We start from the raw sequence: 57,671 nt of genomic DNA on the forward strand, positions 1-57,671 counted from the left end.
CATTGATGCTGAGGTAGCCTATTCGCAGAACGCCATCAAATCGGCGGTGGAAACCATGAAGCTGAGTCTGCCGGTGATGGGCGTAACAGCCCGCAACCTCATTGGCTTCAGCAACGGCGTATTTGATACCCGGACGGGGCAGTTCAGGGAGCACAGCAAAACCGACTGGTTGTTGATTGCCAGTGAACTGCCATTCAGTCCACCAGCAGAGGGGGAGACACTGGCCAGCCATGCGCCGAACTTCTGGAAGTGGTTACGCCGTTCCGTGGCCAACAACGACCGCAAAACAGACCGTGTGCTGGCGGCGCTATTTATGGTGCTGGCGAATCGGTACGACTGGCAGCTGTTCCTTGAGGTTACGGGCCCCGGCGGTAGCGGTAAAAGTGTGATGGCGGAAATATGCACCATGCTTGCGGGCAAGGCCAATACTGTATCAGCCAGCATGAAAGCGCTGGAGGATGCCAGAGATAGAGCGCTGGTGGTTGGGTACTCACTTATCATCATGCCGGATATGACCCGCTATGCTGGCGATGGCGCCGGAATTAAGGCAATTACCGGCGGTGACAAGGTTTCTATCGATCCTAAGCATAAAGCGCCATATTCAACCCGTATTCAGGCTGTGGTGCTGGCGGTCAACAACAATGCAATGACCTTCAGCGACCGGAGTGGTGGGATATCGCGCCGCCGAGTTATATTCAACTTCACGGAAATAGTTCCGGAAAACGAGCGCGATACGATGTTGGCTGAAAAGATAGAAGGTGAGCTGGCCGTCATTATTCGCCATCTGCTGACCCGTTTTGCAAGCCAGGACGAAGCCAAACAGCTGCTGCACGAACAGCAGAAGTCAGAAGAAGCACTGGCTATCAAGCGAGAAGGAGATTCGCTGGTGGATTTCTGCGGTTATCTGATGGCGTCGGTAGTTTGCGATGGAATGTTTATCGGCAATGCGGAGATTGTGCCATTCAGCCCGCGCAAATATCTGTATCACGCCTATCTGGCATACATGCGGGCCAATGGTCTGAGTAAGCCAGTCTCTCTGATGCGGTTTGGTACCGATATGCCAGGCGCAATGGCCGAGTACGGGAAGAAGTACGAAAAGCGGAAAACCAAGCACGGTATCAGGTCAAACGTTACGCTACACGACGACTCAGACGACTGGATGCCGTCATGTAACAATAATTCTGAAAGTGCTGGGGTAGAGTAAAGTTATAAATAAAGTGTTCACCAGTATTCACCATGTTAAAAAGTCTATTTATTACATGGTGTTAAGGGGTGAACACTTATTTATGAAGTATTCACCAAGTATTCACCTGTTCACCTTTTGTTTGTTTTTGTTCTAAAGGGTGAAGGGTAGGGTGAACACTTGTGAACACCTGAACGAAGAGCGTTCACCATATAACCATATGAATTTAATAAAGAAACTCATAAAGGTGAATGGGTGAACACTTAAACGTATATTTTTTAATTTTATAGCAGAATAAAAGCATAATTGATGGAGGGTAGATTATGATCGTTAGTGATTTCATGGAAGAGCCGGAACTTTTCGCTCTTCTGGGTAAGAAAAAAACAGCCATATGGCGTTTACGCAAAGATCACGGATTCCCAAACCTGATACTCACCTATCCCTCTCGCTACAGCCGTAAAGCTGTAATGAAATGGCTTGAGGATGGTGGCATTAACCGCGTTGTAACAGCTTAACGTCTTAATTATGCCCGCGATAAATTTAAATATAATTGATAAAATTCAGGAGGTTATATGCCAGTTACTATTCAGGATATTAAAGAGCACTACGATCAATATGGGCTTCACGACATGAGTGCAATGCCTACTGCTGAGTATCGGCAGGTTCTCAAAAATGGTGCGCTGTTCTGGATCGACCATCATGATTTTGTTCGCAGCACTCTATCAGAGGAGATACTTGCCACGAACCGTGAACAATTGGATGCCATGATTGAGCATTTGCAAGAATATAGAAATAAGATGTCAACGCCGCCGGACTGGATGAGCGAGAAATGATAGATAGGCCTGGTATCAACCAGGCCTACAAATTACATGAAAAAAACATCTGTTTTTCTGTCGAAACTATCAGTAATGAAATGAGCCTCAGTTGGACATTCCATGTTTTTACAAATATTTCTCCATAAGGTATCGTCAAAGCGTCCATCCAAATAGAAATATCTGCAAAGATGAAGTAAGTCAGATCGTGTCCAGTCTGTGGAATACCCGCTGCGGACGTTTAACTCATCCTCAAGCTTATAAAAAGTGAGTTTCTCTTTTGCCAGCCAGGCATCATCAAGTCTTTTAATTAGAAAAAGCCCTTTTTCTCTAGTTGTTATAAAATATTCACTGAATGATTCATGCGGCATAACAGGTACACTACCATCTGTATCGCTAAGGAATGGATAAACTCCGCGATCCCATGCATAGAGGTAGGCATCAGTGAATTCATTGTAATGTTTTGCTATGTGCATAACTTGAACTCGCTGCTGTGCAAACAGCGCTGTCATAAGTTCTTTATCTTCCATTTTTGTTCCCTTGCTGTGTTGTAGATTAGCCCGATCAGGCTAGTTTGAATGATTGGTTTTGTAAATTATTTGTTCGTCTATTTTCATTACCGTTTAAGATAAAGGCGGTCTATTTACTCACTAAAATTTATATATACCTTAAAGAGTGGCACTCAGACGTGAGCCGCCACAGGCCGTTTAATCAAGCTGTAGTGAGTACAGCCTGAGAGACTCAGAAAAAGGTTAAACGGCCTTACCCCTTCCCGCGCTGGTTTCACGTCTTAACGTTAATTGTTACGGAAACCACTCATGAAAAAATTACTCGAATTACGCCAGCAGAAAGCCGCTCTCAAAACCCAGATGCGTTCTATGCTGGACAAAGCCGACAGCGAGAAGCGCAGCCTGAATGATGAAGAGGGTAAACAGTTCGACGAACTCCGCGCCCGGGCTGATACGCTTGAAGTGGAAATTACCCGCCTTGAAGCCGTTGCCAACGATGAGCGCAATCTGCCTGGTACTTCCGTTGAAGCTGAGCCAGTAAGCAACGACGAACTGCGGCACTACATCATGACCGGTGATACCCGTTCTCTCTCCACGCTGGTGCAGGCTGATGGCGGCTATACCGTTATCCCTGAGCTGGACAAAGAGATCATGCGCCAGTTGCAGGATGACAGCGTGATGCGATCTATCGCGACAGTGAAGACAACCAAAACCAACGAATACCAGAAACTGGTATCTGTGGGCGGTGCTGCCGTTAAGCATGGGGCAGAAGGTGAAGCGCGTGCCGAAACTACCACACCGAGAATGGAACGTGTCGATATCAAACTCAGCCCGATCTATGCATACCCGAAAACCACTCAGGAGATCCTCGATTTTTCCGAGGTGGATGTTCTGGGTTGGTTATCTTCTGAAATCTCCGAAACCTTCAGCGCTACTGAAGAAACCGACTTTGTGAACGGCGACGGTGATAAAAAATCCAAAGGGTTCCTGTCCTATCCGCGTGCGGCCACCAGCGATAAAACCCGTCCGTTCGGCACGCTGGAGAAGATGGAAACGACTGCTGTTAACTCAGATGGTTTGATCGACCTGCTATACAAGCTGAAAGCGAAATACCGCAAGAACGCCGTATGGGTGATGAACTCGAATACTGCGGCCACGCTTCAGAAGCTGAAAAACGATAACGGGGACTATATCTGGCGCGATCGTCTGGTCGCTGACTCTCCTGATACGCTGCTGGGCCGTCCGGTTCAGTATCTGGAAACTATGCCCGATGCGGCTCCGGGAGAAGCATTTCTGGCGGTAGGCGATTTTAAGCGTGGTTACTTCATTGTCGATCACACCACTGGCGTGCGCACCCGTCCTGACAATATCACCGAACCGGGTTTCTACAAGGTGCATACCGATAAATACCTGGGCGGCGGCGTGGTGGACTCCTGCGCCATCAAGGTGCTTGAGCTTTCCGGCTCCGGTTCCTGATCTGACGTTTAAGGGGCTTCGGCTCCTTTTGCCCTCTGTGGAGTCCAGTAATGAAAACAATCGATTTTGAAATCCGTACCTCTGAGCTGAGCGCCAGCAACAAAAAGCTGGTGGGCTATGCCGTGCGCTGGAACAGCCTGTCAGAAGTTATCTGGGATGAGTTCCGCGAGCAGTTTGTACCGGGGGCGTTTAAAGACAGCCTGGCATCCGGTAGCGATGTGCGCGCACTGTACGAGCATAACTATACCCAACTGCTGGGGCGCACTAAATCCGGCACGCTGGTGCTGTCCGAGGACGATACCGGGCTGCGCTTCGAGCTGACCCCGCCGAATACCCAGCTTGGGAATGATGTGCTGGAGCTGGTGGAACGTGGGGATATTTCCGGCATGAGTTTTGGTTTCCGTGCGCTGAAAGAGGCGTGGGATATCGGCCAGTCTCCGTACCTCCGTACTGTAATAGCTGCCGACCTGCGGGAAATCACAGTTACGTCTATGCCTGCTTATCCTGAATCTGGTGTGGAAATCGCGCACCGTTCGCTTTTCTCCCAACATCCTGAACTGCGTCGCGCTGGCGATAACCGTCGCCGCTGGGCTGAATTAGCGGGGCTTTGATATGTGGAATATCTGGCCCTTTGGCCGTAAGTCTGAACCCTCCGAGCAGCGCAGCATGACCATTGATGAGTTTCTGGCGATGGCAGGGATTCCAAATACCGGATCAGGCGAGTACGTGTCTGCGGGTACTGCGGAATCTCTGCCGGCGGTGATGAATGCTGTTTCTGTTATCAGTGAAGCTGTGGCGACAATGCCCTGTTACCTCTATCGGGTACGAAATGATAAAGGACGAGAGGCGCGGGAGTGGCTGAGCAATCACCCGGTGGATTTTCTCCTGAACGAACAGCCTAACGACTGCCAGACGCCTTACCAGTTTAAACGCACGATGATGCGCCACTGCCTGCTGAATGGTAACGCCTATGCGGTGATCCAGTGGGGCCGTGACGGCCAGCCGCAATCCCTGCATCCGTATGCGCCGGGGGCGGTTGTTCCCGAACGTATTGGCCAGCATAAGTACAAATACACCGTTACTGAACCGTTTACGGGGGCTGTGCGCACCTACTTGCAGGAAGAGATGCTGCACCTGCGTTACTCCACCGACGATGGCTTTCTGGGGCGTTCGCCGATCACCGTCTGCCGTGAGGCGTTGGGGCTGGGCCTCGCTCAGCAGCGCCACGGTGCCAGCATTATGAAAGATGGCATGATGGCGGCTGGCGTGGTCACTACTGCTGAATGGCTCGACAGCTTAAAGGGCAAACAAGCCCTGGACGCACTGGAACGCTACAAAGGTGCCAGAAACGCCGGGAAAACGCCGATCCTTGAAGGTGGCATGGACTATAAGCAGCTTGGCATGAGCAATCAGGATGCTGAGTGGCTGGCCTCCCGTCGCTTCACCATTGAAGATATTGCCCGCATGTTTAACGTTTCTCCCATCTTCCTGCAGGAATACAGCAACAGCACCTACAGCAATTTTAGTGAGGCGAGCCGCGCCTTTCTTACCATGACAATGCGCCCGTGGCTGGCGAACTTTGAGCAGCAGATTAAATCCGCGTTGCTGGTGGCATTGCCTGTACCCGGAATCCGTTATCAGGTGGAGTTCGACTCTGCCGATCTTCTTCGAGCCACTCCAACCGAACGTTACGCCACTTATGAGCGCGGTATCAAGAACGGGATCATGAACCCGAACGAAGCCCGCGAACGCGAAGGGATGCCACCGCGTGAAGGTGGCGACGAATACAGTCAGGCATGGAAGCAGGAAGTGAAGGTCAGTAAGGACAACAAGGACGGTGACGAATGAGAGCCGGAAAGATGAAACGCCGCGTCACTTTTCAGAAGTCAGAATCTCACCGTGATCAGATGGGGCAGGTTATCTCTGTGTGGTCTGACCTTGCCACCGTCTGGGCTGAAATCCGCGCTATAAGTGGGCGTGAGCGTATGTCTTCCGGGGCGCTCTACTCCGAAGCCACTGTACGAATCTGGACGCGCTACCGCGACGATATCACCACCGCAAACCGCATTTTGTACCGCTCGCCAAATGTCCGGGGGCAGGTTTACGGCATTGTGGCCGTCATTCCTGATGTGGATCACACCCGGCTTGAGCTGCTGTGCAAGGGAGGCATTTTCAATGAATGAGTTAATTGGTCTGGAAGAAGCAAAGCTGCATTGCCGTATTGATGATGATTATGAAGACACGCTGATACAGGCATACATCGATGCGGCGCTGGAGGTTTGCCAGAAGCATATCGGCAAGCGGTTTGATAACGGGCTGGAGTTTACGCCAGCTATCAAGATTGGCTGTCTGATGTACGTATCTCAGCTGTACGAGTACCGCACGATGATTGGTGATACTGACGCCAAAGAGATACCGATGGCTGTCTCTGCGTTGTGGTCTGTCTATCGTGATGTGGGGGTGTACTGATGCCGTGGCAACCACTACGCCGATGCACTGAGCCGGGATGTAATAAACGGGTGAAGTCTGGCAAGTGTGACGAGCATAAGCGGGATGCCCGCCGAGAAAGCGACAGCCGAAGAGGTACTCGAACAGAGCGTGGTTACTCCAACCGCTGGGGCGAATATCGTCGTCATTTTCTGAAAGCTAATCCGCTGTGTGTCCATTGTCTTAAGGCTGACGTCTATACATCGGCAACTATCGTCGATCACATCATCCCTATCGAGGGTGAGGCCGATGTGCTGTTCTGGCCCGCCAGTAATCACCAGTCGTTATGCGCTGCCTGTCATGGACGGAAGACAACCACAACAGACCCGGTGACGAAGCAGCAGCGTAAAGCCGGTAAGTTCTGTGAGCAGGAAGAAGCAGCACGTCATCGCACCGACTGGATCTATGAGGCAAACAATGACTGAGCAGGAACAGCAGCGGCTGATTAGTGGGCTGATAAAGCAGCGTGAGTCATGGCAACCAACCAGACAGAGAGTGCATAAGAAGCCCGCAGCAAAGCGCATGAGCCAGCGTGACCGGGGGCTCATTGAATGCTTTCGCAACCGCTGACAGGCCGAATGGACGGGGTGGGGGAGGTTTTCAGGACAAACCCCTCTCAGCGAGGAACCACCTGCCCCCTCAAATTTTTACGCTCGGTAATTTTTTTGAAAATAAAACGCGATGGAAACGAGAAATTTTTATGGCAAGACCACCAAAACCGCCAGCTTACCTTGATGAGCTAGCCGCGCAGCAGTGGAAAGCAAAGGCGAAGCAACTGGCGGAGCGCGGGGATCTGACTCCCGCCGACTGGAATAACCTTGAGCTTTTTTGCGTCAACTATTCGTTGTACCGCAAAGCCGTGGATGACCTTGCCAGCCGTGGGTTCAGCATTGTTAATAGCCAGGGCGGCGAGAGCCGGAATCCGGCGCTGAGTGCAAAGGCCGATGCTGAAAAAATCATGATTAAAATGTCGTCGCTGCTGGGCTTTGATCCGGTAAGCCGCCGTCGTAATCCTGTAGAAACGGAAGAGGAAGACGAGCTTGACCGTCTGGGATGAGTACGCAAACGCGATAAAAACGGGCGAAATTCCGGCCTGTAAGCGCCTAAAACAGGCCGTGGAAAGGTACTTTTCAGACCTGAATGACCCCCGTTATGAGTTCGATACGGCGACCGTAGAGCGGTTTATTGCGTTCTCCCGGCTCTGCCCTCACGTCAAAGGACCGCTGCGCGGGCAGTCTATCGAGCTTGAGCCGTGGCAGCAGTTCTCCTTTGCTAACCTGCTGGGGTTTAAAGTCAGGGAGACAGGCCGCCGGAAGTACAGCAGCGCCTTTATTGAAGTGCCACGCAAGAATGCCAAATCCACCGTCGCCGCCATGCTGGCTAACTGGTTTCTGGTGATGGAAAAGGGCCAGCAGGATATCTACACGGCGGCGGTAAGCCGGGATCAGGCCCGTATTGTGTTCGACGATGCCCGTCAGATGTGCCTGCTCTCAAAGCCGCTGAAAAAGCGCGTCAGTATTCAGGCGCACAAGGTCATTTACCCAAAGAGCAACAGCCTGTTAAAGCCGCTGGCGGCAAAAGCGGCCACCATTGAAGGGACTAACCCCAGCCTGGCGATTGTCGATGAGTACCACCTTCACCCGGATAACGGCGTTTATTCCGCGCTTGAGCTGGGCATGGGGGCCCGTCCGGAGGCGATTTTGTTCGCCATCACTACCGCCGGGAGTAATGCAGTCTCGGCCTGTAAGCAGCATTATGACTACTGTTGCCAGATTCTGGCTGGGGAAGAGAGCAACGATTCGCTGTTTGTTCTGATCTACGAGCTGGACGACGAAAGCGAGGTTGAGCTGCCGGGAATGTGGATCAAGGCTAACCCCAATCTTCATGTTTCCGTTGACGCGGCGAAGCTGGAATCCACCATCCAGAAAGCGCGGGGCATACCGTCGCAGTGGGTGGAGATGCTAACCAAGCGTTTCAATATCTGGTGTCAGAGCACCACGCCGTGGATGGGGGCTGGCGCGTGGGATGCCTGTGCACTCGACTATAACGAAGAAGAGCTGGCCGGAATGGAATGCTACGCAGGATTTGACCTGTCCTCAACCAGCGATATCACCAGCGTGAGTTACGCTTTCCCGTTGGACCGGGAGATCCGGCTTCTGACCCGTCACTATCTGCCGGAAGCGCAGTTGCTTAACGTCGCCAACAAAAACCGAGCCATCTATCGCCAGTGGGTAAAAGCGGGCTGGATACGCACCACACCCGGCGACTGTATCGACTATGATCGCATTCGTGACGATATCCTGCGCGATGCTGAAATCTTCAATATCAGACTGGTGGGCTTCGATACCTGGAACGCCACGCATCTGCGCACTCAGCTTCAGGGAGCAGGTCTCGATGTGGAGCCGTTTCCTCAAACCTATCTCAGGTTCAGCCCGGTAGCGAAATCCTTTGAGGTATTCGTCAACCGCAGGGTTGTGCGTCATCGTGGTGATCCTGTTCTGTCCTGGGCAATGGGTAATGTGGTTATGGAGTCTGACGCCAACGCCAATATCAAGCCTAACAAGAAAAAATCCGCTAATAAGATCGATCCTGCTGTATCAGCGTTGATGGCGTTTGGTACTTTCCAGTCTGAGCACAAGGATTTTGCTTTTGATATGAGTGACAGTCACAAAGAACGATTGGCGACATTTAATGGTATTTGAATTTTATGTCAGTTGGTTCAGATGTTATGGTCTTTATTCTTATATGACTTTTTACAGAGAAATGTTTATGAACGAAAAAATGACACGAATTGAACTGAGCGGTGTGCTTGGTAAAACTTTTGGTAAGGTTCATCATCGTTTAATTAGCACCGTACATGAGGCAGGGATCGCATTAGCTGCGACGCTACCTGGGTTTGAAAAGTATATGATTCATAGTAAGGAACAAGGATTAACCTTCGCTATTTTCAAGGGTAAAAAAAACATAGGTGAGAACGATTTAAATTTTCCTATAACAGGTGATGTCATCCGTATTGTACCGGTGATCATGGGTAGCAAAAAAGCTGGTTTCCTTCAAACTATCTTAGGGGCGGTTATTGTTGCGGTTGGTTCAGTAGCCACATTTGTATTTGATCAACCGTGGGGCGTTAATGTGATGATGGCTGGTGGTGCCATGATGCTAGGGGGTGTAGTCCAGATGCTTTCTCCGCAGCCCGTAGGCTTGGCTCGCAAGGAATCCCCGGAAAATAAAGCATCATACGCTTTTGGTGGCGTCACGAATACGGTATCACAAGGTTATCCAGTCGGTTTACTATACGGAAAACGTCGAATCGGAGGGGCAATTATTTCCGCTGGGGTTTATACAGAAGATAAACAGTGATAATGAAAAGCCTGAAAGGAGTGTTTCAGGCTTAGATTTTTTATTTTGTTCTTCCATCTTTGAAAATCATTTGTTTTGAACCCGAAAGATAGTTTTGAACAATGCCCAGCAAATCTTTTGAATAATCAATTGTTGATGTGAATGTTATGGGTTCATGGTATTCGTAACCAAGTTCATAACCACTGATTTTTATTTGAATGTCGCCGTTCTCACTTTGAAGGTAAGAGTTGTTACTCAATTCTTCTCTAAAAGTTCCTTCTCCATACTTGATGTCAGGTATTTTAATTTTCAACATGCTGGATAATTTATAAAGAGAGTAAAAGTCACCATTGGTACAATTTTTAATGAATAATTCATTGCTCGGTATGCTACTAAGTTTCTGAATTATTGTATCGACATCCAAATCTTTTTGCGAGTCTAGCCATGATTGTTCAATAGATGGCGTGAAATATTTTATTACTGGAGGGGTCATTGCAGTGACATTTATTTGAAGTTGCTTAATTAATGGTGTTCCGTCAGGTGCCATCCAGTCGGAATCATTTGCCTCACGGACAATAAGTAAATCTATTTTGTTGTTTTCGGCCTTTATTTTTGCTCCGCTTTGGTAGCCGGTTTTTGTTGCATAAATAAGCCTTAATCCTGGGATGTCATCTGTTTTTCCGAGAAATGCATCGATTTTATCAACAGTAATGGTCGATGCATAATCCTTGCATTCAATCACGGTTTTATATTCATGGCCACCAATGTTAAACTCCCAATACACGTCAAACTGTCTATCGATGCCATTTCTATCTTTTATTATTTTGTTGGTTTCTACTGTTATATTTTTTAAATGGGATATGCCTTCTGCATTTATCAAGCTTTGTTGTATTGTACGAACAAACTCTTCATACGCCTTACCAGTATTTTTAACCATATTACCCTTCTTTCTTAGGAAATTATTTCATTTAAATGCGCCTGCAAGCTTGTAATCAACTTGCGATTTCCTTTTTATGTCATGAATTCAGATGGTTAGCTGCACTTAACTTAAATATTATAGTCGTAATAGATAAGGCCATCTGTGATTTAGATTCAGGAGTGGCTTTGTTGAATAAATCGAACTTTTGCTGAGTTGAAGGATCAGATCACGCATCCTCCCGACAACACAGACCATTCCGTGGCAAAGCAAAAGTTCAGAATCACCAACTGGCCCACCTACAATAAAGCCCTCATCAACCGTGGCTCCATAACTTTCTGGCTGGATGATGAAGCTATTCAGGCCTGGTATGAGTCGGCAACGCCTTCATCACGGGGAAGACCTCAGCGCTATTCTGACCTTGCCATCACGACTGTGCTGGTCATTAAACGCGTATTCAGGCTGACCCTGCGCGCTGCGCAGGGCTTTATTGATTCCATTTTTTCTCTGATGAACGTTCCGCTACGCTGCCCGGATTACAGCTGTGTCAGCAGGCGGGCAAAGTCGGTTAATGTCAGTTTCAAAACGCCCACCCGGGGTGAAATCGCACACCTGGTAATTGATTCCACCGGGCTGAAGGTCTTCGGTGAAGGCGAGTGGAAAGTCAAAAAGCATGGCCAGGAACGCCGCCGTATCTGGCGTAAGCTGCATCTCGCCGTTGACAGTAAAACACATGAAATCATCTGCGCTGACCTGTCGCTGAACAACGTTACGGACTCAGAGGCCTTCCCGGGTCTTATCCGGCAGACTCACAGAAAAATCAGGGCAGCATCGGCAGACGGCGCTTACGACACCCGGCTCTGTCACGATGAACTGCGGCGTAAGAAAATCAGCGCGCTTATCCCACCCCGAAAAGGTGCGGGTTACTGGCCCGGTGAATATGCAGACCGTAACCGTGCAGTGGCTAATCAGCGAATGACCGGGAGTAATGCGCGGTGGAAATGGACAACAGATTACAACCGTCGCTCGATAGCGGAAACGGCGATGTACCGGGTAAAACAGCTGTTCGGAGGTTCACTGACACTGCGTGACTACGATGGTCAGGTTGCGGAGGCTATGGCCCTGGTACGAGCGCTGAACAAAATGACGAAAGCAGGTATGCCTGAAAGCGTGCGTATTGCCTGAAAACACAACCCGCTACGGGGGAGACTTACCCGAAATCTGATTTATTCAACAAAGCCTTCAGGAGTGTAACTTCATGGGCACATCTGCGTGTAACTTTAGCTCTTCTGCCTGTGTATTGCTATGTGTATTGCTCATAGAACCAGTCAGTGTCATCAAGCTCCCTTAAAGTGATATTTAACATAGAGTTAAAAGTTCTTGCAATAAATATCACGAACATACTACTGATGCGCTTTACACCACCATGACCACCGGTATGGGGGCTCGTGAACAACCGATGACACTGATCATCACCACCGCTGGCTATGACATTACATCCCCTTGCTATGAAAAGCGTACTCAGGTTGTCGAGATCCTGCGGAGAACCCGTAATGGCGAGGAAAATGAAACCATATTTGGGCTGATTTATGGCCTTGATGACGATGATGACTGGACGACTCCTGAGGCATTAATCAAGGCAAACCCCAACTATGGCATTTCGGTAAAAGCAGATTTTCTCCGGGCTAAACAATTATTGGGTATGTCGACGCCCGGGCAGACAAACAAGATTCTGACCAAGCATTTCAATCGCTGGGTAAGCGCAAAATCAGCTTATTACGACTTGAGAAAATGGATGGATGCAGCCGATAAAAACCTTAAGTTGTCAGATTTTGAAGGGGAAGAATGCTGGCTGGGTATCGATCTGGCCTCGAAAGTTGACCTCAATGCCGTGGTTCCAGTTTTTCGTCGTGAAATAGACGGAATAACACATTTTTACTGTGTTTCTCCTCTGTTCTGGGCACCCGAAGAAACCATTTACTCGCAGGAGACCGCGCTGAAAAGTACCGCAGAACGTTATCAGTCCTTTGTCCGGCAGGGTAAGTTGATCCCGACCGATGGTGGCGAAGTTGATTACAGGCTGATATTTGAAACGATCCTGAAGCTGCGGAATACCGTAAAAATTGCCCAATGCCCCATTGACCCTTATGGCGCGACTTCATTACGTCACATGCTCGAGGAAGAGGGGCTTGAGCCTGTCGAGATAAGACAAAATTTTACCCATATGAGTGATCCTATGAGAGAGATTGAGGCTGCGCTCATCTCGGGGAGATTCCATCATGACGGACACCCTGTCATGAACTGGTGTATTTCCAATATCGTCGGCCAGTACCTTCCCGGAAGTGACGATATTGTGCGTCCCGGGAAAGAAGGGCGGCAGAACAAGATAGATGGTGCGGTTGGTTTAATGATGGGGCTGGGGCGCGCCATGCTTAACAGTTCAGTGATGACATCCGTATACGATGAGGAAGATATAGCATGCTAATTTCAGTTTTGAGTTTTATTGTCGGCCTCACTGGTGCTGGATTGTTATCCGCAGGTGCCTGGCTTATTTCTCCATCAGTGGGATTGATAACAGGAGGGGTTATTTGTCTGGGCTGGTCATATATGACAACCCGGGCCTTTTCCTCCGGCGTCAGCAATGGCGGAGGTGAATAATGTTCCTACCCCAGATGTTCAGGGGCCGACAATACTCGGGAAATGGCTTCTGGGAAGCCATGCTGGGCGGGGTTCGTTCAAGCCAGAGCAAAACTGGCATCATAATCACGCCGGAAACTGCTCTGGGACTTTCTGCGATCCGGGCCTGTGTTACCCTCCTGGCGGAGTCCGTCGCGCAGCTGCCGTGCGAACTTTACCGGCGGGATAATAATGGCGGGCGCCAGCGTGCGACGGATCACCCGGTTTATGACCTGATTCACTCCCAGCCTAACAGGAAAGACACCTCATTCGAGTATTTCGAGCAGCAGCAGGGGTTGTTGGGGCTGGAGGGAAATTGCTACTCGATCATCGAACGGGACGGAAAAGGCTACCCGAAAGAGCTGATCCCCATTAACCCGAAAAAGGTCATTGTGCTGAAAGGGCCGGACGGTATGCCGTATTACCAACTCCCGGAAGTCGGCGAAATTCTGCCGATGCGCATGATGCACCATGTGAAGGTCTTTTCTCTGGATGGCTATATCGGCAGTTCCCCCATTCAGACGAACGCCGATGTTCTGGGGCTGAATCTGGCGGTTGAGGAGCATGCGGCCGCGACATTCCGGCGCGGGACAACGATGAGCGGGGTGATAGAGCGTCCGAAAGAGGCCGCGACCATTAAAAGCCAGGATGCTATTGATCGCCTGCTGGCGAAATGGACCGAGCGCCATTCCGGTATTCACAATATGTTCTCTGTGGCATTGCTGCAGGAGGGCATGAGCTATAAACAACTGTCGCAGGATAACGAAAAGGCGCAGCTGCTACAGTCGCGGCAGTGGGGCGTGGAAGAGGTCTGCCGGCTCTATAAAATCCCGCCACATATGGTGCAGATGCTGGCGAAAGCGACCAACAACAACATCGAGCACCAGGGCCTGCAGTTCGTGATGTATACGCTGCTGGCCTGGCTGAAACGCCATGAGGGTGCGCTGCAGCGCGATCTGCTTCTGCCCAGCGAACGCCGCGATTTGTACATCGAGTTCAACGTTTCCGGGCTGCTGCGAGGCGATCAGAAATCACGCTATGAATCTTATGCGCTGGGCCGCCAGTGGGGATGGCTATCCACTAACGATATCCGGCGCATGGAGAATCTGCCGCCAATTGCTGGCGGGGACAAATACCTGACGCCGCTCAATATGGTCGACAGCGCGAAGATCCTTCCTGGCGATAAGTCGCCGACAGCAAAACAGCTGGCCGAAATCGAAACCCTTCTGGCCAGAGCCTGATTATTTCCCGCTGCGCGGGATGACCTGGAAGACAACATGACAACGAGATTAATTAACCTGCCGCACCTGGCAGATATGGTCTTTGGTGTGCCGCATTACGTTACGCGGCAAACAATGGACTCCGTGAAAGCAGTGCTCATCCCCCGCATTCAGGGGGGCACCGAAGATGCCGTCATTCAGATGGCGCTGAATCCGGGTAAATCACCTGCTGCTGAGCAGGTCCAGCCCACCGGCGGGGTGGCGGTGATCCCCGTTCACGGCATTCTTGTTCCACGCCGGGGGCAGATTACGGCGATGTGCTCCGAGCTGACCAGCTACGAGCGGATCCGCGGGCAGTTGCAGGTGGCGTTAAACGACCCCTCAATCAGCGAAATCGTTCTGGATATTAACTCCGGCGGCGGCGCAGCGGTGGGGTGCAAGGAGCTGGCCGATTACATTTATCAGTCTCGCGACACGAAACCCATCACGGCGATTGTGAACTACAGCGCGTATTCCGCCGCGTATTTCATCGCGTCGGCCTGCAGCAAAATCATCGTCAGCCAGACCAGTGGCGTGGGGTCGATTGGTGTGATCATGGAGCACCTCGATACGTCGAAGATGGAAGAAAAAATGGGGCTGACGTTCACCACCATTTACCGGGGAGATAACAAAAATAACGGCACCCAACATGAACCACTGAGTGAAGAGTCGCTGGGTATGTTCCAGGACATGATCGACGAAATGTACGAGACGTTTACGGGGTCGGTGGCCGAATATCGCGGCCTGAAGCAGCAGGCCGTCATTGATACGCAGGCGGGGCTGTATTTTGGCCCTGGCGCTGTGTCAGCCGGCCTGGCGGATGAAGTCTCTGACCCCCAGGCGGCGATCAATGCTATCGCGGCAAAGTATCAGCAACCCCGTCAAAAAACCTCCATTCAGATGCAGGCAGCCGCGATGGATCTGCAAACCAAAATGTAACCCGGCGCAAACACAAACCGCGTCACCTTAAGCAGCCAGCAGGCTGCTTTTTTTATGTCTAAAAAGAGAGAAATCAAATGCCACAGATTGAAGAATTGCGTCGTCAGCGTGCGGGTATCAACGAACAGGTTCAGGCCCTGGCAACCATTGACGCCAGCGGCAGCACGCTGACTGCGGAGCAGCTGACGGAGTTTGCGAACCTGCAGCAGCAGTTCACTGATATCAGCGCCAAAATTGAACGCCTGGAAGCCGCCGAACGTGCTGCGGCGCTGGTCGCAAAACCCGTTAAAGCGACTCAGCAGGCCCCCGGCATTATTGTTAAGCAGGAGCCTAAACAGTACACCGGTGCTGGCATGACCCGACTGGTTATGTCTGTCGCCGCAGGCGCAGGGAATCTGCAGGACGCGGCAAAATTCGCTTCAGAAGAGCTGAATGATCAGTCCGTATCGATGGCCATTTCCACCGCAGCGGCGTCCGGTGGTGTGCTTATTCCGCAGAACCTCCACAGTGAGGTGATCGAGCTACTGAGCGACCGAACCATCGTCCGCAAGCTGGGTGCCCGTCCCGTTCCGCTGCCTAACGGTAATATGACGCTACCACGCGTGGCCGGTGGAGCAACGGCAAGCTACACAGGAGAAAACAAAGACGCCAAGACATCAGAAACACGCTTTGATGATGTAAAACTTACGGCGAAAACTCTGATTGCGATGGTGCCTATTTCCAATGCACTGATTGGCCGCGCCGGATTCAACGTCGAGCAGCTGGTCCTGCAGGATATTCTGACCGCCATCTCAGTGCGTGAGGATAAAGCCTTTATGCGCGATGACGGTACCGGCGATACACCGATTGGTATGAAGGCGCGCGCGACGCAGTGGAACCGCCTGCTGCCGTGGGAAGCTGATGCAGCGATCAACCTGAACACAGTTGACGAGTACCTGGACAAGATCATTTTGATGGCGATGGACGGCAACAGCAATATGATCAGCAGCGGCTGGGGCATGTCGAACCGTACCTATATGAAGTTGTTTGGGCTGCGTGACGGCAACGGCAACAAAGTCTATCCGGAAATGGCTCAGGGATTACTTAAAGGATATCCGGTTCAGCGTACCAGCGCGATCCCTGCGAATCTGGGGACCGGGGGTAAGGAGACTGAGATTTACTTTGCTGACTTCAATGATGTGGTTATCGCTGAAGACGGCAATATGAAAGTCGACTTCTCGAAGGAAGCCTCTTACATCGATGCCGATGGCACCCTGGTATCTGCGTTTTCCCGTAACCAGTCGCTAATCCGCGTTGTTACTGAGCATGATATTGGCTTCCGTCATCCGGAAGGCCTGGTGCTGGGTACCGGCGTCCTGTTCTAACCCATCCCTCAGTAAATACGGCCCGCATATGCGGGCTTTTCCCTTTCAGGAGAATGTTATGGCTGCGAAAAATAAAGCAGTGGAGCCGGAAGAAACAGGCACACAGGACAACCATGCGACCGTGGTCGCACAGGCAGAGCGTAAATCCGTTGTGTTCCTTGGGCCGCACCACCGTTATTCCCGTGGAGATATCGCGTGCTTTGAAGGATCGCGCGCCGAAGAACTGGTTAAGCGGCGTATCGCGGTATGGCCGGAGGATGCCGAACGTGCGCTGAAACCGAAGCCGGGAGACAGCGATTTTGATACTGACATTGGATGATGTGAAAACCCAGCTACGCCTGGAACTGGACTTCACGGAGCATGATGCCATGCTCACGCAAATGGTGAACGCCGCGCAGCGGAGCATCGAGCGTGATTACTACTGCAAGCTGGTCACCAGTGATGAAGAGCTGCAGGCGCTCCCGGAGACCGTCCGCGGATTTATCGCGGATGAAGATATCCGGCTGGCTATTCAGTTTCTGGTCAGCGATGCGTATCTGAATGGCCATACCGGACAGTGGCTGGAAACCGCTGCGGTGAGGCATCTTCTTTTCCCCCTGCAGGAGCATACGCTATGAGCCTGAAACCGGGTGATATGAACTGTCGCATTGCAATTAGCTACGTTCAGTCCGGTCGTGGGCCGCTGGGCGAACCGCTACCGGAAAAGCAGGTTGAATCGGGAAAAGCGTGGGCAATACGGGAGCTGGTATCGGGGCGAAAAGTCCGCACGCTGGATCAGCAGCAGGTGGTGGAAACCTGCCTGTTCACGGTCTATCCGGGCGTGCTGGTTGATATTGACTGGAAAATCACGACGAAAAATCTGGTTTATACCGTCCGGAATATCGACCGCAAAACAGACCGGATCATTATCACGGGGGAGGCTGACGGGCGGCATGATAGAGCTGGCGATTAAGGGTGCGCTGGAGCGCATCACCGGCATGAATGCGTATCCGCTTTTACTGCCGGACACGGTCCAGGAAGGTGCGACCTTTCAGCGTATCTCTGACCCGGAAATGGTCTCGGGAATGTTGCGAACGGGGATCGTATCTGCCCGTATCCAGGTGAATCTGTACCGTCTCGATGATTACACCTCACTGCTGCAGCTGGATAAAAAAATCTGGACGGAACTGAAGTCCGTCGTTCATGGCCAGCTGGAGGGTATCCCGGTTCAGTATGTGGAGCGAGGCGGTATTCATCAGGATAAAAACCAGCTGACGAATCGTCGCATTCAGTATCGCCTGACCCGCGATTTCATCATTCACTACGTGGAGGACTCCTCGTGATCCGAATGGAAGTTAAAGGGCTGGATGAGCTGGAGCGGCAGTTAATGGCCCTGGGCGAAAAAGTGGCGACGAAGGTATTGCTGGATGCCGGGCGCGAAGCGCTAAAGGTCGTCGAGGAAGATATGAAGCAGCATGCCGGCTTTGACGAAACGTCTGCCGGGCCGCACATGCGGGACTCAATCAAAATCCGCTCTTCCACCCGCAAGGGTAAAGGGAACGCGGTTGTAACGCTCCGTGTTGGCCCCAGCAAGCAGCACCATATGAAGGCGCTGGCGCAGGAGTTTGGCACGGTTAAACAGGTTGCAGACCCCTTTATCCGACCCGCCCTGGATTACAACCTCCAGACCGTTTTGCGCGTGTTAACCGTGGAAATCCGAAACGGCATTGAAAACAGGTAGCATCCGCTGCCGTATAAAAAGAGAGAGAAACATGGCTGATAAAACTTCGCCTGAATATGCGATGTTGCCGGCGGGCACCATTGTGAAATACGGGGAGCCTGGCGCTGCCACGTCAGCGCTGAAACCGCTGATTAACTGTAAAGCGCTGGGTGCAATGGGGCAGACGGGGGGCTTTGTCGACTGCACCACGTTACTGGATAAGCAGAAACAGTCCATCAGCGATCTGCCTGACGGGCCTGAAAAGTCGCTGGGCTTCATTGATGATCCGGGCAATACCGATTTTGCCGCGCTGCTGAACGCAGCAGAGGCCCGCAAGACCATCCAGTTATACGTCGAATTACCCAACAAGCGAACAGCGACGATGCTCCTGGCGCTGTCCGGGTGGCAGATGAATGAAATCGCCGCTCCGGCGAATGAGGTCATCCAGATCACTGTTCAGGGTAAACAGAACAAGATCACCTGGGGAACCGTCGCTGTCTCCGGCGGCGCCTGATTAACTTAACCTGTAAACAGCCACCTTCGGGTGGCTTTTTATTTTTAAGGACTACCTGTGAAAGATAAAGATTACCTGTCCACGCTGAAATCCGCGTTGCTTAAATCGGAGCCAACCGTCATTAAAACCGAGTTATTTGGCGCCACCGTATTCATCCGCCGCCTGACCGGGGATTACCTCATCAGCTACGAAGAGAAAATGGCTGAAACCGCAAAAGCTGGCGCAGCGCGCGAGGCATCGGAGCAAGTCATTCAGATCGTCATCGATGCACTGGTTCAGCCGGATGGAACGGCCATTCCGGATGAATTTAAACCCACGGCAGCCGAGCTGCTGAAGGCCCATGAAAACCCCGAACTGCTGGCCGCTGTGGAAAAAGTGAAGCAACACGCAATCGGCAAGCTGGAGGAAGCGGAAAAAAACTGAGTGACTCGCCCTGGCTGGAGCTGATCTTCTGGCTGGCCGACCGCTGGGGCGAGCCTGACCCATCCAAAATTGCCGCATTGCCGGCCAACACTCTGTACCACTGGCGAGCCTACTTCCTGAAACAAGGCACTTTCCGCCGTCCTGGCGATGAAAACGCGCCACCTACCGAAACCACACCTGCGCCATCCCGGGTCGATGATGAATGCGCGGCAGTCATGAGGGCATTAATGTAATGGCAGACGTCGCATCTTTAGCGGTCGGGCTGCACCTGAACGCAGCCAGTTTTAAATCCCAGCTGCTGGGAGCGTATGGCGATGCGGAGAACCAGTCACGACGGTTCAACCGTAATGCCCAGGCGGACGCGAAAAAGACGGAGGACGCCTATAAAAAGGTCGGTCTGTCGATATCCGGGATGGCCAGCCGGCTGGCGGGGCTGGCAGGAGCCGGCCTTTCCATCGGTACGATCGTCACCACGTCCAGACAATATGGACAGGCATTATCAGACCTGCAGGCCATCACCGGTGCGACTGCTGCTGAAATGAAAGCGCTGGATCTGGCTGCGCAGGAAATGGGACGCACGACAGAGTACAGCGCCAGCCAGGCCGCCGAGGCGCTAAAGCTGATGGCGTCGGCTAAACCGGAGCTTTTAAAAACGTCCGATGGACTGCAGAAGGCTACGAACAGCGCGCTTATCCTGGCACAGGCCGCCGGCACAACGCTGCCCGATGCGACCAGAACGCTGGCGCTCTCCTTAAACCAGTACGGGGCGAGCGCGCAGGAGGCGGATCGTTATATCAACGTGCTGGCCGCCGGCGCGAAGTACGGGTCGTCGGAGATTGTGGATACAGCGGCCGCCATTAAAAATGGTGGCGTCGCAGCCGCACAGGCCGGCGTTGGTTTTGAGCAGCTGAATGCCGCGATTCAGGTGCTGGCAGAGCGTGAAATTAAAGGCGGGGAAGCCGGCACGGCGCTGCGTAACGTCATCCTGAATCTGGAAAAGGGCACGGACAAGAGCCTCAAGCCGTCCGTGGTTGGTCTCAGCCAGGCGCTGACCAATCTTTCCGGGAAAAATCTCTCCACGGCCCAGGCCGTAAAACTGTTTGGCGTGGAGAACCTGAATGCGGCGTCTATCCTGGTCCAGAACCGTTCAAAGCTTGATGAGCTAACCGCTTCCCTGACCGGTACCAAAACGGCGCATGAGCAGGCATCCATCAGGGTTAACAACCTGAACGGCGATTTGCTGGGGCTGAGCAGTGCGTTTGAAGGGATGGTCATTAAGATCGGCCAGAGCAGTAACGGGCCACTCCGCAGCGGGATTCAGGTTGCCACGGAGGCACTGAACAGCCTGGCAGACAATTTCAACACCGTCTCCAGCGTGGCGCTTTACAGCCTGATCCCCGTGTTATCCACGAAACTGACTGCAGGGCTGCGGGAGAATATCGCGGCCTGGCGGGAAAGCCAGGCGGCGGCAAAAGCGCGGGCGCAGGCTGATGCGGATATTGCCCGCAAAACGCTGGATTCGACAGCGGCCATCCTGAAACAGAACGACGCTGAGTTTGGCCACTACCGGCAGATGGAGCGGACGGCTAAACAGTACGGGATGAATATCAGTTACCAGGATGAGTTTACCCGGCTTATCCGGCAGGAAACTGAGCAAACGAACCTGGCCAGCCAGGCGAAACTGAAACTGGCAGCGGCAAACCGGCAATTGTCGATATCAGCCCGTGCGGCCTCCGTTGCGGTGGGCCTGGCAAGAGGCGCCCTGGCTTTTGTTGGTGGTCCGGTTGGCGCGGCGACGCTGGCTGGCTCTGCATTACTGTATTTCCATCAACAAGCAAAAGAAGCCCGGCAATCGGCCATTGATTTAAAAGATGCCGTAGTGGAAACCAGTGAAGCGCTGATGCGCCTCTCGCTTAACCAGTTAAATGTGAAGCAGTTCGACCTGGAGGATAAGTATGAAAACCAGGTCGTGCAGCGTAACCAGCTGATAAAAGAGATTCAGGATGCCGACAGTCGTATCGACAGCCTGAAAGGGTTTGACCCCTTCGGCCAGCTGGAAGGGGTGACAAAAGACCAGACGCGGGCGCGGGCGGATCTCGATAGCGTTAACGAGGGACTCCGCAAAACCGAGGAAAACATTAAGCGTGTCAGTGATGCAAAAACACTGGCTCAGCTGGGTTTATCGGGAAAAATAACCTCCCTTACGGACGATCTGAAAGGAGCGTTAAGCACGCCCCCCAAAGAGACCGGAGATGGAAATCCCTGGGGCGGCGATGGCGGTACCGGCACGGGGAAAGGCAGTAAGTCCCAGGTCGACCAGTTCAAAACGCTGCGGCAGCAAATTGAAGAAGCCCATGCATCCAGCCTGGCCAGAATTAACCTGCAGGAAAAGGACAGCAATAGGGAGCTGCAGGAAGCGGCGAAGAAAAATGTCGCCAGTGATGCTGACCTGCAGCGCGTGCTGTTAATGAATGCAGAGAACTACCAGAAACAGCGACTGGATCTGGCCGCGCAGTATTCCCCCGCCCAGGAAACTCTGCGAAAAGAGCAGGAAGCCAGCCGGGACCTGGCTGAGCTTTTCAAAGCCCGCCTTCTTGATGAAAAAGAGTACCAGGCCGCACGAATAACGCTGGCCAGAGATACTGCGAAAGAGCTGCTGCAGGCGCATGCCGATGAAATCGCTGCGCCGGCACTGGATATCGCCGGCGAAGTTGATCCACTGGTCTCGCTGCGCAATCAGCTTGCGCAGCGGCAGGCATTGCTGCAGGCGTACTACCAGGGCAGCGCGATCAGCAAAGAACAGTACGAAATGCTGATGCAGAAGGCGACGAAAGAATCCGCCGATGCGCAGTATCAGACGTCACTGGAGTTATACCGATCACAGGGAGAATTCCAGAGCCTGGCCGTCGGGTTATTTGAAACGGCCCATGAGCGCTCGGGCAACTTCCTGACGAGCATGCTGACGCGGACGAGAAGCTTTAAGGAGAACATGGCTGACCTGTTTTCCTCGCTCACGCAGTCGATCATAAAAAAACTCGTTGATATGGCCGCTCAGGCGCTGGTCACCAGTTCCGTCATGCAAACCATTATGGGCGTGGTGGGCGTCGGGACCAGCGTTGTCACGGGCGCTGCGGGCGCAGGCTCGGGGACGGCGATCCAGAATGCCGCCAGTAACTTCCAGTTCAACGCCAAAGGCGGCGTTTACGACTCGCCGTCGCTGAGCGCATACAGCAACCAGGTCTACGACTCTCCGCAGTTCTTCGCTTTCGCAAAAGGGGCCGGCGTATTTGGCGAGGCCGGGCCGGAGGCCATCATGCCGCTGACGCGTGCCGGCGATGGTTCGCTGGGTGTACGCGCTGTCGGTGGTGGTCAGAACGCCGGCGCGTCGGAAGGGCCAAAAGTCTATATCACGATTGAAGGCGGAAACACCTCAACGCAGGCGCCGTCTGGTTTTGAGCAGTTTGGCCAGCAGATCGGCTCGTTTGTGGAGAAAAAATACAGGGAGCTGATGGCGCAGGATATGCGCCCTGGCGGGATGGTCTGGAATGCAGTTAAAGGGCAACGCTAATGGCTATTGAGATATTCACCTGGAGTCCGCGGGTTAATCCCCAGCAGACCGTTAACTTTCGTGTCCGGAAGGCGCAGTTCGGTGACGGGTATGCGCAGGTATCCGGCGATGGTATTAACACCCGATCACAGGATTGGGAGCTGAGTTTTGTCGGTACGGAGGACTATATCCGTCCGATTAAGCAGTTCCTCGACCGTCATGCCGGCACCCGCGCGTTTCAGTGGACCCCGCCTCTGGAAGAGGTGGGGCTTTACCGCTGCGAACAATATAAACCGGTGCCGCTGGGCGGCGGAAATTACTCACTTTCAGCCACTTTTATTCAGGCATTTAAACCATGAGCCTTAACGCGAATTATCAGAAGTTAGAGCCAGGCGATGAGGTTCGTCTCCTGGAGATCGATGGCCAGGCGTTTGGCCTGGATGAGGTTTTGTATTTCCACGGCTATAACGTTCCCCATACTGCAGCCGAAATCCTCGCCGCTGGCGGCGACCTGGATAAGCTGCCGGCGAAAAGCATCTGGTGGCAGGGGCGGGAGTATAAAGCCTGGCCATGTGAAATCGAAGGGATCGAGTCCTCCACCACGGGCAGTGACGCGCAGCCAACGCTGCGGGTAGGGAACATCGACGGGAAGATATCCGCGCTCTGTCTTCATTACGACGATCTGGCTCTGGCGCGGGTTGTCATCCACGACACGCAAAAACAGTATCTCGATGCGAAGAACTTTCCGGACGGGAATGCCTCAGCTGATCCGACGCAGGAGAAACGGCGCCTTTTCTTCATTGACGTAAAGCATTATGAAGACGATGAGAAGGTGGAATTTACTCTCTCCAGCCCGTTTGCCCTGCAGGGGATGATGATCCCGACTCGCCAGCTGCATGCGATTTGCACCTGGTGTATCCGCAATCAGTACCGCAGCGGTAACGGGTGCGACTATGCCGGCACCCGGTATTTTGACAGGAACAATCAGCCAGTTGATGACCCGTCGCAGGATGTCTGCAACGGAACGCTCACGGCCTGCAAATTACGTCATGGTGAGAATAGTGAACTGCCGTTTGGCGGGTTCCCCGGCACCTCATTAATCAGGAGCTGATATGCGTCAGAAAACGATTAAGGCCATCCAGGAACATGCGGCCGCAGAATATCCGCGCGAGGCCTGCGGCCTCGTCGCCCAGAGGGGCCGAGCGGAGCGTTATTTCCCCTGCCGGAACCTGGCCACAGAGTCGAAAGATAATTTTGTGCTGGCGCCGGAGGATTATGCGGAGGTTGAGGAATGGGGAACGATCACCGGTATTGTTCACAGCCATCCTGATGCCACCACCCAGCCGAGCGAACTGGATAAAGCGCAATGCGACGCGACCCTTCTCCCCTGGCATATTATCAGCTGGCCAGAAGGCGATCTCCGTACCATCCACCCGCGCGGTGAGTTGCCGCTCCTCGAGCGGCCCTTCGTGCTGGGCCACTACGATTGCTGGGGCCTGGTGATGAGCTATTTTCGGCAAACCCACGGCATCGAGCTGCACGATTACCGCGTCGATTATCCGTGGTGGGAAAAGGAGTATCCGGACAATTTTTATCAGGACTGCTGGTATGAATGCGGGTTCCGTGAGTTTGATGGCCCACCACAACCGGGTGATATGGTGATCATGCAGGTGCAGGCGGATAAGTGGAACCACGCCGGGATTCTGCTGGAAGGGAACCTGCTGCTGCATCACCTCTATGGCCATCTCAGCAAGCGCGTGCCGTATGGTGGGTACTGGATGGAAAGGACAATGAAGGTCGTTCGGTATAAGTCTCTATGTTAACCTTTAAGGAAATGGCATCTAAAAAGGATATGGAGATGAAAAAAACAGCCCTGCTATTTTCAATGTTTATGCTTAGTGGTTGTATGGCAAGTTCTTTGGAATCGCAAGAGCCAATATATTCCGGAAATTCACAAAAAAGCATAGATAAAATAAGTAAGTGCCTTGCTCCTAAATGGGTTGAATTAAGGCCATCAAGCTCAGTTATCCCTACTGAGACAGGGTATAAAATTGTCGCGTCGGATGATTTATTAGGAACTGTATCCATAGCAAAAATAGAACCTTCCAAAGAAGGTGGAAGCAACGTTCATGTTTATGCTATATCTAAAGGTTGGAATGACCCTTGGGGAAAAGCTGCGAAAAGTTGCATGTGAATTTAAATAACGAAACAAACCCACCTCGGTGGGTTTTTTATTGGGGTGAGCATGAAAGAGGTAATGACAAAAATAGAATTAGGCGGAATTTTGGGTAAAACTTTTGGGAAGTATCATCAAAGACTTGTTTCAAACTCATCTGAAGCTGTTAGAGCCTTATGTTGTACCTTAGAGGGTTTTGAAAAATTTCTTAATAAAAGCAAGGAAAAAGGGATAACGTTTGCAGTATTTAAGGGCAAAAAAAATATTGGTGAACGTGATTTATCATTTCCTCTTACAGGAGAGGTTTTACGCATAATTCCGGTTGTCATTGGTAGTAAAAAAGCAGGTGTTTTACAAACAATTATGGGCGCGGCGTTGGTTGCAGTTGGGGTTATCGTTGGATATGTTTCTGGGTGGACCGGTGTAGGTTGGGCTGTTGGTTCTAAGATGGCAATGATGGGCGGTGCTATGATGCTCGGTGGCGTCGTTCAGATGCTTTCCCCACAGCCAGCTGGCCTGGCACGAAAAGAATCCGCTGACAATAAAGCGTCCTACGCCTTTGGGGGAGTGACGAACACTGCCTCTCAGGGATACCCAGTCCCTTTGCTTTATGGCAGACGCCGAATTGGCGGCGCCATTATATCTGCCGGTATTTACGTAGAAGACCAGCAATAAGTTTTATTCAGTAAACCATCCAATTCAGGCCACCTTGCGGTGGCTTTTTTTATGGGCGTAATATGGCAAATAACATAATTAAAGGGCGCAAGGGTGGCGGCTCAAAGCAGCGTACACCGACGGAACAGCCGGATGATTTACAGTCCGTTGCAAAAGCCAAAATTCTGCTCGCATTAGGTGAGGGTGAATTTGCAGGTGGTTTAACCGGGAAAGATATTTATCTTGATGGCACCCCGCTTGAAAATGCTGATGGTTCGCAAAACTTCAGTGGTGTGTCCTGGGAATTTCGCCCCGGCACGCAGGCACAGACTTATATTCAGGGTATTCCCGGCACTGAAAATGAAATCAGTGTAGGAACGGAAGTTTCCAGCAAGACAGCCTGGACCCATACCTTTACTAATACCCAGCTTTCTGCCGTTCGTGTCCGCCTGAAATGGCCGTCCCTGATGAAACAGGAAGATGACGTCGACGTGGTGGGCAATACCGTCAAGTATGCGATTGACCTGCAGACCGACGGCGGCGCCTGGCAGACGGTGCTGGAAACCGCTGTCACAGGTAAAACCACCTCCGGTTATGAGCGGAGCCATCGTATTGATCTTCCCCAGGCCGGCAGTACCTGGACGCTACGCCTGCGTAAAATCTCTCCGGATGCAAACAGTGTCAAAGTTGGCGACGTGATGACGCTGCAGAGCTATACCGAAGTGATTGACGCGAAGCTGCGTTATCCCAACACCGCGCTGCTTTATATCGAGTTCGACTCCAGCCAGTTTAATGGCTCCATTCCGCAAATTTCCTGTGAGCCGCGTGGGCGCGTGATTCGTGTGCCGGATAACTACAATCCGGAAACCCGCGAATATACCGGCGTCTGGACCGGCGGGTTTAAATGGGCCTGGACGGATAACCCGGCCTGGATCTATTACGACATTGTTATAGCTGACCGTTTTGGTCTCGGTAATCGTCTGAGCAGCGCCAATATTTCGAAATGGACGCTGTACCAGATTGCACAGTACTGCGATCAGCTGGTTCCTGACGGGCGCGGTGGTGACGGCATGGAGCCGCGCTATACCTGTAACGTCTACGTCCAGGAACGCAACGATGCTTACACCGTGCTGCGAGACTTTGCCGCCATTTTCCGGGGCATGACCTGCTGGAACGGTGAGCAGATTGTTGTGCAGGCTGATATGCCGCGTGATGTCGATTTTACCTATACGCGCGCCAATATTGTCGGCAAACCCCGTTATTCGAGCAGCAGCAGCCAGGTTCGGTACACCAACGCCCTGGTTTCCTGGTCTGATCCGGATAATGCTTATGCTGATGCGATGGAGCCGGCGTTTATCCCGGAACTGGTTTCCCGCTACAGTTTTAACCAGCTTGAACTGACCGCGATTGGCTGTACGCGCCAGAGCGAAGCCCACCGTAAGGGTCTGTGGGGCATACTGACCAACAATAAGGACCGCATGGTCGAAATTGATGTGGGGCTGGACGGTCGCATTCCTCAACCCGGTTATATCATTGCCCTGGCGGATGAGTTGCTGGCCGGACGGGTTAACGGCGGGCGAATCAGTGCGGTGAATGGCCGGGTGATTACGCTGGATCGTGATGTGGATGCCAAACCTGGCGACCGCCTCCAGCTAAACCTGCCATCCGGTATTTCACAGAGCCGGACTATTCAGGCTGTTAACGGACGCCGGCAGATTACGGTCACAACGGCGTACAGTGAGACGCCAGAACGGGAATGCGTCTGGGCCATTGAATCTGATGACCTCTTCCTGCAGCAGTACCGGGTTACAGGGGTAAAAGAGAACAGCGATGCCACCCTCACGATCACCGGCGTGGCACATGACCCAGATAAATTCGCCCGCATCGATACCGGCGCTATTATCGACCAGCGCCCGGTTAGCGTATTGCCGGCGGGCAACCAGTCACCTCCTGACGATATTGTCATCACATCCCGCTCGGTCGTGAATCAGGGGATCAGCGTCGAAACGATGCAGGTTAACTGGTCAGCGGTCAGCGGTGCTATTGCCTACGAGGCGCAGTGGCGCCGTAACGACGGGAACTGGATTAATGTACCGCGCAGCCCGACCACCTCGTTTGAGGTCAGCGGCATTTATGCCGGTCGTTATCTGGTTCGTGTCCGCGCGATAAATGCGGCGGAAATCTCGAGCGGGTGGGCGTATTCCGAAGAGAAAACCCTGACCGGCAAGGTCGGCGAGCCGCTGGCACCGCTGGCGCTGGCAACCCGTTCGCTGGTTCATGGGGTCCAGGTTAGCTGGGAGTTCCCGACCGGCTCCGGGGATACGCTGCGCACCGAACTGCAGTACAGCAAAAACCAGGACGGCGGTGCGCCAATGCCGTTATCAGATGTGGCCTATCCGGGGAAAAGCTATCAGCAGATGGGCCTCAGTATGGGCGCCGAATTCTGGTACCGGGCGCGCCTTGTGGATCGTCTTGGCAATGAAAGCCCGTGGACCGGCTGGGTCCAGGGGATGGCCAGCGATAACTTTGATGACTACTACGAAAACCTGACCGACGCGATCAAGGATACGGCTGCCTGGGAGGAAACGCAGCGCACCATTAGCGAAACGCAGGAAGGTATCCGCAATACGCAGCAGGAACTGGAGCAGACCGCTGAAGCTCTGCGTAAGGAAGCCGAAGACCAGGCGAAACAGGTCAGCCAGGATATTGATGCATCGGCGAAAAGCATCACGGCTGATGTTGACGGGAAGATCTCCGCCGTGAATAAAACCATCACGGATGAGATCACCTCGGTTAATGAGGCTCTCGATTCTGGTCTGGCTCAGGCAAACAAAGGCGTTCAGGAGGCAAAATCCGCCGTCGCAGATGCGAACAAGCAGATCGCAACTGTGAACAAGTCGCTGACCGACAGCATCACCCAGGTAAGACAGTCAGTCACCGATACGGCTGCGGAAATCAACGCCACCATCGACCTGGAGATTTCCAGGGTCAGCAAAACGCTGGCCGATGGCGATGCCGCATTGAATGCGCAGATAAAGACTGCCGAAAATGGCCTGAAGCAGTCGCTGTCTCAGGTTAACACCACGCTAACCAATGCAGTGAAGCAGGAGACCGCGGATCGTATTGCCGATGTTAACGCGAAGGCGGCACAGGCCGCTGATGAACTGCTGGCGGCAACGCAGGGGATTGAGGCGAGTATCGAGAGCCTGACTCAGGTGATGAAGACTGCCGATGAAAATCTGGCGCGGGAAATGTCCAGCCTCGCTGCCGGCGCTAATATCCAGTTCGATTCGCAGGTTATCTGGCATTTCAACAATCAGACGACCGAGGGCTGGACCGGCAGCGCCGGCGTACCGGGTGTGTCCCAGGATGGCTGGTTACGCCCGGCGGACAGTGCCACCGATCCGTACATTACCTCTCCTGGCGGACTGGCTGTCGATGGTGCGGCGTACCGCTTCATCATGCTGCGCTTTCGTAAAACCGGCAAACCAGTCTGGGCGGGTGAGATCCGCTGGGTGTCTGCCGGCGAAAACTTCAATAACACGAAGCGATACATTGTTGCTGAGCCGGAATATGCCGATGGCGTGGCAACCCTGACGGTGCGTGATATTCCGTGGACAGGGAACATTGATCGTATTCGCCTGGACCTGACGAACCAGCAGGATGCCAGCAACTTTATCGAATTCGACTGGATTGCCGTTGGCCGGCCAGCACCCGGCGCCAGTACGGCGGCTCTGCAGGATGTGCGCAGTACGCTGAGTAACGCGCTGACCGCCGAAGCGCAGGCACGCAGCACGCTGGCGGCGCAGATGCGTGGCTCCTATGATGGGAACGATCTGGAGAAAGTCACCTCCGGGCTGCTGTACCAGGAAAAAACCGCGCGCGTTACCGCCATCTCGGCGGAAGTTAAGGCCAGAGAGTCCCTGCAGACGCAGTTTAACGACAACAAAGCTGCTGTTTCTGGTGAACTGAGTTCTCTGACGACAGAGCAGAGCGCGCAGGCGAGCCGTATCGGTGGCCTGGAAACCAGCCTCGGGAAAAAAGCCGATGCGGCCGCGCTGACGTCCCTGACGCAGAAAGTTGAGCAACAGGGCGCCACGCTGACATCGCAAGGCGCCGCGTTAACATCGCTCACTAACCGGGTTGGCCAGACGGAAACGGGCCTGGCTGGTACGAATGAGGCACTGAGCGGGCTGCAGTCTGTTGTTACCCAGCAGGGCGACAGGATAACCAGCCAGGGTCAGTCCATCACGAAACTGACGAGCGATTTGGGCACGACAAATTCCGCGCTGGCGAAGAAAGCTGAAGCGGCTGCGGTCACTGCCTTAACGCAGCAGGTAGAGCAAAACGGGCGGGATATTCGCAGCAATACTGACAGCATCACCAGCCTGTCGAATCAACTGGTCAATGGCCAGCCGAATCGCTGGTCCCGTCGGATCTATCCGGTGCAGCTGGCTAACGCCGGGACAGTCCCGTCATTCAGCGATGTTCGCGCTGTGGCACCAACGGTAGTGGATGAGGTGGCCGACGCGGCCAAACTGGACTTTACGTCCGCCGGCAGCTATCTGATCGCGCTGTATTCCTGCCAGGTGAAAGTGGCCGCAGATACCACCATCACACTGGCGCCCGGCGCCAGGGTTTTTGATGATACCGGCGCCATATTTGTGAATGGGGTTCAGGTCGCCTGGGGTAACGCCAGCTGGAATAACGTCAGTTTTGAACTGAAAGCCGGCTGGAACACCGTTGAGTTTCTGGTGAATCAGTGGACCGGCCAGGCGTATATCAACCTGGGCCTGAAGCTGTCAGACAAGGTTGCTGAGATGTACTCCGGTCTCGGGGTTTCCGCGCTGGCAAACGCAGCCGGCGTGCTCAGCTCGAATGCCAGCCAGATTGGCAACGAGGTGGTCAGCAATTCGCAGAGCATCACCCAACTCCGGAATGCGCTGACGCAGACAGACGCGAACGTGGCCAGCAAAGCGGATCAGACGGCGATGAACTCGCTAACCGGACGAGTGGAGAAGACGGAATCCGGGCTGACGGCTGCTAACGCCAACATTACCTCGCTGAAATCCGCTGTACGGGCCGGAAACGCATCAGGCGGAGATTTAATTCCCAACCCGACGTTTGACCCGGCTTATGACCAGATGGGGTTTAGCGTCGTATCCACGACGGCTGAGGAGGTCCCTCCTGGCTGCCCGTATGGTTATGCGGCCCGAATTGCCAGCCGGGATCACCATCCTAACTTTGCCGCGTTCCCGGCCACGCTTAACGATGTGATTGAGATCAGCGCACTGGTTGCCTGCGGCGCCGGTACGGCGAATTTTAATCTGTATGTTGGCACCGCCGTTCGGCCAGATACGAGCACCGGTGCGCCACTCATGGCGGGGGGCGGAAAATCACCCTCCGCGACCTGGCAGAGAACCACCTGGCGCTTCAAGGTCACGCAGGCGATGGTAGACAGGGGTTATATCCGCCCGTTCCTGCAGATCTCGCAGAACAGCCCGTATGGCACCGTATGGTTCGTTACGGACTGGCATATGCGAAATGTGACAGCGGCGCAAAAGGTTCAGGATACTGCGGATGCCACGGCGGCGGCGGTTGACTCCCTGACCACCACCGTGACGCAACAGGGTAATCTGCTGACCTCGACCGGCAACCGGACAACCCAGCTGGAAAACGGGCTGGCCACCACCAATGCCGCAGTGGCCAAAAAGGCTGATGCGACAGCGGTGCAGGATTTGACCAATACCGTCACACAGCTGGGCAACGATCTGACTGCTGCGAACAGCGCCATCACAAAACTGACCGGAAATCTGGCGAATACCGATAAAGCGCTGGCGCAGAAAGCCGATGCGACAGCGCTGGCCACGCTCGACACGAAAGTGACGCAGCAGGGTAAAACGCTGGAGAGCCAGAGCAATTCGCTGACGAATCTGTCGAACAGTCTCTCGCAGGTTGCGGCAGATATCGATGCCAGCGGTCAGATACCGGGTAACCTGGTCGTGAATCCCTCATTTGAACGCGGGCTGGATGGTTATACCGGGCGGTCAACCGCGACCAGTGTGGTGGAGGTTTCCGCTCCTCACAGCGGGACGCGGGCGCTGAAGGTTGATCCGGGGAGCGTGTCTCCGGGGCAATACATCCCGTTTGTTCAGGGGCGAACCTATGAAATCGGGGTGTGGGTCAAGGAACCCGGAGCGACGACGGATAATGGCGCGGGGAACAACAAGCTGCGGATCGGCAACTCTGCCGGCCAGCCGGTTTTTGAGCGTCCATACAACAGCGGTACGGTGGGAACAAACTGGACCCTGATTTCCGGTCGCTGGAAAGCGACGGAGACAGCCAGCCTGCCGGTGACGCTGAGTAACTATCTGATTAGCGGCAGCCGCTACTTCGATGATTTTTACGTCACTGACGTTACCGACCGGGTGGACATCGATGCCACCGCCGGCGCCGTTACCGGACTGACGAGCCGGGTCAGCACAGCGGAAGGGGCCATCACCTCACAAAGCCAGCAGCTGACGAACCTGCAGAACAGCCTGAACACGACCAACAGCAATGTGTCGAAGAAGGCCGATGCCACGGCACTGACTTCGGTCGATAACCGGGTGACAGAGGCGGAAGGGAAACTGACCACACAGAGCCAGCAGCTGACAAATCTGGCGAATGTGCTGACGGCCACCCGCAACGCCGGCGACAACCTGATCCCGAACTTTGATTTTCTGCAGGGCAGCACTGCCTGGGATATTCAGTATCCAGCCGGTGTGACCTTTGGCGATTTCGGGGACGGGAAAGCGGGGGTCCGGCTGAACCGGACGACCACTACCAGCCCAGGCATTTTCTCCAACAACAACAAGCCGGTGCCGCTGAATGGCCAGCGCAAGTATCGGGTGGTGGTGAAGGCCAAAGGTGTTTCCGGCGCGATGAGTCTGCTGATCCGTCGCCAGAACAAAATCGGCCAGACGGACAGTACGTATGAGGATAAAACGGTCACGCTGACCACTGACTGGCAAACCATCACCTGGGAAACCGGATTGACGGCTGCCGGCGCGGACGGGCAGAACTTCAAACTTTATTCTCATCCGACAAACGGTGAAATCTGGCTCGATTCCGTCCGGGTGTTTGATATCACCGATGAAACCAACATCAAGGCGACCAGCGATGCTGTTTCGTCTCTGACCGGGACGGTGACGAACCAGGGGAACACCCTGACATCACAGGGGCAATCCATCACGGCGCTGAATAACGCGCTGGAAGGGGTCAAAGGCGATGTGGCGAAGAAGGCTGATGCGTCGGCGGTCAGTTCACTGACCAACCGGGTTACCCAGACTGAAAAGGATATCCGTAGCCAGGCCGACAGCCTGACCAGCCTGAATACATCGCTGAAGCAGCAGGCGACACGGGGAGCCAACGTACTGCCGGACGGCAGTTTTGAATCCTATGCCGTCGGCGATGTTCTCAGTAATACCCGCGCCGTTATCACCAGTGAAGCTGCGCACAGCGGGACCAAAAGCCTGCGTGTTACGCGCAGTACGGAGTACAACCCGAACGCGACGGATAATAACGATACCCATATTTTTTCGGGCATGCAGGTTCGCGATAACGCGGTCTATTACGTGGAGGCGTGGGTTAAGTTGCCGGCTGGCTCGACCGCCGATCCGACCGTTTATATGGTGCTCGGATTTTCCTTCCAGGATTCTGCCAATGGCTGGTCGTGGCCTGGCCTGAACGTGAAAGTCTCCGAGTTGTCGGTGGACAACTGGACAAAAGTCAGTGGCTATCTGACCAACAACCGAACCGCGCTGAAACAGGCAATGGTGAGGATCTCCATCCCGAATACACCAAAAGTTCGCCTGGGTGACGCCTTCCTGATTGATGATCTGATCATCACTGAGGTGACCGATGCGAAAGCGGCGCTCGATGCCGCCGATGCGAATGCGCAGGCGCTTTCCAGTTTGTCCGCGTCAGTCACGCAGAACGGGAAGAATATTACGTCTCAGGGCAGCGCGATCACGAAACTGCAGTCGGATGTGACGCAACTTGGTAAGGATATTAGTGGCAAGGCCGATGCCAGCGCGCTGACGAATCTGACGACCCGCGTGACGGCTACCGAAGGCAGCCTGAAATCGCAGGGAGACAGCCTGACCAGCCTGCAGAACAGCCTGAATACGACTAACAGCAATATGGCGAAGAAGGCTGATGCAACGGCGCTGCAGAGCCTGCAGAACACCGTTGAGCAGCAAGGAAAAGACCTGACCGCGCAAAGCAACGCGCTGACGAATCTTCAGAACAGCCTGAGCATCACCAACGGGAATGTGGCTAAGAAAGCCGACAGTGCGGCCGTAAGTATGCTTAGTGACCGTGTCAGCGCTAGTGAAGGAATGCTGACATCACAAGGTAACCTTTTGACCATGCTGAAAGGATCGCTGTCTTCCGGCAGTCTCATCGGCAATGGTGGAATGGAATCAGATTTATCGCTGTGGGTAGATTCGGGGACTGGCTCTGGATTTACGTACAACGATGCTGAAAAAGCTTTGCAAACAACTACAGCCTCCATCCGGACGGCAAACATCACGAAAGTACCCGTAGAGGCAGGGACCGTCTTGACGCTTAGTCTTGAGGTGCGAAGCTCGGTTACGATGACAAACGTATCTACCGATACGGTTGGTGTTATTGCAGATTTGTCGGATCCGGTGAACTGGCTTAGCTCTACCACGAAATGGTTGAGCGGTGTAACCACCGACTGGCAGACCAAAACTTTTACCCTGAACATTCCGGCTACTTTTATCGGTAATTACGTGTATCTGAGACTGGCCGCTGGGACACTGACACCATCAACAGCTCGCTTGTTGATCCGTAACGTAACGCTGTTTTCCTCGAATGGCGTATCACAAAAGGCCAGCGCGCAGTCGGTAAGTGACCTCACCAACCGGGTCACCAGTGCAGAAGGGAAGATCACCTCCCAGGGGCAGGCTATCACGAAGCTGCAGGGCGATTTGAGCAGCACTACCGATAAGGTCAACACCAAAGCGGATCAGACGGCTCTTAACGCGCTGACTGGCCGGGTGGAAAAAACCGAGGCAGGCCTCACGGCAGCCAACAGCAATATAGTCAGCCTGACAGCGGCAGTGACCGCCGGGAAGGCAGCTGGGGATGATTACATTCCGAACCCGTCACTTGATCCAGCCTATGACCGTATGGGGTATGACGTGGTGGAGACCACTGCTGCAGGTGTGCCGGCTGATTGCCCGTTCACGTATGCTATTCGGTTGGCCGGGCGAGACCATGTGCCAAAAATCAACAATATCGCCGTGACACCGGGCGACGTTTTTGAAATGTCTGCTCTGGTAGCGTGTGGTGCCGGCAGCGCCGACTTTAATTTTTATATTGGTCGTGCCACCACCGCCACCGATGGCATCAAGGCGAGAACTTCCGGGGGCAATACTAAGACCACCACTGCGTGGAAGCGTGCCACTTGGCGCTTTACGGTGCCATCCGATACCAGCTTGCTGCGGCCGTTCCTGCAGGTTAATCAGAGCAGCCCGTTCGGCACCGTCTGGTACGCTGCCGACTGGCATATGCGTAACGTGACGGCGGCGAACAGTGCGCAGAAAACCGCAGATGCGACCGCAAAAGCGGTGGATTCACTGACCACCACGGTTAGCCAGCAGGGCGATACGCTCAGCAGCATCGGCACGCGGACCACCTCGCTGGAGAACAGCCTCCGGTCGACAAACGATACGGTGAGTAAAAAGGCTGACACGACAGCGGTGACGCAGCTGCAGGGCACGGTGACGCAGCAGGGGAATGACATCGCGGCGGCCAACAGCGCGCTGACAAAACTCAGCAGCGATCTGGCCACGACGAATGCGAACGTGAACAAAAAAGCGGACGCAAGCGCGATGAACACCCTGCAGAACCAGGTCACGGAGCAGGGCAAAACACTCAGTGCGCAGGGAGATTCTCTGACGCAACTGAGTAACAGCCTGAGCCAGACGGCAGCGGATATTGACGCCAGCGGGAAAATGCCGGGCAACCTCATTGTCAACGGCAGTTTTGAGCGCGGCGCGGCGGGCTTTACCGGCTGGAGCAGTACCGCGACGGTGGCCGATTTACAGGTTCCGCACTCGGGTAACAAGGCGCTGAAAATGTCCGCCGGCCAGTCGAACCTGGTCGGACAGGAAATCAGTATCACGCAGGGTCGCACCTACCGCATGGGGGTATGGGCGAAGCAGGACCCGGGAACTACGATTAAAGATGCGGGTAACACGAAGTTTCGTGTGGCTGACAGCACTGGCCTGCTGGTCGGCTCAAACTACGGACCGTTTAGTTCTGGCTGGCAACTGGTAACGTTTGACTGGAAAGCCACGAAGACCACGACGGCCAGTTTCCAGCTGACGACCTTCCTCAGCGCGGGGGCAATGTATTTCGATGATTTCCATGTCCTCGATGTTACGGATGAAAAGGATATCGCGGCTAATGCCGGGGCCATCTCTCAGATGAATACCCGCGTCACCGCTGCTGAAGGGGCTATCACCACCCAGGCGCAGCAACTGACGAAACTCAGCGGCGATCTGGCCGTCACGAATGCGGCGGTCAGTCAGAAAGCAGAGCAAAGCGCTGTCACCGGGTTGACCACCCGGATGACGTCTGCCGAGGGTAAACTGGATTCGCAGTCGCAGCAGCTCACCAGTCTGCAGAACAGCCTGACCACGATGAATACTGAGCTGGGTAAAAAGGCTGACACGTCCGCGGTGAGTTCACTGACCGGTCGCGTAAGCCAGGTGGAAAACACCATCACCAGCCAGTCGCAGAGCATCACGTCGCTGACCAGCACCATCAATACCATCCGCACTCAGGGAGCTAATCCGTGGGTTGACGGTACGTTTGAAAGCTACAGCGATGGCCAGGTGCTGGGCGGGAACGGCACCGCCGTTGTGGTGGCGTCTCAGAAATTCACCGGCGATAAGAGCCTGAAGTTGAGACGGGATGAGAACAACGGCGGCAACAGCGATAAACAGCTTGGCACCTGGCAGTCAGTCCGTGAGGACGCGAAGTTCCGGTTTGAGTTCTGGGCCATGATGCCGGCGGATCAGGCGCCCTCCTCCGGGTGGACAACGCTGGTCGGTATCCAGTCACAGAATGCTGCCGGGCAAAATGCCTGGCAGGTGGCGGTCACTGTCAGCGAAGCCTCTCTGGGCGCGCGCGATAAGTGGGTGAAATTCACGGGGATCGCCAGTAACAACGGGGCAGGCAGAACACGCGCGGTGGTCTGGATCTCCACCCGTGGCGCCACCGGCAACGGTACCCCTGGCTATTCACTGTATATCGACGATCTGGTCATCACGGATGTTACCGATGCGAAAGCGGCACAGGATGCCTCAGACGCGACGGCGAGTGCCGTGAGCGGCCTGACGGCGCGCGTAACGGATGCCGAAGGGAAAATCACTGCCCAGGCGCAGCAGCAGACAGCACTGGCCTCGAAAGTGGATAACGCCAACTCCCGCGTCGATAACATGGCGAAGACGCTGAGCGACAGCCAGAGCACACAGGCCAGCCTGAATACCTCGCTTCAGTCGCAGATTGACGCGCAGGCGGCCGCCAACATCAAAAACCAGACGACGCTGGACAACACGATTAAATCGGTGGCCAGTATCACCAGTACCCAGCAGACGCATGCAACGGCACTGGAGGCGCTGGCAATGCAGCAGACGACCCTGACATCCAGTGTCGGGGATCTCAGCGCTTCCGTTCAGAACACCGCTAAAACCGTGGCGGATGTGAATGGTACGGTGAGTTCGCTGTGGTCGATGAAGGTTGAGACGGTTAACGGGAAGAATGTTGGCGCGGGGATTACGCTGGGTAGCAATGGTGAAACGAGCGACATGATCCTCTACGCCGACCGGTTCTCGCTGTTTAACCGTAACAATGCGACGGCAGTGCCGGTGATGATTGCCGAGGGCAATGAGCTGTATATCGATACGGCACGTATCAAAAACAGTTCCCTGACCACAGCCAAAATTGCTGATGGTTCCATCACAAACGCGAAGATCGGCAACGAGATCCGCTCGAATGACTTTGTTGACGGGTCACGCGGCTGGCGTATCGCCAAGGATGGCTCTTCGCAGTTCAATAACGTGCTCGTCCGTGGCAGGGTCGAAGCGACTAGCGGCGTGTTCCGTGGCACTGTCCAGGCGGATGCGTTCATCGGTGACATTGCGGTGGCCAAAAGTTACGACAGCCTGACCTTCCGCCGCAACCAGACGGTACAGCGGAACGGTGCGTATCAGAACAGGGGGTATAGCATGACAGTGGTTCTGGCCTGCACCCTTGTGTGCCAGACCTATGGGACGGGCAGTGGCCTGGGGTATACCTCTGATATTACGTTCAACATTGGTGGGCAGGAGGTAACCCGCCGTATCTTCGTCGATGCCGGTAATATCACAGCCGGCACCACGGCCTTTGAATTGCGGTTTGCCGCGCGCCTGGATGCTGACTACAACAATGTCGGCTTCTTTATCAAAGCGACAGGTCGTACTGCCGCGATTGATTACACCTGCACAGTCGAGAACATCACCGCAACCGCATTTCGGACGGACAGCAGTTCATTTAGCTAACAGAGGCCCCGTAAGGGGCCTTTTCTTTTCCAGGGATAATCATCCAGGAGGAACTTTATTATGGCGATGTATGAAGTCGGCACCGTCACGGGCGCAGCATCTCAGGCGCGAGTGACAGGAGCGACAACAAAGTGGTCACAGGTGGCGCTGGGGATACAGCCGGGGTCGATTCTGGTGGTCTACCGCAGCGGTAGTGCTGACCTGTATGCGATCAAATCCGTGGACAGTGACACGCAGCTGACGCTGACCCGGAATATCACCACCGCATTTTCCGGTGCCAGTTACGGCATTATTACCGCTGAAACCGCCAGCACCTCGTCGTTTGCTAACCAGCTGGCCAGCGCATTTGCATTCTGGCGTAGTGTGGTGGAGGGCTGGTCGATGGCCCTGACCGGCAGCGGCAATATCACCCTGACTGACCCGATCACCGGAAAGCAGGTGACCGTACCAGCGATAGCCGGGATGGCGAAGGCATCGGATCTTAACGCGCTGGCAAAACTCACCGGAGGAAACAAACTCGACGGCTCGCAGGTTATAACCAGCGATAATGCCGGTTTTATTCTCGGTAAGAACTCAGATCTGGCTCTGCTCAAAAAACAGGGGCAAGGCGGGACAATTGCCGTTGGCTCGGGAACACCGTTCAGGGTTCAGCGTTCAAGAGCGAACACTGTGTCACCGTCAGATACCTTTGATGACATCCTCGTTATTGGGACCGATAACCAGACGACGCTGCCTGGAGATTTGGCTGTTGGTGGTAGTTTCGATAACACGGCAAAGGGCAAGCTGTATTCTCAGGCGTTAGAGCTGTCAATGGGCACGCCTTACATTGACTTTCACTACAACAGCAGCAGCGCCGACTTTACCGCCCGTATCATTCAGGACAGGGCGAACCGTATTAATTGTCAGGTGGCAAGTTTTTGGGTCACTGACGGGCGTATCACGGCATCATCCACCATGCCAGCCAATCCATCTATTGGAACGCAGCTGACCTCCAACCCTGTCAGATCCATGATGCAGGGGCGCGGGGCTTACGGCGATGTGGACGGCGCTTACGTGCAGATGTACATGGAGGAGCTGGTAGGCACTGAGCACAGGTTGGTGCTCTACGCGGATGGCTTCGGGCGTACGGACGCATGGATATTTCGCGCTGGCGGCACAATCTCCACCGGAAAAGGTGACGTAATGACCACCGGATCAGACGTGCGTCTGAAAGAGGGATTCACGGAAGCGCCTCGGAATGCACTGCAGCGTGTTGAGAGGTTAGGGGTATGTGAGTATCAGATGAAAGGAGAAGACCGCCGACGTCGTGGATTTATCGCGCAGCAGGCTGATACTGTGGACACTACTTACACCTTCATGGGATGCGAGCAGGAGATCGATGGGGAAAAGTTCCAGGTGATGAACGTAGACTATGTAGCCATCATTGCTGATCTTGTGTCGTCAGTCCAGGAGCTTAGAAAGCAACTTTCTGATTTAGTTGAAATAAATAAGCAAAATTAGTTGTTAAAGTGCCGGTGCGTCTAATCAACAGATATAACCAAAATTGGTAAAGTTTTAGACAATGTAGTTGCGGTCGGATTGGTCAAATTCGTCACCAATCACACTGGACATAATATCGACGAATGCCCGGTTTGAGCGCGAAGCGGACATTCAGAAATTTCAGTTTTGATATCTTTTGGGCTAGGTCCAAGAGAACATAGAGGAACTTATGGAGGTATAAAAGACCATTGTCGCTATTGTCTCTACGCTAGTCATGACGGCACAGAGCATTAATACATCCTTTTTTCCATATGTATTGTTGATTTTATAATCCCAGAGCGTATGATTTTACTAAATGAAAAGGAGAAGCGATGCAATTAGCCACCTTACAACTCTTCAAAAATCTCTCCGATGAAACCCGTCTAGGGATCGTACTGCTGCTCAGAGAGATGGGAGAGCTGTGCGTGTGCGATCTCTGTACAGCGCTGGATCAGTCGCAGCCCAAGATCTCCCGCCATCTGGCAATGCTCCGGGAAAGCGGTCTATTGCTGGATCGCAAGCAGGGGAAATGGGTTCATTATCGCTTATCCCCGCATATTCCATCCTGGGCTGCTCAGGTGATTGAGCAGGCCTGGTTAAGCCAACAGGACGACGTACAGGCCATCGCCCGTAAGCTGGCATCGGCAAACTGCTCTGGTAGCGGTAAGGCTGTTTGCATCTAAAAAATTTGCCTGAACATATATGTTTTTCCAAATGTGAGGTATTCAGAATGAAGACGTTAACGGTATTTGACCCGGCAATGTGCTGCAGTACCGGCGTATGTGGCTCAGATGTCGATCAGGTTCTGGTTGATTTTTCTGCTGATGTGCAGTGGCTGAAAGGACGTGGTGTACAGGTTGAACGTTACAACCTGGCGCAGCTGCCCATGAGCTTTGTTCAGAATGAGAAAGCGAAAGCATTCCTCGAAGCATCTGGAGCAGAAGGTCTTCCGTTACTGCTATTGGACGGTGAAACGGTGATGGCAGGGCGATACCCAAAACGCGCTGAGCTGGCTCGCTGGTTCGGTATTCCGCTGGAGAAGGTAGGGTTAGCTCCCACCAGCTGCTGTGGTGGTAATACTTCCTGTTGCTGAGTATGTCAGGAGGACATATGAAATTCTTACAGAATATCCCGCCTTACCTGTTTTTTACCGGCAAGGGTGGTGTAGGAAAAACTTCTATTTCCTGCGCGACGGCTATCCGCCTTGCTGAACAGGGTAAGCGGGTTTTGCTGGTCAGTACTGACCCAGCCTCCAATGTCGGTCAGGTGTTCGATCAGGCTATCGGTAATACCATTCGCCCTGTGGCAGCAGTTCCTGGACTTTCCGCTCTGGAAATCGACCCGCAGGAAGCCGCCAAACAATACCGCTCCAGAATCGTTGATCCTATCAAAGGTCTTTTGCCTGATGACGTTGTTAACAGTATCAGCGAGCAACTTTCAGGAGCCTGTACCACTGAGATTGCGGCGTTTGATGAGTTCACCGGCTTATTGACAGACGCTTCCCTGCTGACCCGCTTCGATCACATCATTTTTGATACAGCGCCGACGGGCCACACGATTCGCCTTCTCCAGCTTCCCGGTGCCTGGAGTAGCTTCATTGAAAGTAATCCAGATGGTGCTTCCTGTCTTGGCCCAATGGCCGGGCTGGAAAAGCAGCGTGAGCAGTATGCTCATGCAGTAGAGGCGTTATCCGATCCTGAACGTACCCGCCTGGTTCTGGTTGCACGACTGCAAAAATCTACGCTGCAGGAAGTCGCCCGCACCCATGAAGAACTCGCCGCAATTGGCCTGAAAAACCAATACCTGGTGATTAATGGTGTGCTGCCTAAAGCCGAAGCTGAACATGACGCCCTGGCCGCTGCGATATGGCAACGTGAGCAGGAGGCACTGGCAAATCTTCCTGCCGGTTTATCTGGGCTACCGACAGATACCCTATTACTACAGCCAGTCAATATGGTTGGTGTTTCAGCATTGAAGGGACTGCTGGATACCGGTTCTGAGGCATTACCGCTCCCGGTAACGAACATCCAGTACACGCCTGAAAACTTATCGCTCTCTGGCCTGGTCAATGATATCGCTCGCAGTGAACACGGCCTGATTATGCTGATGGGCAAAGGTGGCGTAGGGAAAACCACAATGGCTGCTGCCATCGCCGTAAGGCTGGCAGACATGGGATTTGACGTGCATCTCACGACCTCTGATCCTGCTGCGCACCTAAGTACAACGCTGAACGGCAGCCTCAAAAACCTTCAGGTCAGCCGCATCAACCCTCACGATGAAACCGAACGCTATCGCCAGCATGTTCTTGAGACGAAGGGAAGAGATCTGGACGAAGCAGGGAAACGGCTATTGGAAGAGGATTTGCGCTCTCCCTGTACTGAAGAAATTGCCGTGTTTCAGGCCTTTTCCAGGGTGATTCGTGAAGCGGGTAAACGGTTTGTTGTCATGGATACCGCCCCTACCGGACACACGCTGTTGCTGCTGGATGCGACCGGGGCTTACCACCGAGAGATTGCCAAAAAAATGGGGAGTAAAGGTCATTTTACTACCCCAATGATGCAGCTTCAGGATCCGGATAGAACCAAAGTTCTGCTTGTTACGCTTCCTGAAACCACACCGGTTCTGGAAGCGGCAAACCTGCAGGCTGACCTTGAAAGAGCAGGGATTCATCCGTGGGGCTGGATTATCAATAACAGCCTTTCCATTGCGGATACGCGTTCTCCGTTGCTTTGCCAGCGCGCCCGGCAGGAACGGCCTCAGATTGAGGCTGTTAAGAATCAGCACTCTAACCGTATAGCGCTTGTTCCGGTGCTGGCGTCAGAGCCCGCTGGTATTGAAAAGCTCAGAGAGTTGATGAGTTAATTTTTTTGCATATACAGGGCGGCAAAGTCGCCCTGTCAGGAGGTTTTATGTTACTGGCAGGCGCTATTTTTGTCCTGACCATTGTTTTGGTTATCTGGCAACCAAAGGGATTAGGGATCGGCTGGAGTGCAATGATGGGCGCGGGACTGGCTCTGATATCTGGCGTTGTGCATGTGGGCGATATTCCGGTGGTGTGGAATATCGTCTGGAACGCGACGGCGACCTTTATTGCCGTAATTATTATCAGCCTGCTGCTTGATGAGTCCGGCTTTTTCGAATGGGCAGCGCTGCACGTTTCCCGCTGGGGTAACGGTCGTGGACGTTTGCTCTTTACGTATATCGTTCTGCTCGGTGCGGCGGTGGCGGCACTGTTTGCCAACGATGGTGCGGCACTTATTCTGACGCCGATAGTCATCGCCATGCTGCTGGCATTAGGGTTCAGCAAAGGCACGACACTGGCATTTGTCATGGCTGCCGGGTTTATTGCCGATACGGCCAGCCTGCCGCTTATCGTGTCGAACCTGGTGAATATCGTCTCGGCGGACTTCTTTGGTCTGGGATTCACCGAATATGCGTCGGTAATGGTGCCGGTGGATATTGCAGCCATTGTTGCCACGCTGGTTATGCTGCATCTGTTCTTCCGCAAAGATATTCCATCGACTTACGACCTGGCTCTCCTGAAAGCACCGGCAAAAGCGATTAAAGATCTGGCAACTTTCAGAACCGGCTGGATAGTGTTGATCCTTCTTCTGGTTGGTTTTTTCGTCCTTGAGCCGTTGGGTATCCCGGTAAGCGCGATTGCTGCTGTTGGAGCTGTGATCCTGTTTGCAGTAGCTAAACGAGGCCATGCCATTAACACCGGTAAAGTGCTGCGTGGGGCACCCTGGCAGATCGTTATTTTCTCGCTGGGGATGTATCTGGTGGTCTACGGTCTGCGCAACGCCGGGCTAACCGAATACCTTTCTGGTGTGCTGAATGTACTGTCGGATAAAGGACTCTGGGCCGCGACGCTGGGTACTGGCTTCCTGACGGCTTTCCTGTCTTCCATAATGAACAACATGCCTACCGTGCTGGTTGGCGCTCTCTCTATTGATGGCAGCACCGCAACAGGCGTTATCAAAGAAGCGATGATTTATGCCAACGTGATTGGCTGCGATCTGGGACCTAAAATTACACCTATTGGTAGCCTGGCAACGCTGCTCTGGTTGCATGTCCTTTCACAGAAGAATATGACCATCACCTGGGGATACTATTTCCGCACCGGGATCGTCATGACTCTGCCTGTGCTGTTTGTAACGCTGGCAGCGCTGGCGCTACGTCTCTCTTTCACTTTGTAATGAGATACTGATATGAGCAATATCACCATTTATCACAACCCGGCCTGCGGCACGTCGCGTAATACGCTGGAGATGATCCGCAACAGCGGTAATGAACCGACCGTTATTCATTATCTTGAAAATCCACCGTCACGCGATGAACTGGTCAAACTTATCGCAGATATGGGGATTACAGTACGGGCGCTGCTGCGTAAAAACGTCGAGCCTTATGAAGAACTTGGACTTGCGGAAGATAAGTTTACTGACGATCAGTTAATCGATTTTATGCTTCAGCATCCGATCCTGATTAACCGCCCGATTGTGGTGACACCGTTGGGAACGCGTCTGTGCCGTCCTTCCGAAGTGGTACTGGATATTCTTCCGGATGCGCAAAAAGGCGCATTTGCAAAGGAAGACGGCGAGAAAGTCGTTGATGAAACAGGGAAGCGATTGAAATAAATATAAAGGGGGCTGATGCCCCCTTATTCCTGTCTCAGAGCATAAGACCTGAATCTTCTGGCAGAGTACTATTCCCTTCACCAAGTTTCATTTGCAGCAAAACCGTGTCAAGCCAGCGGCCATGTTTAAAACCAATGTCCTTTAATGTGCCTATTTCAGTAAATCCTGCGCGGATATGCAGCGCAACAGAAGCGACGTTAGCGCTGTCACCTACAACAGCAATCATCTGACGATATCCCTGGGACTCGGCCCATTTTAATGCATGATCGAGCAGTGCTTTTCCGACGCCCTGTCGCTGATAAGCCGAATCAATATATATCGAATTTTCGACCGTATACCGATAGGCATGGCGTTCGCGGTAACGGGAAATATAACAGTAGCCGATGACCGTATCGCCATGCAGAGCGACATACCAAGGGAATCCCCGAGACTGAATGCTCCTCAGTCGGTTAAGCATTTCCTGCGTATCCGGAGGTTCGGTTTCGAAGCTACCTGTACCATGCAGAACATGGTGAGCATAGATATTGCGTATCGCGGTAATGTGCTGTTCTTCAGCATTAATAATGTGCATCGTGTTACTCCAGTAATGTTGTTTTACAAACTACCGGAATTCGCGACAGCAGGTTAAGTACTTAAACTTATAACCTGTATAAGCAAAAGTTTGGCTGCAGTAAATGGGGCCGTAGCCCCATCTATTAGCCTGCCATTTTTGCCAGCAGAGCCGCACCCACTGGTTCTTCGTTCTGCAGTGGTGTTAATGCAATACGCTTTGCAAACTGCTCTGTAACGTCATTTATCAGCGGCAGTTCGCGACTGGCTCGGGTTACCAGGAACGGTGAGGACGGTTTCGCAGCAGCCAGACTGCTATTGATTACCCATGCCCATGGTTCAATTTCAGCCCGACGCAAATCCTGTTGCAGGTTTGCTGCTTCCAGCACCGGTGTCGTTTCGGCAAGCGTCACGATAATCACCTTCGTCTTCTCCGGGTCCTGCAATTGCATCATTGGCGTCATCACATGCTCATGTGTTTGCCCCATCTGGCGCACCATTTCCCGGTGATAGGCTCCTGTTGCATCCAGTAGCAGAAGCGTGTGGCCCGTTGGCGCTGTGTCCATAATGACAAAATGGTCGTCAGCCTCTTTGATGACCCGCGAGAACGCCTGGAAGACGGCGATCTCTTCAGTACATGGCGAGCGGAGATCTTCCTCCAGCACCGCCAGCCCTTCTGCATCTAACCCTTTCCCCTGATTTTCCAGAACAAAACGACGATAGCGTTCCGTCTCTACCTTCGGGTCGATACGGCTGACCTGAAGATTTGGTAGCGAGCCATCCAGAGTATAAGACAGATGTGCTGCCGGATCGGACGTGGTCAGATGGACCTTATGGCCGCGTTTTGCCAGAGATACCGCCACCGATGCCGCAACAGTCGTTTTGCCCACACCGCCTTTACCCATCGTCATTACCAGACCTTTACCTGTCAGGCTGAGTTCATCCACCAGTGAGGCAAGTTTCGGTAAATCCAGAGTGTTCAGCGTGGTAGTCGGGAGAGACATCGAGGCTTCGCTCTCTGTAAATAACTCACGCAAGGCTTCGAGACCGACCAGATTAAATGGCTTCAGATACAGCTGCGAGCGGGGAAGGTTCGCCAGATTCTCTGGCATAGCAAGTAGCGCTTTTTCCTCCCGAGCCAAAATACTTTGCGCCAGTGGATCATTTTCACCTGCAAACGGCGGCAGCACGCCATTGATAGCAAGGTGTTGATGCTGTAAACCGATAGCAGAAAGCTCATCGTGCGTATGAGAGACTTCTTTCAGTGTTGAAGCCTGGGCTCGGGCAACCAGAACTAAGCGCGTGAGTGCAGCATCAGACAGTGCTTTAACCGCATCGGAGTACTGGTGTTGCTGTTTCTCCAGCCCCACCAACGGCCCGAGGTTAGCGGCAGCATCAGGGTTCGCTTCGAGATAACCGCTCCAGGCTCCTGGCAGCTCAAGCATACGGATGGTATGACCGGTTGGCGCAGTATCAAATACGATATGGTCATACTTTTCCCGCAACTCATGGTTGGTAAGAAGACCAGTAAACTCATCAAATGCCGCGATTTCCGTAGTACAAGAACCGGAGAGTTGCTCTTCAATACTGCTGACTACATCGGCAGGCATCAGCCCGCGAACAGGGTCGAGCACTCGGTCACGATAGGCTTGTGCTGCAGCCATCGGGTCAACTTCCATCGCCGCAAGATTTTGGACGGTACTGATATCTGTTATTTGGTGGCCGATAGTCTGGCTAAATACCTGACCGACATTGGAAGCCGGATCGGTACTCACCAGAAGCGTTCTCTTACCCTGATCGGCCAGCCACACCGCAGTAGCACAAGCGAGGGATGTTTTACCTACTCCACCTTTACCGGTGAAGAAGATGAACGGGGGAATGTCTTTTAAAAATGGCATATTCATCAGTGATAGCTCCTCTGTAATTAAGGCATACGTGGAATGCAGCAGCAGCTTGGTTGCGCGCTGTCTTCACTCCAGTCCTGAGGAAGCTGAATACCGGCCCAACGGGCGATATCTTCACGAGTCGGCAGTTTGCCAGCCATCACCAGCTTGCCGTCGAGTAAGGTGACAGGGAGGGACTCCATCCCTGATGTGTTCAGGAACTCTTTGATAACAGGCGTATTCAGGAACTGCTGCGGGTTCTTCGCGAGGCTATAGCGCTGAATATCAACGCCATTTTTTTTCGCCCATTCGGCGCAGGCGTTCCATTTGACGGCTTCGTCACTGACCACAACGCTACTGGTTGCGCAGCAGCCTGCAGATTCAAAGATCTCAATTTTTGACATGGACTGTTCACCTCAGTGTTTAGTTATTTGGCTTTACACTGAGGTAAACGAAGGTGGTGGGAAAAAGATGCGCGATTAATTCATTTTTTTGTGGCAGCAGACGGGAGACGTGTCATCCGCCTCAATCTGACAAAGTTCTGTCATCGTATCTTTCAGGTGCTTTCTGGCACGAAGCAGACGGGATTTAAACGCCGTAAGCGTGATTCCCAGCTCATCAGCCAGAGACTGCTGGGGACGCCGGTTAAGGTCGGACTCTTCAATCAACCACCGATCATCTTCGGATAAAGCCTGTAATGTTTCAGGCAGGCAAATATCCAGCGTTGAGATTGCATCAGGGGATGCGTCTGTTAATGGGGTAACTTCTTCCAGCTCAACAAACTCCCTGGTGGTGCGGTACTCATCAATCAGCAGATTCCTCGCCGCCCGATATAGCCAGGCTCGCGGATTCTCCATCTCGCAGAAACTGTCTGAATGAGCGCGGGCACGCAGGAATAGCTCTTGCAGAAGGTCTGCTGCTTTTTCGCTATCGCCAGTCTTTGATGTCAGAAAGCGAGAGAGTTCGGCTTCATGTTGCCGCCAGAACACGCTCATGCAGTTGTTGAATGCTGTTACATCACTCATACCAGCCCTCAAATTTTGCTCTGATTAACCCGCCGGGAAAGTTCTTCTGCAGACTCTTTTCGTTCGCTGTAGCGATCAACGAGATAGGCTGAGTTACCTCGGGTCAGCAGAGTAAATTTCACAAGTTCTTCCATCACATCCACGATCCGGTCGTAATAAGACGACGGCTTCATGCGTCCATCTTCATCAAACTCCTGCCAGGCTTTTGCGACAGAGGACTGATTCGGGATGGTGATCATCCGCATCCAGCGGCCAAGAATGCGCATCTGGTTTACGGCATTGAAAGACTGAGAGCCACCGCAGACCTGCATAACGGCCAGTGTCTTACCCTGTGAAGGGCGAACTGCACCTTCTGATAACGGTATCCAGTCAATCTGGGCCTTCATGATCCCGGTCATCGCACCATGGCGTTCAGGAGAACACCACACCATCCCTTCGGACCAACGGACCAGCTCGCGCAGTTCCATGACTTTAGGATGCGAGTCAGGCACATCATCAGGAAGAGGTAAGCCAGAAGGATTGAAGATCCGCACTTCTGCGCCCATGGCGGTCAGTAACCTTGCCGATTCTTCCGTTGCCAGTCGGCTGTAAGAGCGTTCACGTACTGAGCCATATAGCATCAGGATACGAGGAGGGTGAAGCACTTCAGCAACACCCAACCGGGCCTCAGTAATGGTGGCATCAAACAGGTTTACATCAATGTTCTTAAGTTCAGAGGTCATTGTATTTTCCTAGGTTGTTATTGTTATCGAGCTGTCCGTCTGTACCTGAACAGCATTCTTCTGTCAGGAAAACAATCAGCGTTTCAAGATTCTCATAACAGGCGTGGCAGTACAGCGTTCTCCCCTGACGTTCCTGACGAACCAGTGATACAGAAATCAGAGATGAAAGATGATGGCTCAGTGTGGATGCAGGGATCACAAGTTGTTTCTGAAGTTCACCTACGGGTATGCCTTGAGGCCCTGCTTTGATCAGGCTTTTGTAAATACAAAGTCTTGTCGCGTGCCCAAGCTCTTTCAGCATCGTCGCTGCTACGTTCAGTTCCATACTTACTCTCACAATCAATAATTCTATATTTCCAGAATAATGGAAATGTTTGTTGCTTTCAATCGTTGATCTGTCAGATCGGGATTGAGTTAAGAATGGCAAAATATTGTTTTGGCCTTTCAGGTACATAGGATCAATCTGATGAGTTCAGTTCTTATTCTTTCAATGTCCGCTGCTGGATTTCAGCAGTTAAATATCGCGACAAACGCAATCTTGTAAGTAAGATTCGGAAAGTGAACATCTGTAGTGCTTGATATGACAAACGCCCTGAATTTATAGGACCAAACCCTTCATAATTAAGTGGCTTGTAGGTCTTTAACTATCTGATAATTATAGATAATATAATTCATGTTTGTTATGAAAATCGATTGTATATCTTTGATTATGAGGTAAAAAACGCACGATTTAAAATCCCTCGGCGTTCGCGCTGTGCGGGTTCAAGTCCCGCTCCGGGTACCATTGGGAAATACAGAATAATCAAAGCAATAAGCAGTGTCGTGAAACCACCTACGGGTGGTTTTTTTGTTTCTGTACTTTCGCTTTCTGATACCTTTCCCGCCAGCCTGACGCCACGGCGTTTTTCGGTTAACTCTTGCCTTACAGTCAATTTCTCATTTGTCCCAGGACAAAACGATCGCGCCTTGCTACTATCAACCGGACTCTTATCCCAGCCTGCCGGAGGCAGCATGTTCAGTGGACTTTGCGCATTTCCTTTGACACCTTTGCATCAGCAAGATTTTGATGAAAAAGCGTTTATTCGTATTCTCGCCCGTCTTACCGATGCCGGAGTCGACTCTCTGGGCATCTTAGGTTCAACCGGTAGCTACGCTTATCTCAGCCGTGAGCAGCGCAGACGAGTGGTGCAGGTGGCGAAGGCGCATGCGGGGTCGATCCCGATGATGGTCGGCGTCGGCGCCATTGCGACTAACGAGGTGCTACGCCTGGTGGAGGATGCTCAGGAGGCAGGGGCGGATGCGTTATTACTGCCGATGATGTCCTATCAGCCGCTTTCCGCGGAGGAGATCTTTGCCTTTTACGAAGAAGTCTGTCGGCATGTCTCGGTGCCGGTTTGCCTGTATGACAATCCCCGCACTACCCACGTAATGCTGGCGGATGAGCTGCAGGGGCGCATCGCCGCCTTGCCGGCCATTGCCTCGATTAAAATTCCCGGCCTGCCCGCGCCACAGGCGAGCGAACGTGTAGCGGCCCTGCGTCAGCATCTTCCCTCTCGCGTTACGCTTGGCGTCAGCGGCGATGCGTGGGCCACTGCCGGGTTGCAGGCCGGCTGCGAAGCCTGGTATTCGGTCTGCGGCGGACTCTTTCCCCGCTGCTCACTGGCGCTGGTAATAGCGATACGTAGCGGCGATGTGGCGCAGACTGCGGCACTGAATGAGCAGCTGGCCCCCCTATGGCGATGCTTTGATCGCTATGGTGGTAGCCTGCGAGTGATAGCCAGCGCCGCAGCGATGCTCGGACTCTGCGATCCAGACTCGCTTCCCCGTCCTTTGCTTTCGTTAGGGGAGGAGGCCTGTCGTGAGGTGGCGTCGGCGCTGCGCGGCCTGGCCTGATCGCGTATCGTTGACACCGGCGCAATAGGTATCGCCGGGTGGCTTTCTGTCGGCAATTCGGCTACTGTAGGCCCGATTTTTACCATGCGAGCCTGTGAATGAATACCGGACCTTTGAACGTAAACGAACTGGAATGGCTGGATGACACTCTGGCGAAATACGCCGCCGAAGGCGCCATTCTGGATGTCTCTGAACTGGATGGCCTGCTGACGGCGATCCTCTCTGCGCCGACCGACATCGAACCCGCTCAGTGGCTGCTGGCGATTTGGGGCGGGGCGGATAATGTCCCGCGCTGGGCCAACGATCGCGAGCGCGATCGCTTTGTCAATCTAACGCTGCAGCATATGAGCGATATCGCCGAACGGCTGGAGTCTTATCCCGATCAGTTCGAACCGCTGTTCGGCACCCGCGAAGCGGAAGGTCAGGAGCTGACCATAGTCGAGGAGTGGTGCTTTGGCTATCTGCGCGGCGTGGCACTGAGCGACTGGTCGACGTTGCCCGCTGAACTCCAGCCGGAGCTGGACGCTATCGCGCTCCACGGCAGCGAAGAACAGTTTAGCGCGCTGGATAATCTGACGGCGGATGAATTTATCGCCAGCATCGAGCGTATCACGCCGGCGGCGCTGGCGCTTTACCAGTACTGGACAGCGAATCCGCAGCCGGTGGAAGCCCCGCAGCCAATAAGAAATGAAGCGAAAGTCGGACGCAACGATCCTTGCCCATGCGGCAGCGGTAAAAAGTATAAGCAGTGTTGCTTAGCGAAATGAACAAGGGGCCAGCAGGCCCCTTTTTTATCCCACCGCGGGCAACAACCCGGCAGCGATGCTGAACTGAATAGCCACGATGCCGATCCCGCACAGCAGAACCAGCCATAGCGTCGGTGCGCCGCCGGCGACCCGCCAGGTAGCCTGCGGATGCTCTCGGCGACTCTTCATGACCAGCAGGGCCGGCATTATCAGCGCCAGCACGGCTAATGCCACCCCGGCGTAGCCGAGGGCCATGACGAAACCGCGGGGATAGAACAGGGCGAACGCCAGCGGCGGCAGGAAGGTGATTATCCCGCTTTGCAGACGCCCGCCGACGCTGTTTTTACGCTGAAACATATCCGCCAGATAATCAAACAGGCCGAGCGAGACGCCGAGGAATGACGTCGCCAGCGCAAGGTCGGCAAACAGGTGAACGGCCAGCTCCACATGCGGTGACGCCACCACTTCGCGGATCGCCTCCAGCAGGCCGTTCAGACCAGCGTTATTTGCCAGCAGGGCGGTAAAGGCCGGGGCGTCGATACTGCCCAGCGTCGCCAGCTGCCAGAAAATATAGGCCACCAGCGGAATAAAGCTGCCGATGATAAATACCCGGCGCAATTTGCGAATATCCCCCCCCAGATAGCTGACGATGCTCGGGACGCTGCCGTGAAAACCAAAGGAGGTGAAAATCACCGGAATGGCCGACAGGGCCAGGCCTTGCTCAACCGGCAGCGTCAGCAGGTTCACCTGATGAATGTGCGGCATCAGCAGGGCCAGCATAATCACCAGGAAGACGATTTTGGCGCTAAACAGGAAGCGATTGAACAGATCCACCAGCGCGGTGCCAATGCACACTACCGCCCCGCCGAGGAGGGTGAAGATCAGTACGCCTGCGGCCGGCGGTAGCTGCCAGTCCAGCCACTGGTTGAGGCTGGAAGCGAGTAATTCACCGGCGCCACTGATATAGGCTGCCGTGAGGGCGTACAGCAGAAACAGCATGCAGAATCCGGTAACCCACTGCCCATAACGGCCCAGATAGCGCGCCGCCAGAGAACCGAGCCCCATATCGGCAGGGACATGCTGGTAGACTTCCAGCAGCAAAAGGGCGGTATAGCACATCAATGCCCACAGGGTGAAAAGTAAACCCAACGTGACGGTAAAGCCGACGCCTGCGGCGGCCAATGGCATTGCCAACATTCCTGCACCGATGGTGGTGCCAGCTACGATTAAAATACTGCCCAGAGTGCGGTTTTTCACGCTTTTCGCTATCCCTACAGCAAATAACAATAAATTATGCCGCGCAGAGTAGGGGATATTACGGCTTTCGTCAAATCGGGATTACAAGTTGTGTAATGAAATGTTTACATAATAAGAGGGCGAAAGCCTGCGCTGGCGCAAGGCGCGGGTTGACGGTCTGGCCTAAGCTGGCGGTTTTTGCAGGAGGGGTTATGTCTTCTATTCATGGTCATGAAGTTTTACAGATGATGCTCGCCTCGGGTGAGTCCTGGACGGTTGCCTCGCTGGAGGCCGCCATTCGCCGCCGCTTTGGCGAAGAGGCGCGGTTTCACACCTGTTCAGCAGAGAATCTAAGCGCCGCACAGCTGGTGGCGTTTTTAGAGAAAAAAGGCAAATTTATTGCCAGAGAGGAAGGTTTTACTACCGCAGAAAATAAGATCTGCCGACATTAAGAGGGCCGCGACACGGACTGTCGCGGCGCGGGGGATTAATTCTGCGCGTCGAGGGTAGCCAGCTCTTTATCGATAAAGTACAGACCTTCGCCGCTTTTTCCAGCGAGGGTCAGTTTATCGATCACCGATTTAAATAATTTCTCTTCTTCATGCTGTTCAGCAACATACCACTGCAGGAAATTAAAGGTCGGGTAATCCTGGCTGGTCATGGCCGCGTGCGCCAGTTCATTTATTTTTTGCGTGATCAGCTGCTCATGCTCGTAGGTCTGGCGGAACAGCTCGTCGAGTGAGGCATATTCGGCAAACGGGGAGGCGATAGCGTTGATCCGCGGCAGGCTGCCGGTATCGGTTAGATAGTCGAACAGGCGCTGCATATGGGTCATCTCTTCCTGAGCATGGCGACGCAGGAAGGCCGCGGCGCCTTCAAAACTGTGGTAACTGCACCAGGCGCTCATCTGCTGATAAAGAAGAGAAGAATAGAGTTCAAGATTCATCTGTTCATTGAGTTTGTCAATCATGTCCGTTTTCAGCATCGTTGCACTCCTGGAATTAAATAATAGATGTTATTGGCTGCCACTATAATTTGTTATTTAATTATTTGCAAAAAGTAAATTTAAAAATGTTTTATTTAAAATGCTAATGGGAATAACACGCATTGGCAGTTTAATAATAAATGAGAATGCTTTTAATTTATTATTCATTGTTGCCAGGGGCGGTCAGGACTTTGTCGCCGGCGGGTGGTAAGGGAGGACGAAGCGGATGCGCCAGCATGCAGAGGGCTGAGGTCAACAGACAGGGGGAGTTTGCGAAAGTGTGAAGCACTGCGTAAATTTTAAAACAACTTTTCATAAAATTTGAAAGTTTGTTTTCAAGGTAGTAGAGTGCAGTCAACGCCAATGACATTCTGCGGGCAGGCCCGCACAGCATTCAGGAGAGTAAACCATGAAGATTGCACTGATGATGGAGAACAGCCAGGCGAACAAAAACGCCATCATCCTCAAGGAGCTTAACGCGGTTGCCGACGAAAAAGGATTCCCGGTCTATAACGTCGGCATGAGCGATGAGAACGATCATCATCTGACCTACATCCATCTTGGGATCATGGCCAGTATTCTGCTGAATTCGAAAGCAGTTGACTTCGTGGTCACCGGCTGCGGTACCGGTCAGGGGGCGCTGATGTCGCTGAACATCCATCCGGGCGTGGTCTGCGGCTACTGTATCGATCCGGCGGATGCGTTCCTGTTTGCCCAGATCAACAACGGTAATGCGCTGTCGCTGCCGTTTGCCAAAGGCTTCGGCTGGGGCGCCGAACTGAATGTGCGGTTTATCTTTGAAAAAGCCTTTACCGGCCGCAACGGCGAAGGCTATCCGCCGGAGCGCAAAGAACCGCAGGTGCGCAATGCCGGGATCCTCAACCAGGTCAAAGCAGCAGTAGTAAAAGAGAACTACCTCGATACCCTGCGCGCCATCGATCCGCAGCTGGTGAAAACCGCAGTCTCCGGCCCACGCTTCCAGCAGTGCTTCTTCGAAAACTGCCAGGATAAAGCAATCGAAGACTTTGTTCGCCAGATCGTCGCTTAACCGTCATCAGGGCCAGCGCCGCTGGCCCTTCCGTCGTTTATTTTTTCTTCTATTTCTTCTTCTCCGACACGCTGCTGCCGGCCGTTTTGGCCAGATGCAGGCTGTCGATCATCCCTACCAGACAGATCAAGGCGATAAACACAAACGACAGGCGGAAGCTGATCCCCGGTAGTTCAGTAAGATGCAGCCAGTCGCCGACCTGCTCGCCCAGGCGAATGCCAATCGCCCCGAGCGTGATCCCCAGCCCTACCGCCAGCTGCGACGCGGTACTGAACAGCGTATTAGCATCACTCATCTGCGCGGCGGGGACATCGGCGAAGGCCAGCGTGCTTACACCGGTAAACTGGATTGAGCGAAACACCCCGCCGAGATAAAGGATCAGCATGATGGCCCAGACCGGCGTCTGCGGCGTAAGCAGCGCGCAAGCCAGCAGCGAACAGACGTTCAACGCGCCATTGATCAGCAGTAGCCGACGAAAGCCCAGCCAGCGAATGAGCGGTGTGGTGGCGGGTTTAATGGTTAAATTACCGACAAACACCGCCAGCACCAGCAGGCCGGAATGAAAAGGATCCATACCGAATCCCACCTGGAACAGTAGGGGGAGCAGAAAAGGCACCGCGCTGATGGAGGCCCGGAACAACGAGCCGCCGTACATTGTCACCCGGAACGTCGGCACCTGCAGGGCGTCGAGACGAACCATAGGCGCCGCCGCCCGGCGGAAATGACGAATGGAATATAACAGACAGCCGAAGCCAAGCGCGGCGAGAGCCAGCGTCGGCCAGATCTGCGGCTGGCGATCGCCGAGCCGCTCCATCGCGGTCACCAGACTGACCATCGCGACCGAGGTAGTGATAAATCCGCTGAGATCGAAGGAGCGCCGTTCCGTTTCGCGAATATCAGGGATAATGCGCAGCGAAAGGATGATGGCGGCAAGGCCCAGCGGGACATTGATAAAGAAGATCCAGTGCCAGCTGGCGTAGCGGGTTATAAAGCCGCCCAAAGGCGGGCCGATAATGGGGGCCACCAGCGCCGGCCAGGTCAGGGTGGCGATGGCCTTGATCAGCTGGTGTTTCGGCGTGGTGCGTAGCACCGCAAGGCGACCAACGGGGACCATCAGCGCGCCGCCGACTCCCTGAAGGATACGCATGGCGACAAAGATATGCACCTCGGTGGAGAGGCCGCAGAAGACCGAGGCAAGGGTAAAGATCGCCAGGGCGAGAGTAAAAATAGCCCGGGCGCCGAAGCGATCGGCGATCCAGCCGCTGGCCGGGATCAGGACCGCAAGGGTAATCAGATAGGCGCTGATGCCGATATTCAGTTCGACCGCGGTGACGCCAAAATCCCTCGCCATATCGGGCAGGGCGGTGGCGATCACCGTCCCGTCGAGAAACTCCATAAAAAAGGCACCGGCCACCAGCAGCGCCGGCGCTGAAAAAGCACGTTCATCGCGGGAAGAGATCGCGGTATTCATGTTGTCACTGCCATCAAGAGTGTGATCCTGTGCAAAGCGGCAGGAGACGACCCGCCAGCCAGTAGGGTAGATAAAAAAACCTGCGACGGCAGGTTTTATTATCGTTAACGATTTAGGGTACTATTACGCTCCTGAAAAAAGGAGTAATTAATGTCTCAACATCTTACCGAACACGACGAGCTGGTTTCCGATGTGGTTGCCTGCCAGCTGGTTATCAAACAGATCCTCGATGTCATTGACGTCATTGCGCCGGTGGAAGTGCGTGAAAAAATGACCACTCAGCTGAAAGCTATCGACTTCGCCAGCCATCCGGCTTCTGCCGATCCGGTGACCCTTCGCGCGGTGCAAAAAGCGATCGCGTTGATTGAGCTGAAGTTTACTCCACAGGAAGAAACGCATTAATACCAGGCCTCGCCGGATACCGGCGGGGCCTTCTTCTTTAATGGGAAACGACGGTCTGCGCAGGCGCAGGGGCAGCATCTTTGAACAATTTGCTGTTGCCCCAGCACTCTTCGTAGCGATGGCCGACCAGATCCTCCACGATAACCCGCACGTCCGGCGCAATATCGCTAATTTTGCCGCCCGCTTTTATCCGCGCGACTTCCTGCAGCACCACCAGATGGGCCTTCCGGTCCAGCTTCATCTGCTTGCTGAAGACGATGGCGGCCAGGGCTAATGCGATCACCCCGACGCAGAATACCACTGCGATAGCGGTCACCGCGCTTTCCGGTTGGCTGTGCGCTTTTGACTGGAAACCGTAGAAGCTCAGGATCGCCCCCATCGAGAACACCACAATCGAGCGCAGAATTTTTCCCGAGAAGGTCATGGCGCCGGCATAGATCCCTTCCCGCCGGCGTCCGGTGTAGATCTCATCGACATCGGCCAGGAAGGTGTAAACGGTCCAGGGTATATAGTAAACCCCGCCGGTACCCAGGCCGAACAGCACGGTAATGCCGAACATCAGCACTGTCGCCAGGCCGGACGGTAGATGGAAAAACCACAGCGAGGTATACAGCAGAACCGCGAAAATGACGATCCCCAGCGCCAGGATATAGGGTTTGCTGAAGCCCTTTTTCACGCACAGGCCGATAAACAGCGCCGTAGAGATCAGCTGCAGAATCGAGTTCAGGCTGTTCAGCCCGGCCACCATCGCTGGATCGTGTTGTAGAACGAAGATCACGAAATAGGTGAAGATGGAGGCAAACAGCCATTCCGCGCCAAAGCCGCACAGGTACATACCAAGATGTTTGCGGAATACGCGTAGATAAAAAGTCGAACGCATATCTTTCGCCAGCGACAGCAGGGTGCTCAGCAGTCCTTTTTTCGCGCTGGTTTCCACCTCTTCCCCGCGCTCACGCTCCCAGCTGC

General features: G+C 53.5%; 55 protein-coding genes and 2 pseudogenes (2 of these 57 only partly in view). 44 read left to right on the top strand and 13 right to left on the bottom strand.

Going from position 1 to position 57,671, the window contains the following annotated elements; all coding sequences use genetic code 11:
• The 3 genes from IB144_RS09320 to IB144_RS09330 form a co-directional block, all read left to right on the top strand.
• A protein-coding gene (locus tag IB144_RS09320; protein ID WP_073553789.1) for a primase-like DNA-binding domain-containing protein crosses the window boundary here: on the top strand, positions 1–1,204 show its 3' portion. It extends 599 nt beyond the left edge of the window; only the last 1,204 of its 1,803 coding nucleotides appear in the window; its start codon lies off the left edge, out of view; its stop codon occupies positions 1,202–1,204.
• 302 nt (positions 1,205–1,506) lie between these two features.
• Complete coding sequence (locus IB144_RS09325; RefSeq protein WP_073553788.1) at positions 1,507–1,698, top strand: hypothetical protein; 192 nt, start codon at positions 1,507–1,509, stop codon at positions 1,696–1,698.
• A 57-nt stretch (positions 1,699–1,755) separates the two neighbouring features.
• Positions 1,756–2,016: a hypothetical protein gene (locus IB144_RS09330; protein ID WP_073553787.1), complete on the top strand. Its 261-nt coding sequence runs from the start codon at positions 1,756–1,758 to the stop codon at positions 2,014–2,016.
• Positions 2,017–2,048: 32 nt separating this feature from the next.
• Here the strand turns inward: IB144_RS09330 and IB144_RS09335 are convergent, their stop codons facing one another.
• Positions 2,049–2,525, bottom strand: coding sequence for a hypothetical protein (locus tag IB144_RS09335; protein WP_073553786.1), 477 nt, complete (start codon positions 2,523–2,525; stop codon positions 2,049–2,051).
• 288 nt (positions 2,526–2,813) lie between these two features.
• Here IB144_RS09335 and IB144_RS09340 point away from each other — a divergent pair, with 288 nt between their 5' ends.
• The 10 genes from IB144_RS09340 to IB144_RS09385 all read left to right on the top strand — a co-directional run bounded on the left by IB144_RS09340 (position 2,814) and on the right by IB144_RS09385 (position 9,827).
• The gene (locus IB144_RS09340) at positions 2,814–3,980 is read left to right on the top strand and encodes a phage major capsid protein (protein WP_073553785.1); all 1,167 of its coding nucleotides are present in this window, start codon (positions 2,814–2,816) and stop codon (positions 3,978–3,980) included.
• A gap of 50 nt (positions 3,981–4,030) precedes the next feature.
• On the top strand, positions 4,031–4,591 hold the full coding sequence (locus tag IB144_RS09345; protein ID WP_044245572.1) for an HK97 family phage prohead protease: 561 nt from the start codon (positions 4,031–4,033) through the stop codon (positions 4,589–4,591).
• A 1-nt stretch (position 4,592) separates the two neighbouring features.
• The gene (locus IB144_RS09350) at positions 4,593–5,828 is read left to right on the top strand and encodes a phage portal protein (protein WP_149358913.1); all 1,236 of its coding nucleotides are present in this window, start codon (positions 4,593–4,595) and stop codon (positions 5,826–5,828) included.
• Complete coding sequence (locus IB144_RS09355; protein WP_004174258.1) at positions 5,825–6,163, top strand: phage head closure protein; 339 nt, start codon at positions 5,825–5,827, stop codon at positions 6,161–6,163. The genes IB144_RS09350 and IB144_RS09355 overlap by 4 nt, the downstream gene beginning before the upstream one ends.
• Entirely contained in the window at positions 6,156–6,449 is a 294-nt protein-coding gene (locus tag IB144_RS09360; RefSeq protein WP_016160668.1) for a head-tail connector protein, read from the top strand. The genes IB144_RS09355 and IB144_RS09360 overlap by 8 nt, the downstream gene beginning before the upstream one ends.
• A complete protein-coding gene (locus tag IB144_RS09365; RefSeq protein ID WP_071583197.1) occupies positions 6,449–6,892 on the top strand; it encodes an HNH endonuclease in 444 nt (147 codons plus the stop codon). Before IB144_RS09360 ends, IB144_RS09365 begins: the two co-directional genes overlap by 1 nt.
• A complete protein-coding gene (locus tag IB144_RS09370) occupies positions 6,885–7,037 on the top strand; it encodes a hypothetical protein (RefSeq protein ID WP_223168767.1) in 153 nt (50 codons plus the stop codon). The genes IB144_RS09365 and IB144_RS09370 overlap by 8 nt, the downstream gene beginning before the upstream one ends.
• Before the next feature lie 130 nt (positions 7,038–7,167).
• Complete coding sequence (locus IB144_RS09375) at positions 7,168–7,524, top strand: phage terminase small subunit P27 family (RefSeq protein WP_048292171.1); 357 nt, start codon at positions 7,168–7,170, stop codon at positions 7,522–7,524.
• Positions 7,508–9,169 carry a terminase large subunit gene (locus IB144_RS09380; RefSeq protein ID WP_149358914.1) on the top strand — a complete coding sequence of 554 codons (1,662 nt, stop codon included), beginning with the start codon at positions 7,508–7,510 and terminating at the stop codon, positions 9,167–9,169. The genes IB144_RS09375 and IB144_RS09380 overlap by 17 nt, the downstream gene beginning before the upstream one ends.
• 67 nt (positions 9,170–9,236) lie before the next feature.
• On the top strand, positions 9,237–9,827 hold the full coding sequence (locus tag IB144_RS09385; RefSeq protein WP_117103483.1) for a tail assembly protein: 591 nt from the start codon (positions 9,237–9,239) through the stop codon (positions 9,825–9,827).
• A 40-nt stretch (positions 9,828–9,867) separates the two neighbouring features.
• Here the strand turns inward: IB144_RS09385 and IB144_RS09390 are convergent, their stop codons facing one another.
• Complete coding sequence (locus IB144_RS09390) at positions 9,868–10,743, bottom strand: restriction endonuclease (protein ID WP_117103482.1); 876 nt, start codon at positions 10,741–10,743, stop codon at positions 9,868–9,870.
• Between the two features lie 195 nt (positions 10,744–10,938).
• Between IB144_RS09390 and IB144_RS09395 the strand changes: the two genes are divergently transcribed.
• The 26 genes and pseudogenes from IB144_RS09395 to arsC all read left to right on the top strand — a co-directional run bounded on the left by IB144_RS09395 (position 10,939) and on the right by arsC (position 44,745).
• Complete coding sequence (locus tag IB144_RS09395) at positions 10,939–11,907, top strand: IS5-like element IS903B family transposase (RefSeq protein ID WP_072193976.1); 969 nt, start codon at positions 10,939–10,941, stop codon at positions 11,905–11,907.
• Positions 11,908–12,106: 199 nt separating this feature from the next.
• A pseudogene (locus IB144_RS09400) lies at positions 12,107–13,207 on the top strand (terminase TerL endonuclease subunit); the annotation flags it as partial.
• Positions 13,201–13,380, top strand: a complete 180-nt coding sequence (locus IB144_RS09405) for a hypothetical protein (protein WP_017880262.1) — start codon at positions 13,201–13,203, stop codon at positions 13,378–13,380. The pseudogene IB144_RS09400 and the gene IB144_RS09405, both read left to right, overlap by 7 nt.
• A complete protein-coding gene (locus IB144_RS09410; RefSeq protein ID WP_064081153.1) occupies positions 13,380–14,639 on the top strand; it encodes a phage portal protein in 1,260 nt (419 codons plus the stop codon). Before IB144_RS09405 ends, IB144_RS09410 begins: the two co-directional genes overlap by 1 nt.
• Positions 14,640–14,675: 36 nt before the next feature.
• The gene (locus tag IB144_RS09415; protein WP_064081152.1) at positions 14,676–15,596 is read left to right on the top strand and encodes a S49 family peptidase; all 921 of its coding nucleotides are present in this window, start codon (positions 14,676–14,678) and stop codon (positions 15,594–15,596) included.
• Between the two features lie 77 nt (positions 15,597–15,673).
• On the top strand, positions 15,674–16,960 hold the full coding sequence (locus IB144_RS09420; protein WP_017898995.1) for a phage major capsid protein: 1,287 nt from the start codon (positions 15,674–15,676) through the stop codon (positions 16,958–16,960).
• Between the two features lie 58 nt (positions 16,961–17,018).
• On the top strand, positions 17,019–17,279 hold the full coding sequence (locus IB144_RS09425) for a hypothetical protein (RefSeq protein WP_014907814.1): 261 nt from the start codon (positions 17,019–17,021) through the stop codon (positions 17,277–17,279).
• Positions 17,260–17,577: a head-tail connector protein gene (locus IB144_RS09430; protein WP_020317538.1), complete on the top strand. Its 318-nt coding sequence runs from the start codon at positions 17,260–17,262 to the stop codon at positions 17,575–17,577. Before IB144_RS09425 ends, IB144_RS09430 begins: the two co-directional genes overlap by 20 nt.
• Positions 17,574–17,912, top strand: a complete 339-nt coding sequence (locus IB144_RS09435) for a head-tail adaptor protein (RefSeq protein ID WP_017880259.1) — start codon at positions 17,574–17,576, stop codon at positions 17,910–17,912. The genes IB144_RS09430 and IB144_RS09435 overlap by 4 nt, the downstream gene beginning before the upstream one ends.
• Positions 17,893–18,282 carry a hypothetical protein gene (locus IB144_RS09440; protein WP_017880258.1) on the top strand — a complete coding sequence of 130 codons (390 nt, stop codon included), beginning with the start codon at positions 17,893–17,895 and terminating at the stop codon, positions 18,280–18,282. Before IB144_RS09435 ends, IB144_RS09440 begins: the two co-directional genes overlap by 20 nt.
• Before the next feature lie 5 nt (positions 18,283–18,287).
• Positions 18,288–18,680: an HK97-gp10 family putative phage morphogenesis protein gene (locus IB144_RS09445; protein ID WP_031280394.1), complete on the top strand. Its 393-nt coding sequence runs from the start codon at positions 18,288–18,290 to the stop codon at positions 18,678–18,680.
• 31 nt (positions 18,681–18,711) lie between these two features.
• Positions 18,712–19,173: a major tail shaft subunit gene (locus IB144_RS09450; RefSeq protein WP_014228913.1), complete on the top strand. Its 462-nt coding sequence runs from the start codon at positions 18,712–18,714 to the stop codon at positions 19,171–19,173.
• Between the two features lie 57 nt (positions 19,174–19,230).
• Positions 19,231–19,596, top strand: a complete 366-nt coding sequence (locus tag IB144_RS09455) for a phage tail protein (protein WP_014228914.1) — start codon at positions 19,231–19,233, stop codon at positions 19,594–19,596.
• A gap of 232 nt (positions 19,597–19,828) precedes the next feature.
• Positions 19,829–23,164 carry a phage tail tape measure protein gene (locus tag IB144_RS09460; protein WP_149358943.1) on the top strand — a complete coding sequence of 1,112 codons (3,336 nt, stop codon included), beginning with the start codon at positions 19,829–19,831 and terminating at the stop codon, positions 23,162–23,164.
• On the top strand, positions 23,164–23,502 hold the full coding sequence (locus IB144_RS09465) for a phage tail protein (protein WP_017880254.1): 339 nt from the start codon (positions 23,164–23,166) through the stop codon (positions 23,500–23,502). Before IB144_RS09460 ends, IB144_RS09465 begins: the two co-directional genes overlap by 1 nt.
• The gene (locus tag IB144_RS09470) at positions 23,499–24,254 is read left to right on the top strand and encodes a phage minor tail protein L (protein ID WP_023289191.1); all 756 of its coding nucleotides are present in this window, start codon (positions 23,499–23,501) and stop codon (positions 24,252–24,254) included. Before IB144_RS09465 ends, IB144_RS09470 begins: the two co-directional genes overlap by 4 nt.
• Position 24,255: 1 nt before the next feature.
• Positions 24,256–24,966: a C40 family peptidase gene (locus IB144_RS09475; protein ID WP_017880253.1), complete on the top strand. Its 711-nt coding sequence runs from the start codon at positions 24,256–24,258 to the stop codon at positions 24,964–24,966.
• 35 nt (positions 24,967–25,001) lie between these two features.
• Positions 25,002–25,337 (top strand): hypothetical protein, encoded by a 336-nt coding sequence (locus IB144_RS09480; RefSeq protein WP_031280393.1) that lies wholly within the window; start codon positions 25,002–25,004, stop codon positions 25,335–25,337.
• A gap of 51 nt (positions 25,338–25,388) precedes the next feature.
• Positions 25,389–25,994, top strand: a complete 606-nt coding sequence (locus IB144_RS09485) for a tail assembly protein (RefSeq protein WP_032432808.1) — start codon at positions 25,389–25,391, stop codon at positions 25,992–25,994.
• 62 nt (positions 25,995–26,056) lie between these two features.
• The gene (locus tag IB144_RS09490; RefSeq protein ID WP_149358942.1) at positions 26,057–38,590 is read left to right on the top strand and encodes a DUF1983 domain-containing protein; all 12,534 of its coding nucleotides are present in this window, start codon (positions 26,057–26,059) and stop codon (positions 38,588–38,590) included.
• A gap of 60 nt (positions 38,591–38,650) precedes the next feature.
• Positions 38,651–40,090 carry a tail fiber domain-containing protein gene (locus tag IB144_RS09495; RefSeq protein ID WP_017880251.1) on the top strand — a complete coding sequence of 480 codons (1,440 nt, stop codon included), beginning with the start codon at positions 38,651–38,653 and terminating at the stop codon, positions 40,088–40,090.
• 350 nt (positions 40,091–40,440) lie between these two features.
• The gene (gene arsR / locus IB144_RS09500) at positions 40,441–40,791 is read left to right on the top strand and encodes an As(III)-sensing metalloregulatory transcriptional repressor ArsR (RefSeq protein WP_064081150.1); all 351 of its coding nucleotides are present in this window, start codon (positions 40,441–40,443) and stop codon (positions 40,789–40,791) included.
• Positions 40,792–40,838: 47 nt separating this feature from the next.
• Complete coding sequence (gene arsD, locus IB144_RS09505; RefSeq protein WP_064081149.1) at positions 40,839–41,201, top strand: arsenite efflux transporter metallochaperone ArsD; 363 nt, start codon at positions 40,839–40,841, stop codon at positions 41,199–41,201.
• Positions 41,202–41,218: 17 nt separating this feature from the next.
• Positions 41,219–42,970 carry an arsenite efflux transporter ATPase subunit ArsA gene (gene arsA, locus IB144_RS09510; RefSeq protein WP_017880250.1) on the top strand — a complete coding sequence of 584 codons (1,752 nt, stop codon included), beginning with the start codon at positions 41,219–41,221 and terminating at the stop codon, positions 42,968–42,970.
• Between the two features lie 47 nt (positions 42,971–43,017).
• Entirely contained in the window at positions 43,018–44,307 is a 1,290-nt protein-coding gene (arsB, locus tag IB144_RS09515; protein WP_017880249.1) for an arsenite efflux transporter membrane subunit ArsB, read from the top strand.
• A 12-nt stretch (positions 44,308–44,319) separates the two neighbouring features.
• Positions 44,320–44,745: a glutaredoxin-dependent arsenate reductase gene (gene arsC, locus IB144_RS09520; RefSeq protein ID WP_017880248.1), complete on the top strand. Its 426-nt coding sequence runs from the start codon at positions 44,320–44,322 to the stop codon at positions 44,743–44,745.
• 34 nt (positions 44,746–44,779) lie between these two features.
• Here arsC and IB144_RS09525 read toward each other — a convergent pair whose 3' ends face one another.
• The 6 genes from IB144_RS09525 to IB144_RS09550 form a co-directional block, all read right to left on the bottom strand.
• Entirely contained in the window at positions 44,780–45,316 is a 537-nt protein-coding gene (locus IB144_RS09525; RefSeq protein WP_064081148.1) for a GNAT family N-acetyltransferase, read from the bottom strand.
• 124 nt (positions 45,317–45,440) lie between these two features.
• A complete protein-coding gene (arsA, locus tag IB144_RS09530; RefSeq protein WP_131091259.1) occupies positions 45,441–47,198 on the bottom strand; it encodes an arsenical pump-driving ATPase in 1,758 nt (585 codons plus the stop codon).
• A 20-nt stretch (positions 47,199–47,218) separates the two neighbouring features.
• A complete protein-coding gene (locus tag IB144_RS09535) occupies positions 47,219–47,581 on the bottom strand; it encodes an arsenic metallochaperone ArsD family protein (RefSeq protein WP_017880244.1) in 363 nt (120 codons plus the stop codon).
• A 75-nt stretch (positions 47,582–47,656) separates the two neighbouring features.
• Positions 47,657–48,202: a sigma-70 family RNA polymerase sigma factor gene (locus IB144_RS09540; protein WP_017880243.1), complete on the bottom strand. Its 546-nt coding sequence runs from the start codon at positions 48,200–48,202 to the stop codon at positions 47,657–47,659.
• A gap of 8 nt (positions 48,203–48,210) precedes the next feature.
• Complete coding sequence (gene arsH / locus IB144_RS09545) at positions 48,211–48,924, bottom strand: arsenical resistance protein ArsH (protein WP_031280392.1); 714 nt, start codon at positions 48,922–48,924, stop codon at positions 48,211–48,213.
• A complete protein-coding gene (locus IB144_RS09550; RefSeq protein WP_064081146.1) occupies positions 48,914–49,249 on the bottom strand; it encodes a metalloregulator ArsR/SmtB family transcription factor in 336 nt (111 codons plus the stop codon). The genes arsH and IB144_RS09550 overlap by 11 nt, the downstream gene beginning before the upstream one ends.
• 686 nt (positions 49,250–49,935) lie before the next feature.
• Between IB144_RS09550 and IB144_RS09555 the strand changes: the two genes are divergently transcribed.
• Positions 49,936–50,817 carry a dihydrodipicolinate synthase family protein gene (locus IB144_RS09555; RefSeq protein ID WP_065888608.1) on the top strand — a complete coding sequence of 294 codons (882 nt, stop codon included), beginning with the start codon at positions 49,936–49,938 and terminating at the stop codon, positions 50,815–50,817.
• A gap of 98 nt (positions 50,818–50,915) precedes the next feature.
• Entirely contained in the window at positions 50,916–51,584 is a 669-nt protein-coding gene (locus IB144_RS09560) for a YecA family protein (RefSeq protein WP_065888607.1), read from the top strand.
• A gap of 24 nt (positions 51,585–51,608) precedes the next feature.
• Here IB144_RS09560 and tyrP read toward each other — a convergent pair whose 3' ends face one another.
• Positions 51,609–52,820 carry a tyrosine transporter TyrP gene (tyrP, locus tag IB144_RS09565; RefSeq protein WP_004151453.1) on the bottom strand — a complete coding sequence of 404 codons (1,212 nt, stop codon included), beginning with the start codon at positions 52,818–52,820 and terminating at the stop codon, positions 51,609–51,611.
• A gap of 191 nt (positions 52,821–53,011) precedes the next feature.
• Between tyrP and IB144_RS09570 the strand changes: the two genes are divergently transcribed.
• Positions 53,012–53,251 (top strand): YecH family metal-binding protein, encoded by a 240-nt coding sequence (locus IB144_RS09570; protein ID WP_004175410.1) that lies wholly within the window; start codon positions 53,012–53,014, stop codon positions 53,249–53,251.
• Positions 53,252–53,286: 35 nt separating this feature from the next.
• Here IB144_RS09570 and ftnA read toward each other — a convergent pair whose 3' ends face one another.
• On the bottom strand, positions 53,287–53,784 hold the full coding sequence (ftnA, locus tag IB144_RS09575) for a non-heme ferritin (RefSeq protein WP_004141101.1): 498 nt from the start codon (positions 53,782–53,784) through the stop codon (positions 53,287–53,289).
• Positions 53,785–53,841: 57 nt separating this feature from the next.
• Positions 53,842–54,022, bottom strand: a pseudogene (locus IB144_RS09580) (hypothetical protein).
• Between the two features lie 171 nt (positions 54,023–54,193).
• Between IB144_RS09580 and IB144_RS09585 the strand changes: the two are divergent.
• Positions 54,194–54,832, top strand: coding sequence for an RpiB/LacA/LacB family sugar-phosphate isomerase (locus IB144_RS09585; protein WP_002911528.1), 639 nt, complete (start codon positions 54,194–54,196; stop codon positions 54,830–54,832).
• Positions 54,833–54,881: 49 nt separating this feature from the next.
• On the opposite strand, the gene IB144_RS09590 is transcribed toward IB144_RS09585, so the two are convergent.
• Complete coding sequence (locus IB144_RS09590; RefSeq protein ID WP_004148871.1) at positions 54,882–56,303, bottom strand: MFS transporter; 1,422 nt, start codon at positions 56,301–56,303, stop codon at positions 54,882–54,884.
• Positions 56,304–56,453: 150 nt separating this feature from the next.
• Here IB144_RS09590 and IB144_RS09595 point away from each other — a divergent pair, with 150 nt between their 5' ends.
• The gene (locus IB144_RS09595; protein WP_002911524.1) at positions 56,454–56,705 is read left to right on the top strand and encodes a DUF2766 family protein; all 252 of its coding nucleotides are present in this window, start codon (positions 56,454–56,456) and stop codon (positions 56,703–56,705) included.
• A gap of 37 nt (positions 56,706–56,742) precedes the next feature.
• Here the strand turns inward: IB144_RS09595 and IB144_RS09600 are convergent, their stop codons facing one another.
• Positions 56,743–57,671, bottom strand: the 3' portion of a protein-coding gene (locus IB144_RS09600; protein ID WP_002911522.1) for an MFS transporter. 583 nt of this gene lie beyond the right edge of the window; 929 of the gene's 1,512 nt are visible here — the last part of the coding sequence; its start codon lies beyond the right edge, outside the window; its stop codon occupies positions 56,743–56,745.

Origin of the sequence: Klebsiella sp. K4 (assembly GCF_014596785.2) — a bacterium.
Classification (GTDB): domain Bacteria; phylum Pseudomonadota; class Gammaproteobacteria; order Enterobacterales; family Enterobacteriaceae; genus Klebsiella; species Klebsiella pneumoniae.

Excerpts from the sequence above, each read along its gene's own strand:
- IB144_RS09325 (WP_073553788.1), top strand. The coding sequence starts at position 1,507 with ATGATCGTTAGTGATTTCATGGAAGAGCCGGAACTTTTCGCTCTTCTG.
- IB144_RS09330 (WP_073553787.1), top strand. The coding sequence starts at position 1,756 with ATGCCAGTTACTATTCAGGATATTAAAGAGCACTACGATCAATATGGG.
- IB144_RS09335 (WP_073553786.1), bottom strand. The coding sequence starts at position 2,525 with ATGGAAGATAAAGAACTTATGACAGCGCTGTTTGCACAGCAGCGAGTT.
- IB144_RS09340 (WP_073553785.1), top strand. The coding sequence starts at position 2,814 with ATGAAAAAATTACTCGAATTACGCCAGCAGAAAGCCGCTCTCAAAACC.
- IB144_RS09345 (WP_044245572.1), top strand. The coding sequence starts at position 4,031 with ATGAAAACAATCGATTTTGAAATCCGTACCTCTGAGCTGAGCGCCAGC.
- IB144_RS09350 (WP_149358913.1), top strand. The coding sequence starts at position 4,593 with ATGTGGAATATCTGGCCCTTTGGCCGTAAGTCTGAACCCTCCGAGCAG.
- IB144_RS09355 (WP_004174258.1), top strand. The coding sequence starts at position 5,825 with ATGAGAGCCGGAAAGATGAAACGCCGCGTCACTTTTCAGAAGTCAGAA.
- IB144_RS09360 (WP_016160668.1), top strand. The coding sequence starts at position 6,156 with ATGAATGAGTTAATTGGTCTGGAAGAAGCAAAGCTGCATTGCCGTATT.
- IB144_RS09365 (WP_071583197.1), top strand. The coding sequence starts at position 6,449 with ATGCCGTGGCAACCACTACGCCGATGCACTGAGCCGGGATGTAATAAA.
- IB144_RS09370 (WP_223168767.1), top strand. The coding sequence starts at position 6,885 with ATGACTGAGCAGGAACAGCAGCGGCTGATTAGTGGGCTGATAAAGCAG.
- IB144_RS09375 (WP_048292171.1), top strand. The coding sequence starts at position 7,168 with ATGGCAAGACCACCAAAACCGCCAGCTTACCTTGATGAGCTAGCCGCG.
- IB144_RS09385 (WP_117103483.1), top strand. The coding sequence starts at position 9,237 with ATGAACGAAAAAATGACACGAATTGAACTGAGCGGTGTGCTTGGTAAA.
- IB144_RS09390 (WP_117103482.1), bottom strand. The coding sequence starts at position 10,743 with ATGGTTAAAAATACTGGTAAGGCGTATGAAGAGTTTGTTCGTACAATA.
- IB144_RS09405 (WP_017880262.1), top strand. The coding sequence starts at position 13,201 with ATGCTAATTTCAGTTTTGAGTTTTATTGTCGGCCTCACTGGTGCTGGA.
- IB144_RS09410 (WP_064081153.1), top strand. The coding sequence starts at position 13,380 with ATGTTCCTACCCCAGATGTTCAGGGGCCGACAATACTCGGGAAATGGC.
- IB144_RS09415 (WP_064081152.1), top strand. The coding sequence starts at position 14,676 with ATGACAACGAGATTAATTAACCTGCCGCACCTGGCAGATATGGTCTTT.
- IB144_RS09420 (WP_017898995.1), top strand. The coding sequence starts at position 15,674 with ATGCCACAGATTGAAGAATTGCGTCGTCAGCGTGCGGGTATCAACGAA.
- IB144_RS09425 (WP_014907814.1), top strand. The coding sequence starts at position 17,019 with ATGGCTGCGAAAAATAAAGCAGTGGAGCCGGAAGAAACAGGCACACAG.
- IB144_RS09435 (WP_017880259.1), top strand. The coding sequence starts at position 17,574 with ATGAGCCTGAAACCGGGTGATATGAACTGTCGCATTGCAATTAGCTAC.
- IB144_RS09440 (WP_017880258.1), top strand. The coding sequence starts at position 17,893 with ATGATAGAGCTGGCGATTAAGGGTGCGCTGGAGCGCATCACCGGCATG.
- IB144_RS09445 (WP_031280394.1), top strand. The coding sequence starts at position 18,288 with ATGGAAGTTAAAGGGCTGGATGAGCTGGAGCGGCAGTTAATGGCCCTG.
- IB144_RS09450 (WP_014228913.1), top strand. The coding sequence starts at position 18,712 with ATGGCTGATAAAACTTCGCCTGAATATGCGATGTTGCCGGCGGGCACC.
- IB144_RS09460 (WP_149358943.1), top strand. The coding sequence starts at position 19,829 with ATGGCAGACGTCGCATCTTTAGCGGTCGGGCTGCACCTGAACGCAGCC.
- IB144_RS09465 (WP_017880254.1), top strand. The coding sequence starts at position 23,164 with ATGGCTATTGAGATATTCACCTGGAGTCCGCGGGTTAATCCCCAGCAG.
- IB144_RS09470 (WP_023289191.1), top strand. The coding sequence starts at position 23,499 with ATGAGCCTTAACGCGAATTATCAGAAGTTAGAGCCAGGCGATGAGGTT.
- IB144_RS09475 (WP_017880253.1), top strand. The coding sequence starts at position 24,256 with ATGCGTCAGAAAACGATTAAGGCCATCCAGGAACATGCGGCCGCAGAA.
- IB144_RS09480 (WP_031280393.1), top strand. The coding sequence starts at position 25,002 with ATGAAAAAAACAGCCCTGCTATTTTCAATGTTTATGCTTAGTGGTTGT.
- IB144_RS09485 (WP_032432808.1), top strand. The coding sequence starts at position 25,389 with ATGAAAGAGGTAATGACAAAAATAGAATTAGGCGGAATTTTGGGTAAA.
- IB144_RS09490 (WP_149358942.1), top strand. The coding sequence starts at position 26,057 with ATGGCAAATAACATAATTAAAGGGCGCAAGGGTGGCGGCTCAAAGCAG.
- IB144_RS09495 (WP_017880251.1), top strand. The coding sequence starts at position 38,651 with ATGGCGATGTATGAAGTCGGCACCGTCACGGGCGCAGCATCTCAGGCG.
- arsR (WP_064081150.1), top strand. The coding sequence starts at position 40,441 with ATGCAATTAGCCACCTTACAACTCTTCAAAAATCTCTCCGATGAAACC.
- arsD (WP_064081149.1), top strand. The coding sequence starts at position 40,839 with ATGAAGACGTTAACGGTATTTGACCCGGCAATGTGCTGCAGTACCGGC.
- arsA (WP_017880250.1), top strand. The coding sequence starts at position 41,219 with ATGAAATTCTTACAGAATATCCCGCCTTACCTGTTTTTTACCGGCAAG.
- arsB (WP_017880249.1), top strand. The coding sequence starts at position 43,018 with ATGTTACTGGCAGGCGCTATTTTTGTCCTGACCATTGTTTTGGTTATC.
- arsC (WP_017880248.1), top strand. The coding sequence starts at position 44,320 with ATGAGCAATATCACCATTTATCACAACCCGGCCTGCGGCACGTCGCGT.
- IB144_RS09525 (WP_064081148.1), bottom strand. The coding sequence starts at position 45,316 with ATGCACATTATTAATGCTGAAGAACAGCACATTACCGCGATACGCAAT.
- arsA (WP_131091259.1), bottom strand. The coding sequence starts at position 47,198 with ATGAATATGCCATTTTTAAAAGACATTCCCCCGTTCATCTTCTTCACC.
- IB144_RS09535 (WP_017880244.1), bottom strand. The coding sequence starts at position 47,581 with ATGTCAAAAATTGAGATCTTTGAATCTGCAGGCTGCTGCGCAACCAGT.
- IB144_RS09540 (WP_017880243.1), bottom strand. The coding sequence starts at position 48,202 with ATGAGTGATGTAACAGCATTCAACAACTGCATGAGCGTGTTCTGGCGG.
- arsH (WP_031280392.1), bottom strand. The coding sequence starts at position 48,924 with ATGACCTCTGAACTTAAGAACATTGATGTAAACCTGTTTGATGCCACC.
- IB144_RS09550 (WP_064081146.1), bottom strand. The coding sequence starts at position 49,249 with ATGGAACTGAACGTAGCAGCGACGATGCTGAAAGAGCTTGGGCACGCG.
- IB144_RS09555 (WP_065888608.1), top strand. The coding sequence starts at position 49,936 with ATGTTCAGTGGACTTTGCGCATTTCCTTTGACACCTTTGCATCAGCAA.
- IB144_RS09560 (WP_065888607.1), top strand. The coding sequence starts at position 50,916 with ATGAATACCGGACCTTTGAACGTAAACGAACTGGAATGGCTGGATGAC.
- IB144_RS09570 (WP_004175410.1), top strand. The coding sequence starts at position 53,012 with ATGTCTTCTATTCATGGTCATGAAGTTTTACAGATGATGCTCGCCTCG.
- ftnA (WP_004141101.1), bottom strand. The coding sequence starts at position 53,784 with ATGCTGAAAACGGACATGATTGACAAACTCAATGAACAGATGAATCTT.
- IB144_RS09585 (WP_002911528.1), top strand. The coding sequence starts at position 54,194 with ATGAAGATTGCACTGATGATGGAGAACAGCCAGGCGAACAAAAACGCC.
- IB144_RS09590 (WP_004148871.1), bottom strand. The coding sequence starts at position 56,303 with ATGAATACCGCGATCTCTTCCCGCGATGAACGTGCTTTTTCAGCGCCG.
- IB144_RS09595 (WP_002911524.1), top strand. The coding sequence starts at position 56,454 with ATGTCTCAACATCTTACCGAACACGACGAGCTGGTTTCCGATGTGGTT.